59 protein-coding genes (1 of these 59 running past the window's edge) are annotated in these 54,452 nt (G+C 61.1%); 36 read left to right on the top strand and 23 right to left on the bottom strand.

Going from position 1 to position 54,452, the window contains the following annotated elements; translation table 11 throughout:
* The 3 genes from RCCGE510_RS35185 to RCCGE510_RS13870 form a co-directional block, all read left to right on the top strand.
* Window positions 1-1,385: the 3' portion of a phosphomannomutase gene (locus RCCGE510_RS35185; RefSeq protein WP_007630791.1), read on the top strand. 40 nt of this gene lie to the left of the window's left edge; 1,385 of the gene's 1,425 nt are visible here — the last part of the coding sequence; its start codon lies off the left edge, out of view; it ends in the stop codon at window positions 1,383-1,385.
* 36 nt (window positions 1,386-1,421) lie between these two features.
* Complete coding sequence (locus RCCGE510_RS35180) at window positions 1,422-2,849, top strand: mannose-1-phosphate guanylyltransferase/mannose-6-phosphate isomerase (protein WP_007630790.1); 1,428 nt, start codon at window positions 1,422-1,424, stop codon at window positions 2,847-2,849.
* Window positions 2,850-2,983: 134 nt separating this feature from the next.
* Complete coding sequence (locus RCCGE510_RS13870; protein WP_007630789.1) at window positions 2,984-3,289, top strand: hypothetical protein; 306 nt, start codon at window positions 2,984-2,986, stop codon at window positions 3,287-3,289.
* Window positions 3,290-3,304: 15 nt separating this feature from the next.
* Here RCCGE510_RS13870 and RCCGE510_RS13865 read toward each other — a convergent pair whose 3' ends face one another.
* Window positions 3,305-4,261, bottom strand: coding sequence for an endonuclease/exonuclease/phosphatase family protein (locus RCCGE510_RS13865; RefSeq protein ID WP_007630788.1), 957 nt, complete (start codon window positions 4,259-4,261; stop codon window positions 3,305-3,307).
* Window positions 4,262-4,547: 286 nt separating this feature from the next.
* Here RCCGE510_RS13865 and RCCGE510_RS13860 point away from each other — a divergent pair, with 286 nt between their 5' ends.
* Window positions 4,548-5,564: an NAD-dependent epimerase/dehydratase family protein gene (locus tag RCCGE510_RS13860; RefSeq protein WP_007630786.1), complete on the top strand. Its 1,017-nt coding sequence runs from the start codon at window positions 4,548-4,550 to the stop codon at window positions 5,562-5,564.
* 44 nt (window positions 5,565-5,608) lie between these two features.
* On the opposite strand, the gene RCCGE510_RS13855 is transcribed toward RCCGE510_RS13860, so the two are convergent.
* Window positions 5,609-5,923 (bottom strand): hypothetical protein, encoded by a 315-nt coding sequence (locus tag RCCGE510_RS13855; protein ID WP_007630785.1) that lies wholly within the window; start codon window positions 5,921-5,923, stop codon window positions 5,609-5,611.
* Between the two features lie 261 nt (window positions 5,924-6,184).
* Complete coding sequence (locus tag RCCGE510_RS13850; protein WP_007630784.1) at window positions 6,185-6,415, bottom strand: hypothetical protein; 231 nt, start codon at window positions 6,413-6,415, stop codon at window positions 6,185-6,187.
* 264 nt (window positions 6,416-6,679) lie between these two features.
* Between RCCGE510_RS13850 and RCCGE510_RS13845 the strand changes: the two genes are divergently transcribed.
* The 6 genes from RCCGE510_RS13845 (at window position 6,680) to RCCGE510_RS13820 (ending at window position 12,908) form a co-directional block, all read left to right on the top strand.
* Window positions 6,680-7,384, top strand: a complete 705-nt coding sequence (locus RCCGE510_RS13845) for a CerR family C-terminal domain-containing protein (protein WP_007630783.1) — start codon at window positions 6,680-6,682, stop codon at window positions 7,382-7,384.
* The gene (gene hlyD, locus RCCGE510_RS13840; protein WP_007630782.1) at window positions 7,381-8,391 is read left to right on the top strand and encodes a secretion protein HlyD; all 1,011 of its coding nucleotides are present in this window, start codon (window positions 7,381-7,383) and stop codon (window positions 8,389-8,391) included. Before RCCGE510_RS13845 ends, hlyD begins: the two co-directional genes overlap by 4 nt.
* The gene (locus RCCGE510_RS13835; protein ID WP_007630781.1) at window positions 8,388-10,130 is read left to right on the top strand and encodes an ATP-binding cassette domain-containing protein; all 1,743 of its coding nucleotides are present in this window, start codon (window positions 8,388-8,390) and stop codon (window positions 10,128-10,130) included. Before hlyD ends, RCCGE510_RS13835 begins: the two co-directional genes overlap by 4 nt.
* The gene (locus RCCGE510_RS13830) at window positions 10,127-11,269 is read left to right on the top strand and encodes an ABC transporter permease (protein ID WP_007630780.1); all 1,143 of its coding nucleotides are present in this window, start codon (window positions 10,127-10,129) and stop codon (window positions 11,267-11,269) included. The genes RCCGE510_RS13835 and RCCGE510_RS13830 overlap by 4 nt, the downstream gene beginning before the upstream one ends.
* 1 nt (window position 11,270) lies before the next feature.
* Window positions 11,271-12,380 (top strand): ABC transporter permease, encoded by a 1,110-nt coding sequence (locus RCCGE510_RS13825; RefSeq protein ID WP_007630779.1) that lies wholly within the window; start codon window positions 11,271-11,273, stop codon window positions 12,378-12,380.
* A gap of 132 nt (window positions 12,381-12,512) precedes the next feature.
* Window positions 12,513-12,908 (top strand): DUF1236 domain-containing protein, encoded by a 396-nt coding sequence (locus RCCGE510_RS13820; protein ID WP_003542187.1) that lies wholly within the window; start codon window positions 12,513-12,515, stop codon window positions 12,906-12,908.
* A gap of 102 nt (window positions 12,909-13,010) precedes the next feature.
* Here the strand turns inward: RCCGE510_RS13820 and RCCGE510_RS13815 are convergent, their stop codons facing one another.
* From RCCGE510_RS13815 to RCCGE510_RS13795, 5 genes are all read right to left on the bottom strand, one after another.
* On the bottom strand, window positions 13,011-13,448 hold the full coding sequence (locus tag RCCGE510_RS13815; RefSeq protein ID WP_007630778.1) for an EamA family transporter: 438 nt from the start codon (window positions 13,446-13,448) through the stop codon (window positions 13,011-13,013).
* An 82-nt stretch (window positions 13,449-13,530) separates the two neighbouring features.
* Window positions 13,531-14,574, bottom strand: a complete 1,044-nt coding sequence (locus RCCGE510_RS13810; RefSeq protein WP_007630777.1) for a Gfo/Idh/MocA family oxidoreductase — start codon at window positions 14,572-14,574, stop codon at window positions 13,531-13,533.
* A 9-nt stretch (window positions 14,575-14,583) separates the two neighbouring features.
* Window positions 14,584-15,369, bottom strand: coding sequence for a trehalose utilization protein ThuA (locus RCCGE510_RS13805; protein ID WP_007630776.1), 786 nt, complete (start codon window positions 15,367-15,369; stop codon window positions 14,584-14,586).
* A gap of 191 nt (window positions 15,370-15,560) precedes the next feature.
* Entirely contained in the window at window positions 15,561-15,902 is a 342-nt protein-coding gene (locus RCCGE510_RS13800; RefSeq protein WP_007630775.1) for an SMR family transporter, read from the bottom strand.
* Complete coding sequence (locus tag RCCGE510_RS13795) at window positions 15,899-16,483, bottom strand: TetR/AcrR family transcriptional regulator (protein WP_007630774.1); 585 nt, start codon at window positions 16,481-16,483, stop codon at window positions 15,899-15,901. Before RCCGE510_RS13795 ends, RCCGE510_RS13800 begins: the two co-directional genes overlap by 4 nt.
* A gap of 162 nt (window positions 16,484-16,645) precedes the next feature.
* Here RCCGE510_RS13795 and RCCGE510_RS13790 point away from each other — a divergent pair, with 162 nt between their 5' ends.
* Together RCCGE510_RS13790 and RCCGE510_RS13785 are read left to right on the top strand one after the other, a co-directional pair.
* Entirely contained in the window at window positions 16,646-17,035 is a 390-nt protein-coding gene (locus RCCGE510_RS13790) for a group II truncated hemoglobin (RefSeq protein ID WP_037078668.1), read from the top strand.
* A 3-nt stretch (window positions 17,036-17,038) separates the two neighbouring features.
* Window positions 17,039-17,413 carry a DUF423 domain-containing protein gene (locus RCCGE510_RS13785; RefSeq protein ID WP_007630772.1) on the top strand — a complete coding sequence of 125 codons (375 nt, stop codon included), beginning with the start codon at window positions 17,039-17,041 and terminating at the stop codon, window positions 17,411-17,413.
* A gap of 7 nt (window positions 17,414-17,420) precedes the next feature.
* On the opposite strand, the gene RCCGE510_RS13780 is transcribed toward RCCGE510_RS13785, so the two are convergent.
* From RCCGE510_RS13780 to RCCGE510_RS13755, 6 genes are all read right to left on the bottom strand, one after another.
* The gene (locus RCCGE510_RS13780; protein WP_007630771.1) at window positions 17,421-17,786 is read right to left on the bottom strand and encodes a VOC family protein; all 366 of its coding nucleotides are present in this window, start codon (window positions 17,784-17,786) and stop codon (window positions 17,421-17,423) included.
* Window positions 17,783-18,097 (bottom strand): antibiotic biosynthesis monooxygenase, encoded by a 315-nt coding sequence (locus RCCGE510_RS13775; protein ID WP_007630770.1) that lies wholly within the window; start codon window positions 18,095-18,097, stop codon window positions 17,783-17,785. The genes RCCGE510_RS13780 and RCCGE510_RS13775 overlap by 4 nt, the downstream gene beginning before the upstream one ends.
* A 9-nt stretch (window positions 18,098-18,106) precedes the next feature.
* Entirely contained in the window at window positions 18,107-18,376 is a 270-nt protein-coding gene (locus RCCGE510_RS13770; RefSeq protein WP_007630769.1) for a hypothetical protein, read from the bottom strand.
* Complete coding sequence (locus RCCGE510_RS13765) at window positions 18,373-18,780, bottom strand: DUF2325 domain-containing protein (protein ID WP_007630768.1); 408 nt, start codon at window positions 18,778-18,780, stop codon at window positions 18,373-18,375. Before RCCGE510_RS13765 ends, RCCGE510_RS13770 begins: the two co-directional genes overlap by 4 nt.
* Before the next feature lie 108 nt (window positions 18,781-18,888).
* On the bottom strand, window positions 18,889-20,226 hold the full coding sequence (locus RCCGE510_RS13760; protein WP_007630767.1) for a TonB family protein: 1,338 nt from the start codon (window positions 20,224-20,226) through the stop codon (window positions 18,889-18,891).
* Window positions 20,227-20,284: 58 nt separating this feature from the next.
* The gene (locus RCCGE510_RS13755) at window positions 20,285-20,710 is read right to left on the bottom strand and encodes a hypothetical protein (RefSeq protein ID WP_007630766.1); all 426 of its coding nucleotides are present in this window, start codon (window positions 20,708-20,710) and stop codon (window positions 20,285-20,287) included.
* Window positions 20,711-20,888: 178 nt separating this feature from the next.
* On the opposite strand from RCCGE510_RS13755, the gene RCCGE510_RS13750 reads away from it, so the two are divergent.
* From RCCGE510_RS13750 to RCCGE510_RS13720, 7 genes are all read left to right on the top strand, one after another.
* Window positions 20,889-21,071 carry a hemin uptake protein HemP gene (locus RCCGE510_RS13750; RefSeq protein ID WP_037078625.1) on the top strand — a complete coding sequence of 61 codons (183 nt, stop codon included), beginning with the start codon at window positions 20,889-20,891 and terminating at the stop codon, window positions 21,069-21,071.
* A gap of 19 nt (window positions 21,072-21,090) precedes the next feature.
* Window positions 21,091-22,140: a hemin-degrading factor gene (locus tag RCCGE510_RS13745; RefSeq protein WP_007630764.1), complete on the top strand. Its 1,050-nt coding sequence runs from the start codon at window positions 21,091-21,093 to the stop codon at window positions 22,138-22,140.
* Between the two features lie 11 nt (window positions 22,141-22,151).
* Entirely contained in the window at window positions 22,152-23,081 is a 930-nt protein-coding gene (locus RCCGE510_RS13740) for a hemin ABC transporter substrate-binding protein (protein WP_007630762.1), read from the top strand.
* 2 nt (window positions 23,082-23,083) lie between these two features.
* Complete coding sequence (locus RCCGE510_RS13735) at window positions 23,084-24,196, top strand: iron ABC transporter permease (RefSeq protein WP_037078622.1); 1,113 nt, start codon at window positions 23,084-23,086, stop codon at window positions 24,194-24,196.
* A 10-nt stretch (window positions 24,197-24,206) separates the two neighbouring features.
* Window positions 24,207-25,001, top strand: a complete 795-nt coding sequence (locus RCCGE510_RS13730) for a heme ABC transporter ATP-binding protein (RefSeq protein ID WP_007630760.1) — start codon at window positions 24,207-24,209, stop codon at window positions 24,999-25,001.
* A gap of 150 nt (window positions 25,002-25,151) precedes the next feature.
* A complete protein-coding gene (locus RCCGE510_RS13725; RefSeq protein WP_007630759.1) occupies window positions 25,152-25,496 on the top strand; it encodes a DUF883 family protein in 345 nt (114 codons plus the stop codon).
* A gap of 9 nt (window positions 25,497-25,505) precedes the next feature.
* The gene (locus tag RCCGE510_RS13720) at window positions 25,506-25,907 is read left to right on the top strand and encodes a hypothetical protein (protein ID WP_007630758.1); all 402 of its coding nucleotides are present in this window, start codon (window positions 25,506-25,508) and stop codon (window positions 25,905-25,907) included.
* Window positions 25,908-26,221: 314 nt separating this feature from the next.
* Here the strand turns inward: RCCGE510_RS13720 and RCCGE510_RS13715 are convergent, their stop codons facing one another.
* A complete protein-coding gene (locus RCCGE510_RS13715; RefSeq protein WP_007630757.1) occupies window positions 26,222-26,779 on the bottom strand; it encodes an RNA polymerase sigma factor in 558 nt (185 codons plus the stop codon).
* A 10-nt stretch (window positions 26,780-26,789) separates the two neighbouring features.
* A complete protein-coding gene (locus tag RCCGE510_RS13710; RefSeq protein ID WP_007630755.1) occupies window positions 26,790-26,996 on the bottom strand; it encodes a NepR family anti-sigma factor in 207 nt (68 codons plus the stop codon).
* 254 nt (window positions 26,997-27,250) lie between these two features.
* Here RCCGE510_RS13710 and RCCGE510_RS13705 point away from each other — a divergent pair, with 254 nt between their 5' ends.
* The 4 genes from RCCGE510_RS13705 (at window position 27,251) to preA (ending at window position 32,348) form a co-directional block, all read left to right on the top strand.
* Window positions 27,251-28,045, top strand: coding sequence for a response regulator (locus RCCGE510_RS13705; protein WP_003581798.1), 795 nt, complete (start codon window positions 27,251-27,253; stop codon window positions 28,043-28,045).
* A gap of 191 nt (window positions 28,046-28,236) precedes the next feature.
* Window positions 28,237-29,232: a sensor histidine kinase gene (locus tag RCCGE510_RS13700; protein ID WP_192815309.1), complete on the top strand. Its 996-nt coding sequence runs from the start codon at window positions 28,237-28,239 to the stop codon at window positions 29,230-29,232.
* A 425-nt stretch (window positions 29,233-29,657) separates the two neighbouring features.
* Window positions 29,658-31,019 carry an NAD(P)-dependent oxidoreductase gene (locus tag RCCGE510_RS13695; RefSeq protein WP_007630753.1) on the top strand — a complete coding sequence of 454 codons (1,362 nt, stop codon included), beginning with the start codon at window positions 29,658-29,660 and terminating at the stop codon, window positions 31,017-31,019.
* Window positions 31,020-31,034: 15 nt separating this feature from the next.
* On the top strand, window positions 31,035-32,348 hold the full coding sequence (gene preA / locus RCCGE510_RS13690; RefSeq protein ID WP_007630752.1) for an NAD-dependent dihydropyrimidine dehydrogenase subunit PreA: 1,314 nt from the start codon (window positions 31,035-31,037) through the stop codon (window positions 32,346-32,348).
* Between the two features lie 74 nt (window positions 32,349-32,422).
* Here the strand turns inward: preA and ftrA are convergent, their stop codons facing one another.
* Complete coding sequence (gene ftrA, locus RCCGE510_RS13685; protein ID WP_007630751.1) at window positions 32,423-33,424, bottom strand: transcriptional regulator FtrA; 1,002 nt, start codon at window positions 33,422-33,424, stop codon at window positions 32,423-32,425.
* Between the two features lie 69 nt (window positions 33,425-33,493).
* Between ftrA and RCCGE510_RS13680 the strand changes: the two genes are divergently transcribed.
* The 3 genes from RCCGE510_RS13680 (at window position 33,494) to RCCGE510_RS13670 (ending at window position 37,163) form a co-directional block, all read left to right on the top strand.
* Window positions 33,494-33,904, top strand: a complete 411-nt coding sequence (locus tag RCCGE510_RS13680) for a rhodanese-like domain-containing protein (protein WP_007630750.1) — start codon at window positions 33,494-33,496, stop codon at window positions 33,902-33,904.
* 155 nt (window positions 33,905-34,059) lie between these two features.
* Window positions 34,060-34,596 carry a biliverdin-producing heme oxygenase gene (locus RCCGE510_RS13675; protein ID WP_007630748.1) on the top strand — a complete coding sequence of 179 codons (537 nt, stop codon included), beginning with the start codon at window positions 34,060-34,062 and terminating at the stop codon, window positions 34,594-34,596.
* On the top strand, window positions 34,593-37,163 hold the full coding sequence (locus RCCGE510_RS13670; protein ID WP_007630747.1) for an HWE histidine kinase domain-containing protein: 2,571 nt from the start codon (window positions 34,593-34,595) through the stop codon (window positions 37,161-37,163). The genes RCCGE510_RS13675 and RCCGE510_RS13670 overlap by 4 nt, the downstream gene beginning before the upstream one ends.
* A 2-nt stretch (window positions 37,164-37,165) precedes the next feature.
* On the opposite strand, the gene RCCGE510_RS13665 is transcribed toward RCCGE510_RS13670, so the two are convergent.
* Window positions 37,166-37,843, bottom strand: coding sequence for a TetR family transcriptional regulator C-terminal domain-containing protein (locus RCCGE510_RS13665; RefSeq protein ID WP_007630746.1), 678 nt, complete (start codon window positions 37,841-37,843; stop codon window positions 37,166-37,168).
* Between the two features lie 273 nt (window positions 37,844-38,116).
* On the opposite strand from RCCGE510_RS13665, the gene RCCGE510_RS13660 reads away from it, so the two are divergent.
* From RCCGE510_RS13660 to RCCGE510_RS13645, 4 genes are read left to right on the top strand one after another with little or no spacing between them, the layout of a single operon-like run.
* Window positions 38,117-39,370, top strand: a complete 1,254-nt coding sequence (locus tag RCCGE510_RS13660) for a Zn-dependent hydrolase (RefSeq protein WP_037078617.1) — start codon at window positions 38,117-38,119, stop codon at window positions 39,368-39,370.
* Window positions 39,370-39,960: a DUF559 domain-containing protein gene (locus RCCGE510_RS13655; RefSeq protein ID WP_007630744.1), complete on the top strand. Its 591-nt coding sequence runs from the start codon at window positions 39,370-39,372 to the stop codon at window positions 39,958-39,960. The genes RCCGE510_RS13660 and RCCGE510_RS13655 overlap by 1 nt, the downstream gene beginning before the upstream one ends.
* The gene (gene hydA / locus RCCGE510_RS13650; protein ID WP_007630743.1) at window positions 39,957-41,411 is read left to right on the top strand and encodes a dihydropyrimidinase; all 1,455 of its coding nucleotides are present in this window, start codon (window positions 39,957-39,959) and stop codon (window positions 41,409-41,411) included. Before RCCGE510_RS13655 ends, hydA begins: the two co-directional genes overlap by 4 nt.
* A 2-nt stretch (window positions 41,412-41,413) precedes the next feature.
* Window positions 41,414-41,797, top strand: coding sequence for a hypothetical protein (locus tag RCCGE510_RS13645; RefSeq protein ID WP_007630741.1), 384 nt, complete (start codon window positions 41,414-41,416; stop codon window positions 41,795-41,797).
* A gap of 2 nt (window positions 41,798-41,799) precedes the next feature.
* Here RCCGE510_RS13645 and RCCGE510_RS13640 read toward each other — a convergent pair whose 3' ends face one another.
* Window positions 41,800-42,213, bottom strand: a complete 414-nt coding sequence (locus RCCGE510_RS13640) for a cupin domain-containing protein (RefSeq protein ID WP_007630740.1) — start codon at window positions 42,211-42,213, stop codon at window positions 41,800-41,802.
* 94 nt (window positions 42,214-42,307) lie between these two features.
* On the opposite strand from RCCGE510_RS13640, the gene RCCGE510_RS13635 reads away from it, so the two are divergent.
* The 6 genes from RCCGE510_RS13635 to RCCGE510_RS13610 all read left to right on the top strand — a co-directional run bounded on the left by RCCGE510_RS13635 (window position 42,308) and on the right by RCCGE510_RS13610 (window position 51,314).
* Window positions 42,308-43,093, top strand: a complete 786-nt coding sequence (locus tag RCCGE510_RS13635) for an ABC transporter ATP-binding protein (protein WP_007630739.1) — start codon at window positions 42,308-42,310, stop codon at window positions 43,091-43,093.
* Window positions 43,094-43,302: 209 nt separating this feature from the next.
* Complete coding sequence (locus RCCGE510_RS13630; protein WP_007630738.1) at window positions 43,303-44,232, top strand: ABC transporter permease; 930 nt, start codon at window positions 43,303-43,305, stop codon at window positions 44,230-44,232.
* A complete protein-coding gene (locus tag RCCGE510_RS13625) occupies window positions 44,229-45,356 on the top strand; it encodes an ABC transporter permease (protein ID WP_007630737.1) in 1,128 nt (375 codons plus the stop codon). The genes RCCGE510_RS13630 and RCCGE510_RS13625 overlap by 4 nt, the downstream gene beginning before the upstream one ends.
* A gap of 57 nt (window positions 45,357-45,413) precedes the next feature.
* Window positions 45,414-46,385 (top strand): ABC transporter substrate-binding protein, encoded by a 972-nt coding sequence (locus tag RCCGE510_RS13620; protein WP_007630736.1) that lies wholly within the window; start codon window positions 45,414-45,416, stop codon window positions 46,383-46,385.
* Between the two features lie 399 nt (window positions 46,386-46,784).
* The gene (locus RCCGE510_RS13615; protein ID WP_007630734.1) at window positions 46,785-47,975 is read left to right on the top strand and encodes an efflux RND transporter periplasmic adaptor subunit; all 1,191 of its coding nucleotides are present in this window, start codon (window positions 46,785-46,787) and stop codon (window positions 47,973-47,975) included.
* Window positions 47,976-47,987: 12 nt separating this feature from the next.
* A complete protein-coding gene (locus RCCGE510_RS13610; protein ID WP_007630733.1) occupies window positions 47,988-51,314 on the top strand; it encodes an efflux RND transporter permease subunit in 3,327 nt (1,108 codons plus the stop codon).
* Between the two features lie 105 nt (window positions 51,315-51,419).
* Here RCCGE510_RS13610 and ureG read toward each other — a convergent pair whose 3' ends face one another.
* The 4 genes from ureG to RCCGE510_RS13590 all read right to left on the bottom strand — a co-directional run bounded on the left by ureG (window position 51,420) and on the right by RCCGE510_RS13590 (window position 54,339).
* Entirely contained in the window at window positions 51,420-52,031 is a 612-nt protein-coding gene (gene ureG, locus RCCGE510_RS13605; RefSeq protein WP_007630732.1) for an urease accessory protein UreG, read from the bottom strand.
* 90 nt (window positions 52,032-52,121) lie between these two features.
* Entirely contained in the window at window positions 52,122-52,793 is a 672-nt protein-coding gene (locus tag RCCGE510_RS13600) for an urease accessory protein UreF (protein WP_007630731.1), read from the bottom strand.
* A gap of 6 nt (window positions 52,794-52,799) precedes the next feature.
* Window positions 52,800-53,387: an urease accessory protein UreE gene (gene ureE, locus RCCGE510_RS13595; protein ID WP_007630730.1), complete on the bottom strand. Its 588-nt coding sequence runs from the start codon at window positions 53,385-53,387 to the stop codon at window positions 52,800-52,802.
* An 88-nt stretch (window positions 53,388-53,475) separates the two neighbouring features.
* Complete coding sequence (locus tag RCCGE510_RS13590; RefSeq protein WP_007630729.1) at window positions 53,476-54,339, bottom strand: GGDEF domain-containing protein; 864 nt, start codon at window positions 54,337-54,339, stop codon at window positions 53,476-53,478.
* Window positions 54,340-54,452: the final 113 nt, after the last annotated feature.

The raw sequence follows: 54,452 nt of genomic DNA, 5'->3' as shown, positions 1-54,452 counted from the left end.
ATCTCAAGGGACGCGCCTCCGCGCTTTATGCGACGGCGTTCGGCAAATATCTGCTGCAGACCGGCAAGGCGCAGGTCGGCGATGCCATTCTGATCGGCCGCGATTTTCGCGATTCGAGCCCCGATATCTCGGGAAATTGTGCCGGCGCACTCACCGCGCTCGGCTTCCGGGTACTCGACTGCGGCAATGTCCCGACACCCGCCCTTGCCCTCTATGGCCTCGAGAGCAACGCTGCATGTCTGATGGTCACCGGCTCGCATATTCCCGCAGACCGCAACGGCATCAAGTTCTATCGTCCGGACGGCGAGATCGACAAATCGGACGAGGCTGATATCACCGCATTGGCGGCCGAGATCGAACGAACAGGCGAGGCCGTGGCAGAGGCGCCGGCCCAGACCGAAGATCATGAGGCGATCTGCCGACAGCTCTTTTTCCAACGCAATGCTGCCCTGCTTCCGCAAGGCGCGCTATCCGGGCTGAAGATCGGCGTCTACCAGCACAGCACGGTCGCCCGCGACCTGCTGGTTGACGTTCTCGCCCATTACGGCGCCGAGATCACCGCTCTCGGACGTTCGGAGAATTTTATCCCAGTCGACACCGAAGCTGTTTCCGAAGAGACGGTCACATTGATGAAGCACTGGGTGTCCGAGCAAAAGTTTGATGCGATCGTATCGACCGATGGCGACGGCGACCGCCCGCTGGTCGCGGACGAAACCGGCACGCCATTGCGCGGCGACCTTCTCGGCCTTGTCGCAGCCAATTTTCTCGGCGCCGGCGCGGTGGTGACACCGGTAACCTCCAATTCCGGCATCGAGGCGGCGGGCTCTTTCGCCGTCAGGCGCACACGGGTCGGCTCGCCCTTCGTCATCGCAGGCATGGAAGAGGCCGTCGCGGCCGGCGGGGATCGTGTCATGGGCTTTGAAGCCAATGGCGGGCTGCTGACCGCAACGCCCTTCGATATTAACGGCCAGAATGTGCGCGCCTTGCCGACGCGCGACTGTTTTATCCCGATGCTGGCGATGCTGTCGCTCGCCGCCATCCGCAGGCAGCCGCTCTCGGCCATTGCCGCCTCCTATCGCCTGCCCTTTGCCGCCGCCGATCGCCTGGAGAATTTTCCGGTGCAGACGAGCGCGGCGCTGATGGAACATCTGCGCGCGTCCGACGAAAATCTTGTCGCCTTCCTGCAGCCGGTCGGCGAGGTGGCGACGAAATCTGATATCGACGGACTTCGCGTGACGCTGAAAGACGGCAGGATTATTCATTTCCGCCCCTCCGGCAATGCGCCGGAAATGCGCTGCTACGTGGAAGCCGGCAGCGAAACCGCAGCCCTGGCTCTGCTGGAGACAGGGCTCACCCGAATAACGGACTGGGCAGACGCCCGCTAACGTGCCACGAACAAGCTTTTTTCAAGGAAACCGCCTATGACGCAGAAAATCGTTCCCGTGATCATGGCCGGCGGCAAAGGCACGCGGCTCTGGCCGCTTTCCCGTGCCACCGCCCCGAAACAGTTCATCCAGTTCGTCGGCAACAAGACCATGTTTCAGGAGACCCTCGAACGTGTTTCCAACCCGGAGCTCTATGAAGCCCCGATCGTCGTCACCAATGAGGAATTTCGCTTCCTGGTCGCCGAGCAAGCCCGCGCCCTCGCCGTCCCGCTCGCCGCAGTGCTGCTTGAACCGGTCGCCCGCAACACCGCCGCGGCGGTGGCCGCTGCCGCAACACTTGCCGCTGAGCTTTTCGGCAAGGGAACCATCATCCAGATGCTCGCCTCGGATCACGAGATCCTCGCCGACAACAGCTATTTCGATTGCATCCGCATCGCTCGCGATGCCGCAGCCGACGGCAAGCTCGTAACCTTCGGCATCAGCCCCACCGAGCCGGCGACCGGCTACGGCTATATCGAAATCGGCGATGCGCTCGAAAACGGCGCCCACAAGGTCAGCCGTTTTGTGGAAAAACCGGCACTTGAGAAGGCCGAGCAGATGCTTGCCGACGGCGGCTTCTACTGGAACTCCGGCATCTTCATGTTCCCGGTGGCGGAACTTATTGCCGAAATGCAGGAATACGCCCCCGATGTGCTGAAGGCGGCAAGCAAGGCCGTCTCCAAGGCAAGCCGCGACCTCGACTTTACCCGCCTTGACGCCGACCATTTTGCCAAGAGCCCCGATATCTCCATCGACTACGCGATCATGGAAAAGACCGCCAAGGCAGCGGTCGTCCCCTCGTCGTTCAAATGGTCTGATATGGGAAGCTGGGATGCCGTTTGGAAATCAGGCGTCCGCGACGACAACGGCAATGTCGCTGCCGCAAACACAACCGTCGTCAATACCCGCAACTCACTGGTCATGACCCACGGCGTGCATCTTGCCGTCCAGGGCATGGAGGATGTCGCCGTCATTGCCAGCGAGGACGCCGTCTATGTCGGACCGCTCAAAGACAGCCAGAATGTCGGGCAATTGGTCAAGATGCTGGCCTCCTCGTCCGCGACCGCGAAATTCACCGAAACCCACCCGACATCCTACCGGCCGTGGGGCGGCTACACCTCCATCTTCAATGGCGATCGCTTTCAGGTGAAGCGCATCTTCGTCACGCCGGGCAAGAAGCTTTCGCTCCAAAAACACCACCATCGTTCCGAACACTGGGTCGTCGTCAAGGGAACCGCTGAGGTGACGGTCGGAGAGACCGTGCGGATGCTGCGCGAGAACGAGAGCGTCTATATTCCTCTCGGCGAAGTCCATCGCCTCGCCAACCCCGGCAAGATCCTCCTCGAACTGATCGAGGTGCAGACGGGCTCCTATCTCGGCGAGGACGACATTATCCGCATCGTCGATGAGTTCGGAAGAACGTAGCATCGCAGCCAAAGCGGTGGCGGCGTCCAAACAATTGGCCGCTTTTCCGGCACGACCGCCATCGCTGTTGAATTCGCTATCGGAATTCTCGTAGAATGGCCGTACCGAAAGACATGACTGGAGATATCTCCCTGATGCGCATCTTGCCCGCCCTCGCCGGATTTCTTTCAATCATGGTACCCGCAATGGCGTTTGCCGAAACCGCAAAGATGCGAACCGCAAGCGAAGCTGAAATTCGCGAGCACCTGCCGGGCACGTCGGAGCTGAAAGAAAGCAGCAACGGTTACGAATATCGCAAGGGAAACGCCAATGGCTATAAGATCACAAATGGCCAAGTGTGCGTCCGGTTTCCGAACAAGTCGACCGACTGCGTCAACGTGAAGACCGACGGCGAGAAGTTTCAGATGATCGACAAGAAAGGCGGCAGAACGAAATTTTAACTTTGGCCGGCAAGCTTATTTTGCCGGTATGGTTTCGCTGCCCGTGTCGAGGACAAATTCGGCGATCAGGCCTGAATGGTTCGAGCCAAGACTGTCATCGAGACGTTTCAGCGATGTCAGATGAAGCGGCGCGCGCGCAAATATGTGATCGATGGCGATCCCGAGCAAGCCGGCGCCGACCGGCCATGTTGCCGGTTCCGGCACGATCGTTTTCAGCTTCTGGTCGCGCAGGAAACCCTGGATGCTCGGGGCGATCACCGAGGAGTTGAAATCGCCCGACAGCACCAGAGGACCGTCGATTGATCCAAGCGTTTTGGCGAGATCTTGCAATTCAGCCATCTGGAAATCGTCGAAATACGGTTTTGTCAGGTGCGCCGAAACCAGATTGATGGTTTCGCCGCCGAAGTCGACACTCGATATAACCAGCCTGTTTTTCCGGAGACTGCCCATGCTTGCGACCTGTCGGCTGACGAATGGGCGTTTGGACAGCACCAGCGTATCGCACGTGTCCTTCCCGGTTTCGCAGCCGATGTGATAGGGATAGGCTTTGAACAATTGCTGCAGGTGGAACGTCAGCGGCTTGGCTTCGAGCAAATTGACGACATCGGCATTTGAAGCGATCACCATGTCGGTGATTGCAGTCGAGTTCTTCCAGTTGTCGATCGCGATATTGAACGACATTAGCCGAAAAAGTGGCGGCCTGTCCGTGCCCCTGTCATCCTGCGAAAACTCGCGCAGCGCGATGACGCCATGCAAGATGAGAAGAAGCGAGGCAAACAGAAGGACGAAGCCGTAGATCTGTCTCCTGACAGCCAGAATGATAAGGCTGGCGGCAACAAAGAGGACGCCGAAATGGACCTGAAAGCTGTAGAGAAAGGACAGTAGCCAGAAGTTCGTGACAAAGCGTAGAGACACGATCGCGATCGCAACGGTCAGAAACGCACAGAGAACCCAATAAATTATCTCTCTCATCGATCCTGACCTGCTTGCAGCCGAGCGGCTGGCCATAACATGCAGGCCAGTATGTTGCAATGCAGCATACTGGCCTGCATGTTATGGCCAGCCGCTGGCCTTCAGATGATATCGACGACCTTTCCGTCATTCGGCAGGGCAGCCGGTAAATAGGCCGACGACCGCAGCGAGGGCCGCCGCCCTCTCTTTCAAAGAACTATCGACTCGGCCTCTTCTTATCCTGTAAGGGGTCACGTCATAGGGAATCGGCTTTTTGCCGTCGGCAGAAAGCCGAGAGAAGGTGGGAATGCGCTACTTCATTACCGGAACCGCCGGCTTTATCGGCTTTCATCTGGCCAGGCGTCTGCTGCAGGAAGGGCATGAGGTCACAGGCTTCGACGGCCTCACTCCCTATTACAATGTCAAGCTCAAGGAGATGCGTCATGCGGCGCTCTCCCAGTTTCCGACCTTCACACCCGTCATATCAATGCTCGAGGACCGGCCAGCTCTGGAAGCCGCTGTTCTGGCGGCCAAGCCCGACATCCTGATCCACCTCGCCGCACAGGCCGGCGTGCGCTATAGTCTTGAGAATCCTGAGGCCTATCTTCGTTCGAACGTCGAAGGCTCGTGGAACATCATGGAAATCGCGCGGCGCGTCGAAATCCGTCACCTGATGCTGGCCTCGACATCATCGATCTATGGCGCCAATGCAACCGTCCCCTTTCATGAGACCGATCGCGCCGATGAGCCGCTGACCATCTACGCAGCGACGAAGAAATCGATGGAGCTGATGGCGCACAGTTATGCCCATCTGCACAAGATTCCGACAACGGCCTTTCGCTTCTTCACCGTTTATGGTCCGTGGGGCCGGCCCGACATGGCACTGTTCAAATTCACCAAGAACATGCTCGAAGACCAGCCGATCGAGATTTACGGCGAAGGCAAGATGAGCCGTGACTTCACCTATATCGACGATCTCGTTGAAGCGATCGTCAGGCTGTCGGCAATCGCCCCTGGCGAGGACAACCGTCTGGACAACGTGGCTATCGAAACGCTTTCGCGCCAGGCGCCCTTTCGGGTCGTCAATATTGGCGGCGGCCAGCCGGTCAGCCTGATGGATTTCGTCGAAACGGTCGAGAAGGCGCTCGGCCGTCCCGCCATCCGCAAGATGCTGGCAATGCAAAAGGGTGACGTGCCGCGCACATTCGCAGCCCCGGATCTGCTCGTTGCGCTGACGGGTTACAAGCCGGATACGACCTTGAAAGTCGGCGTCAAGGCTTTCGTCGACTGGTATCTCGATGCGCGAGCTGAGCTCGACGCTTAGATTATCCCCAACGCCGAACCGAAAGTACTTTCTGTGACCCGGAATCAGCGCAGAAACGTCACCGCCTGCACCGCGTCGACCGCCTTCGAAAACACATAGTCGACGACAACGGTCAGCTTCTGCGAATAGGCCTTGAGCTGATAATCCTCGCCCTCGATTTGAGCAGGGCTGCGCAGGACGAAAGGCACCGCCGGGCGCACGAAACCGGCGCGTGTCGTCAACGGAATTTCGGGCGAATGGCCGATGGCAGAGGTGTACATCAGATCGCGGCCAAGGCTGGCGGGGCCGATGGCGAGCGCCGGGCCGGCAGCGCCGGTGATGGTCAAAGTCAAAGCCATGGCAGCAAGAATTTTATGCATGTCGAAGTCCCCGTTTGCGGATCGGCGGGCTTCGCTTCGCCCGTCTCCAAACGATCGCTGCGTCTGTCCACGCTTCGGTCGCTTTCATGAGGCCACTCTACACATCAGTATTTGCAGGGCTTTTAAGTAGATCAGTCAAATTTTACGAAATTTGATTTTCTCTGGAAGGGCTCGGCACTCACCAGGAAAATAGGTTCACGGACCCGCATGGCCGGGAATGCGACGTCGGCAAATATGCCGATGATTTGGACGCAGATCGCTCTAAAGAACGCGATCCAGCCGCTTGTTGATATGCAGGTTCGGCATCAATCCCGCACTTTGCGCAGCATGATAGGATTCACGCGCCGCATCGAACGAGATCGACCACATGATGGCGCTCAGGAGCAGCGCAATGATATAAATTTGAATACGCATCTCCTCGGCGATACTGAAAGAGCAAGGCAGATTTGTGTCAAAAAATGATCGCAAAAACAGTAAAAAAGAGCCGGCCATTTCTTCCCTAAATGCGTGGCGCCAGACACATTCGTGTCGCGAAAATTTGCGATGGCGCATCGCCGCCTGTTAGCAGCCAAGCAGCCAACCCCAAGGCTTGGTTTCTCTTCCATCTTGAGAACCCTCAGAGGTCCGTTCGCCACGGGCCTCTTTGCTTTTTTGCCGAAGGTTACCGCAGGCAACTGAAATCTCCAGATACATTGAGCCTGACAAGAAATATATCAATCGATTGACTTATTATGGATCCGGCGTTATAAGGCCGTTATGAACCAGGAACGCGACGCCCAAACTCCGCCAGCATCCGCCCGCGCCGAGATCGCACGCCAGAAGATGCTTTCCGCTGCCCTCGACGTCTTCGGCCGTTACGGCTTCGATGGCGCCTCGACACGTCAGCTCACCGAGGCGGCCGGCGTCAACCTGCAGGCGATCCCCTATTATTTCGGCAGCAAGGAAGGCCTCTACATCGCCACCGCCGAGTATCTGATGGCCCGCATCGATATGCATGTCGGTGACATGAGGGCGCGCATCGGCACACATCTTATGACGCTCGATGCCGCTGGAAAACCACTCGGCGAAACCGAAGCCCGTCGCTTCCTCGCAGACATTCTCCAGACAATGGTGACGCTTTTCGTCGGCAAGGAATCCGAATCCTGGGCGCGCTTCCTGATCCGCGAGCAAATGGAGCCGACCGAAGCCTTCGCAAGGGTCTATCAGGGCATCATGCGGCCGATGATCGAGATGAGCCGGCGGCTGATCGGCGTCATCCTGCGTGAGGATCCCGCCTCGGAACATGTGCGCCTGCGCACCTTCACCCTTATCGGCAGCATCCTCGTCTTTCGCGTCACCCATGCGGCCGTGCTTACCCAGATGGAATGGGACGCCGTCGGCCCGGAACAGGTGCAAACCTTGCGCGGCCTCGCCGCTGAACTGGTCGATGTGCTCGCCCCGTCGAAGGCAGGCGCAGCATGAAACGCATCCTTCCCCTCGCCCTCCTTCTCCTCGTTGCGGCGGGCGCCGCCTGGTGGTACGGCCTGCCCGAAAAACTCGGCTGGCTGCCCGAAGCCCGCCGCGAATTTGTCCTTTACGGCAATGTCGATATCCGCCAGGTCTCACTCGGCTTCCGTGTCAGCGGTCGCCTTTCCGAACTTCACGTCGACGAGGGCGATGTCGTCAAGAGCGGAACGGTTCTGGCCAAGCTCGATGCCGCACCCTATGAATTTGCCGTCCGCTCTGGCGAAGCCAATGCCGCAGCTCTTCGCGCAACGCTCGACAAGCTGAAGGCCGGCCCGCGCCCGACAGAGATCGCCCAGGCGCGCGCCGCCTATGATGAAAGCCTGGCAGATCTCGAAAACGCCAACCTCGCCTATGACCGCGCCCGCCAGCTTCGTCCGCAGGGCACGATTTCCGAGGCGAGTCTTGACCAGGCGACCGCCGCAAGGGCCATGGCCGCCGCCCGCTCCGATTCCGCCGGCGAGGCGCTGAAGTTGCTGCAGGAAGGTTCGCGCGTCGAAGATATCGCCGCCGCCGACGCGCAGGTGAAGGCTGCCGAGGCGAGCCTTGCCTCGGCCCGCACCTCGCTTGCAGATACCGAGCTTCGCGCCCCGAACGATGGCGTCATCCTCTCACGTGTGCGGGAAAATGGTGCGATCGTCTCGCCGGCCGACACCGTCTTCGTATTGTCCCTGACCAAACCAGTCTGGGTGCGCAGCTATATCGCCGAACCCGATCTCGGCCGCCTTCACCCCAGCATGAAGGTTTCCGTCGCCTCCGACACGGCGCCGGACAAGCCCTATGAAGGCACGATCGGCTTCATCTCGCCGGTCGCCGAATTCACCCCGAAATCGGTGGAGACGCCGGAGCTCAGAACCGATCTCGTCTATCGCCTGAGGATCGTCATCGACCAGCCCGGCCCGGATCTGCGCCAGGGCATGCCGGTCACCGTGCGGCTTCCGACGCCTGCGGCGGGCGGACAATGACCGTCGAACCCGGCCGGGACGACAAGCCGCTCGTCCGGATCGACGGCGTCACCAAGCGCTTCGGCGATGCACCCCCTGCCCTCGACGCCGTCTCCGGCGTCATCGGCGGCGGTGCGATCACCGGCCTCGTCGGTCCAGACGGCGCCGGCAAGACGACACTGATCCGGCTGATGACCGGCCTGATGCTGCCTGATACCGGAACGGTGGAAGTTCTCGGCTTCGACACGAGCAAGAATGCCGCCGGCATCCAGGCGGCCATCGGTTACATGCCGCAGCGCTTCGGCCTCTATGAGGACCTGTCGGTGCAGGAAAACCTCGATCTCTATGCCGATCTGCGCGGCCTGCCGAAGAGCGAACGCGCCAGCGCCTTCGACGAACTGCTGACCTTCACCGATCTCAAGCGCTTTACCGGCAGGCTTGCCGGAAAACTCTCCGGCGGCATGAGGCAGAAGCTCGGTCTTGCCTGTGCGCTTTTGAAGAAGCCGCGCCTGCTGTTGCTCGACGAGCCGGGCGTCGGCGTCGATCCGATCTCGCGTCGTGACCTCTGGAAGATGGTCGAAAACCTGACCAAGGAAGGCATCGGCGTGCTCTGGTCCACTGCCTATCTGGATGAGGCTGAGGCCTGCGACCACGTGCTGCTCTTGAACCAGGGAAAACTGCTGTTTTCGGGAAAACCGGCTGACATGACCGGCCGCGTCAGCGATCGGGTCTTCCGCGTTTCGGGCATATCGGGGCGCCGCCGGCAAGTGCTTGCCGGGCTTCTGCAGGCAGATGGCGTCATCGACGGCGTGATCCAAGGCGAGGCGATCCGCCTCGTCGCCGCCAAGGATCAGAAACCAGATATCGGATCGGCCGGCGATGGCGCAACGCTCGCCCCCGCCCCGCCCCGCTTCGAGGATGCCTTCGTCGACATGCTGGGCGGCGGGCCTGGCGGCCGCTCCAGGCTGGCGGAAGCGCAGGAACCGCTGAAGGCTGAAGGCGACCGGCCGGTCATCGAGGCCAAAGGCCTGACCAAACGTTTCGGCGATTTCACCGCTGCCGACGATATCAGCTTCGATATCCGCCGCGGCGAGATCTTCGGCCTGCTCGGCCCGAACGGCGCCGGCAAGTCCACCACCTTCAAGATGCTCTGCGGCCTGCTGAAGCCGACCGGCGGCGAAGGCCGGGTCGCCGGTTTCGATCTTCGCCGCGATGCTGCCGAAGCTCGTAACCAGCTTGGTTACATGGCGCAGAAATTCTCGCTCTACGGTGACCTCACCGTCATCCAGAACCTCGAATTCTTCGCCGGCGTCTATGGCCTTCGCGGCCAGCACAAGCGCGAGCGCATCGAACTGATGCTCGGCATCTTCGATTTCGGCCGTCACGCCCGCAAGCCCGCCAAGGACCTGCCGCTCGGGCTAAAGCAGCGCCTGGCGCTTGCCTGCGCCGTCATGCACGAGCCGCGTGCCCTTTTCCTCGACGAGCCGACCTCCGGCGTCGATCCGATCACCCGGCGCGAATTCTGGACGCATATCAATGCGCTCGTGGAAAAAGGCGTTACCGTGCTCGTCACCACCCACTTCATGGACGAGGCTGAGTATTGCGACCGCATCTCGCTGATTTATCGCGGCCGCTCGATCGCACTCGGCTCGCCCGATGAGTTGAAGGCTCGCGTGGCAAGCAAAGATTTGCCCGACCCGACGATGGAGGACGCCTTCATCGCCCTGGTGCGGCAATCGGAAGCGGAGGATGCCGCATGAGCGCTTCCCCTCATGAACCCAAACTTGGCCGGATTCGGCGTCTTTCAGCCCTGGTGCGCAAGGAAAGTTACCAGGCGATCCGCGATCCGAGCAGCATCCTCATCGCCTTCGTGCTGCCGCTGATCCTGCTCTTTCTCTTCGGCTACGGCGTCTCGCTCGACACCACCCGCACCCGCATCGGCCTTGTAACCGAGGAGATGACGCCGCTGACACAGGATCTGTCGGCAAGTTTCCAGGCGTCGCATTATTTCCAAGTCGCCGTCGGCCGCGACCGGCGCCTGTTCGAGGAAGATCTCGTGCTCGGCAAGGTGCGCGGCATCGTCGTCATTCCAGCCGATTTCACCACGGACTATATCGCCGGCAACCGTCCCGATATCCAGGTGATCGTCGACGGCTCCGACCCGAATACGGCGAACTTCGTGCAGAATTACGCGCAGGGCGCCGTCGCCAACTGGGAGCGGCAGAGGCAGGCGGACGTCGTCTCCTCCCATCCCGCCATCTCGGTCGAGCAGCGCTTCTGGTTCAATCCTGAGCTCACCAGCCGCAATTTCCTCGTGCCCGGTTCGATCGCCATCGTCATGACGCTGGTCGGCACGCTTCTGACCTCGCTCGTCGTCGCCCGCGAATGGGAGCGCGGCACCATGGAGGCGATGATGGCGACGCCGGTAACGGCGGTTGAATTGCTCATCGGCAAGATCCTGCCCTATTTCCTGCTTGGCCTCACTTCGATGACGCTCTGCGTGCTGCTTGCAGTCTTCCTCTTCGGCGTGCCGTTCCGCGGCTCCGTCGCAGCGCTCTACGCGCTTTCGGCTGCCTTCCTGATCCCGGCACTCGGCCAGGGCCTGCTGATCTCGACGGCAACGAAGAACCAGTTCCTAGCCTCGCAACTGGCGCTGATCTCGGCCTTCCTACCGGCCTTCCTGCTGTCGGGCTTCCTGTTCGAGATCAATTCCATGCCGACGGTGATCCAGTGGGCCACCTTCATCGTGCCGGCGCGCTACCTGATCCCCAGCCTGCAGACGGTGTTTCTCGCCGGCGATATCTGGCCGATGTTTGCACAGGCGATCGGCGTGATGCTGACGATCGGCGCCATCATGTTCGCGCTTGCAGCGCGCAGCACCCGAAAGAGGATCGGCTGAGATGTGGACAAGGCTCTACGCCCTGATCATCAAGGAACTGCTCGCCGTGCTGCGCGACCCCAAGGGCCGCGCCATCCTGATCGGCCCACCGATCGTCCAGCTTCTGGTCTTTTCCTATGCGGCGACACTCGAAGTGCGCAATGTCGACGTCATGATCCTCAATCGCGACAGCGGCCACTGGAGCCAGGAGCTGATCGAGCGCATCGATGGCTCGCCGACCTTCCGCCGGATCGAGATGGCGGGTAGCCAGGCGGACGTCAAACTGGCAATCGATACCCAGACGGCCATTGCAGCGGTCGAAATCGGCCCGGATTTTTCACGCAATATCGAGGCGGGAACGCCTGTTGATCTGCAGGTGGTGCTCGATGGCCGCCGCTCCAACGCCTCGCAGATCGTCGCTGGCTATCTCCAGCAGATCGCCGCGGCTCTCGCCGCCGAGACGCCGGCCGGCCGGCGTGCCGGTGCCGAGATCGTCTCGACCGTACCGCGCAATTGGTTCAACCCGAACCTCACCTACCAATGGTTCATGGTGCCGAACCTGATCGCCAGCATCGCGCTCCTGATCGGCCTGATCGTCACGGCTTTGTCGATCGCCCGCGAGCGCGAACTCGGCACCTTCGATCAATTGATTGTCTCGCCGCTGCGCATGCACGAAATTCTGATCGGCAAGCTGATCCCGCCGATGATGATCGGCCTCTTCCACATCACCGTCTATATCCTGGCCGCCGTCTTCCTCTTCGAGGTGCCGTTGCGCGGCTCGCTTTTCCTGCTTTACGGCAGCGCGGTCTTTTATCTCGGCTCGGTCGCCGGCCTCGGCCTTTTTATTTCGGCGCTATCGATGACCCAGCAACAGGCGATCCTCGGCGCCTTCCTGTTCATGGTCCCGGCCATGCTGCTCTCAGGCTTCGCGACGCCGATCGAAAATATGCCCGCATGGCTGCAGCCGGTGACCTTGATCAATCCGCTGCGCTATTTCCTAGTGATCGTCAAAGGCGTTTTCCTCAAGGATATCCCTTTGAGCGAGGTGGTGAACCAGACGATCCCGCTGGCGCTGATCGCCGCCGTCACACTCAGCGCCGCCGCCTGGCTCTTCCGCCGGCGGCTGGAATAATCCAACCGCGGCGGATGGCTTCGGCCGCCTCACAGAATGTGAATCGGCCTTCCAAAGCGTGACCCTCTGCCGCCGGAACCTCGGATTGGCGCGGTCGTTACCCAAATGCAACCCCAGCAAAGGAAAAGCAAAATGTACAAGATTCTACTTGTCTCCAGCGCCCTTGCGCTGTCGTCACTTGCAACCAACGCGCTCGCCGATGGCGCCGTGACCGGTGCAGCCGGCGGCGCCATCACCGGCGCGATCGTCGGTGGCCCTGTGGGTGCTGCCATTGGCGGCGTGGCCGGTGGTGTCGCCGGCGCCGTAGTCGATCCGCCGCCGCGTGAGGTCGTGACCTATGTCCAGCAGCAGCCGGCCCCGACCGCCTCCGTGGTCGTCCAGGAGCCGATCGTCGTCGGCAAGCCGCTTCCGGCCGATGTCGTCGTCACACCGGTCCCAGACAATCCGAAATATGCCTATACGGTCATCAACAATCAACATGTGATCGTCGAACCCCGCACCCACCGCGTGGTTCAGGTCATAGAATAATCCAGCAACCGAAGCCGCTTGCTGCGGCTCGGCAACTTCAGGCCCTGCTTCGGCAGGGCCTTTTTCCGTGTGTGACGAAAACGCATTATGCGTGTCGCCGATTCATGCCCTGTAAGCGACGAGCACGGCGCCTCCCGCAATCATAACGACGCCGAGCCAATTCGGAAGCGTTAGGCGTTCGCCCAGGAACAGCACGGCAAAGACGGCCACGAAGACGACGGATAGCTTGTCGATCGGCGCGACACGGGCGGCATCACCGAGCTTCAGCGCGCGGAAATAGCAAATCCACGATGCGCCGGTAGCAAGGCCCGAGAGCCCCAGAAAGAGCCAGCTTCTGCTCGATACCGAGGACGGCTCCTGCCAGTTGCCGGTGACATAGACCATCACTCCCGCCGCCAGCAGGATGACGATGGTGCGAATGAAGGTCGCGAAATCGGAATTGACGTTCTCGACGCCGACTTTGGCGAAAATCGCCGTAAGCGCTGCGAAGCCGGCGGAAAGAAGCGCCCAAAGCGGCCAGCTTGTCAGAAGACTTTTCATGCGGCTTGCCCTTTTATGCCTGGCAGCGTGAAGGCAAGCGAACCGCCTGCGATGTCACTGTCGCAAGCGGTTCGATATCAGATCAGACCTTACGCTCGCGCCGCTCGCGCTCGGTCACCATTGCAAGATCGAGCACCTTCTGCAGGTTGGCGGCATGGCGGAAATTCGGGTCCGGCTGGATGCCGCTTGCCACGGCCTCGGCAAAACGCTCGTAATTGGTCGCCACCGGTTCAACCTCGATCTGCGTCCAGGTGGCGGTTTCGACACCTTCGCCGAGGCAGCCATGCAGTTCGGAGCCGCCCGGACGATGGATGACCTCAAGGCTGCCTCTCTCGCCGTAAATGCGCAGCTTCAACTCGTTCAGATGCCCTGTCGCCCAGCGGCTGGCATGGATGACGCCGAGCGCCCCATTGGCGAAATCGACAGACATGGTGAAGCTGTCATTGGCATCGAGCAGATACTCGCCGATCTGGCCGCCCGGCGCCTTGTTGAACGTCTTCAGCCGCGCAAAGACGTGGTCGATGTCGGTCGCCGCACCATAGGCGGCGAAATCGAGGATATGGATACCGACGTCGCCGAGCACGCCGTTCGAGCCGTGGCCGGTGGAAAGCCGCCACAACCAGGTCGATTCCGTGCGCCAATCGCCCCAGGCACGCGACACGAGCCAGCTCTGCAGATAGGAGGCTTCGACGTGCCTGATCGTGCCGAGCTCGCCTGATAGTACCATCTCACGGGCGCGCTGCAGCGGTGCGACATTGCGGTAGGTCAGGTTCACCATGTTGATGACGCCGGCCTTTTCGGCCGCCTCCGTCATCTCCAGCGCCTTCGCATAGTTCTCCGCCAACGGCTTTTCGCAGAACACATGTTTGCCCGCCGCAATCAGCGCCATGGTCGTCGGGTGATGGATCCGGTCGGGCGTGACGTTCGTCGCCGCATCGAATTCACCCCAGGCGATCGCCTCCTCCAGTGAAAGAAACCGCTTTTCGATGTTGAACTTGTCGGCGAAGGCCGAAAGCCGCTCGGGATCGGTGTCGACGGCACCGACCACCGTCACGCCGTCGATGAGGGGGAAGCGGGCGAGCTGGTTTTTCGCCATCACCCCCGTACCAAGAACGAGTAGTCGCATGGATGCTCCTCAGCGGTAACCGGCTTCGCCGGCCTGGTGCAGTCTCGGGCCGCGTTCGACGATCGGCTCCAGTGCCTTTTCTACCGGCACATTTGGGGCGTCGGTAATGCTCGTCAACGATCCCTCAGGGTTATAGGCCCACTTCACGCCGTTGATCAGCACCTTCTGGACATTGGCATCGTGATAGGTTGGATAGGTCTCGTGGCCGGGGCGGAAATAGAAAATATTGCCGGCGCCGCGCCGCCAGGTCAGGCCGGAACGGAACACTTCGCCACCCTGGAACCAGGAGATGAACACCGTTTCGAGCGGCTCCGGCACCGAAAACTGCTCGCCGTACATTTCTTCGTTTTCGAGTTCAAAATGCTCGCCGATACCGGCGGCAATCGGATGGCGCTGGTTGATCGTCCATAGTCGCTCGCGCTCGCCCGCCTCGCGCCATTTCAGCGCGCAGGGCGTACCCATCAACCGCTTGAAGATCTTGGAGAAATGGCCGGAATGCAGCACGAGCAGGCCCATGCCCTCCCAGACGCGTTTGGCCACCCGCTCGACGACGACGTCGGAGACCGCGCCGTGATCCTTATGGCCCCACCAGGTCAACACGTCGGTTTCGGCAAGCCGGGCTACGCTAAGGCCGTGTTCCGGCTCCTGCAGCGTTGCCGTCGTTGCCGAGATGCCGGGATCGGTATTCAACCCGTTGGCGATCGTCGTGTGCATGCCTTCGGGATAGATGCCACGGACGATTTCATTGGTCGTCTCGTGGATATTCTCTCCCCAGACGACGGTGCGAATGGCCATGATGTGCTCCTGTAGAACCTGGAAGTATCGATAGGCGGGAAGGCAGGATTCAAAGCGCTTTGGAAAATGGCGCTGGTTGCGCCTCGTCTCCTCTACGTCCAAGCAAGACATAGACCTTTGTCAGGAATTTGACAAAGGGGAAAATTTACCGGCCGGCCGCGGAAATTCCGCTTGGAAATGTCGCAGCAATATCAATGTGAAACAGACTTCGAGAACAGATTGACGACCATCACGCCTGCGATGATCAACCCGAGCCCGAGGATTGCCGGCAGGTCGAGGCGCTGCTTGAAGAAGACCAGACCGACAGAGGAAATCAGCACGATTCCCAAAGCGCTCCAAATTGCATAAGCGATGCCGACGGGGATGCTTTTTAGCGTCAGCGACAGGCAATAAAAGGCGGCCGCATAACAGGCCACGACGAGTGCCGTCGGCCCGATGCGGGTGAACTGCTGCGACAGCTGCAGCGCGGTGGTGCCGATGACCTCGAGCACGATGGCGGCAAACAACAGCCCGTAGACGGCGGCCTGGCTCATGGCGAATTCCTTCTCGAATTGCTTTCCGTCAGTTCGATAAGGCGATCGATAAGATCCCGTCTCAGAACGCCGTCGATATCGTGGCTTTCCAACGTATCCGCAAACCACAGACCGTCGGCGGCAAAACGCACGACCTGCGCGTCGAGCGCGGAATCGGTGCCGATATATTCCTCAGTCCGTGCCTGCACCCAATGGCGCCAGCGCAGACGTAGCCGGGGTTCGGCAAGAAGCGCGATCGTCACCTGCGTCCAACTCCTGGAATCGTCGGGACGATCCTTGAGACCGGATACCGCCCTGAGATAGGCGCGGGTGAAGCGGCCCTGCGGCAGCGGATCGCCGCGCATCAGTTCCTCTATATTGGCGTCGAACCTTTCGAGCAGGCTCTCGAACAGCGCATCGAGCAGCGCATTCTTAGTTGGGAAGTGATGCAGCAGCCCGCCCTTGCTGACGCTGGAGGCGGCCGACACCGCATCGAGCGTGACGGCGGCCATGCCTTCGCTCGCAGCAAGGCGCGCCGCGACATCCAGCAATTGCTGGCGCACGAGGACAGGCTGTTTCTTGCGATGATGAGCGTTCGACATGCAAATAGAAGATACCGTCCGGACGGTTTTGTCAAGAATAATCGGCTGAAGCCCCTGTGACGCAAGCATTATGCGCGAAATGCCGCGGCAGCTTGATGACAGTTGCGATCATTTTCCACCCGGTGCATGAAGAAGCTGGGGAATAATATCTGGGATGGTTTTGTGACGGAGAAGGTCACCACTTTATATCAGGCGATCGGCGGCGATCCCGTCGTGCGGGCGCTGACGCACCGCTTTTACGAACTGATGGACAGGCTGCCCGAGGCGAGAAACGTGCGCGCTGTGCATCCGCCAAGCCTGACCGGCAGCGAAGAGAAATTCTACGAATATATGACCGGTTATCTCGGCGGCCCGCCGCTCTACACCGACAAGCGCGGCCATCCGCGTCTGCGCAGCCGCCATTTCGTCGCTGAGATCGGCCCTGTCGAGCGCGACGAATGGTTGCTCTGTTTCCGCCGCGCCCTCGAGGAGACGATATCAAACCAAGCGCTGCGCGATCTCATCTGGGCGCCGGTGGAACGCCTCGCCTATCACATGCAGAACAAGGAATGATCGATGCGCCTTAACGACCGTTGCGTGCCGTTGTTTTACCTGTTGTCAGGTCTGTTTGGTTTTTCCGGCGTGGCGCTTTCGGCAGCTGCCGCGCATGGCGGCGGCGATGCCCACCTGCTCGCCTCGGCATCGGCCATGTGCCTAGCTCATGCGCCGGCCCTGCTGGCGCTGGCACTCGGCGTCGACAGGATCAGAACCGCCTGGCTGGCCGGTTTGCTGATGGGGCTAGGCACGCTGCTCTTTTCAGCTGATCTCGTTTCACTGCGTTTTGCCGGCTCCGGTCTCTTTCCCATGGCAGCACCGACCGGCGGTTTCGCGATGATGGCAGGATGGCTGGCCGTTGCCGCCGGCGCCGTCTTCCGGCGCTCGGATAACTGATGCAGGATCACCGCTGCGGAATACGGCCGAAACGCAGGAGATTGCCGTGCGGATCGTGGATGTAGAATTCTTCCATGTTCCAGGGTCGCACTTCCATATCGGTCAGGCGCTCGACGCCCCTTTGGCGGTATTCCGCGTGAAGGGCATCGATGCCGCCGCCGCGGAGATAGACGGAGGTCTGCTCGCAAAGGGCGGCGTCGTCGGTGCGCCAGAAATGCAGTTCCATGTCATCGCGCCGCAGGATCAAGTAATCCGGCGTGTGGTACACGATCTCTGAAAAACCGAGCGCATCGCGGTAGAAGGCAAGCGTCCCGTCGATATCGAGCGACGGCAGGACCGGCAGCACCTCAATGCGATCTGGCCCTTCGTTCATATGCCGTCGACCACGTTGAAGCCTTCGAAAACAGGCGGCCCCTTATACATCGCCTTTCGGTCGCCGGCATTGCGATGCGCGGCGCGAAAATTCTCGGACTTCGTCCAGTTCTGAAAATCCGTTTCGCTGTTCCAGACCGTGTGCGAGGAATAGAGCGTGTAGCCCTCCTCTTCGTTGAGCTTGCCGCGCAGCAGGCGGAATTCGACGAAACCGGGCACTTCGGCCAGGCTGGAATCGCGATTGCGCCAGACCGTCTCGAAATCACCTTCGTTCCCGGTTTCGACCTTGAAGCGGTTCATTGCGATGTACATGCGATCTCCTTACGCCTTCCTCTTGTCGGCCCTTGCCGCATACGGGGGAAAAGCGAGAACATTATTGCCGTTTGCCGCCGCCGGGCCAAGCGTCCTCGTCGTCTCTTCTCCGGGCATGCGCGCTTCCCAGGTCGGGAACAGCGTCACATTCTGGTAGATCCGGCGTTCGGCATGCTGGCGGAAAAGTTCGTAGAGTTCTGGCACGAGGCCCTCTCCTGTCTGCGCGGCAAGCTTGTGCAGGCCGATCATGGTGAAGCCGTCGGGACGCTGGTCGTTCATCGGGAGCTATCTCGTTCGTTCATCGTCTGCAGCGCGCGCTCCAGGCTCGACTTGCTGCCGTTGCGAAGCGGGATGAAAGCCTTGCCGAACTTTTTGCAGCCGGTCTTCACGCGCAGGCAGGCATCGTGGCTGATACAGTCGATCGGGCAGAACACGCAGTCGACCGAGGGCAGCACGGTATCGATGCGGGAAACCGCTTCACGCAGGCCGCCGTCATGATGAAGGAGCTCGGCGCCGAAATTGCTGGCAATCTGGCGAAGATGCGCCACCTGGCAGTCACGCCCGCCGACATAGAGGAAACTGCGGCCATCCAGTTTGGATCGCCCGGCCGATATCTGGTTAGCGTCCTCGGCCGCGCTGACGCGGACCTCCCGGTTCGAACCCTTCTTGCCCTTGCGAGCCATATACCACCCGTTCGCTCGTTGATCGTCACACGATTCCTGCGTGTGCGGGTGGACCTTATTAAACCTGATTTTTAGAGTAAAGTATAAAGTTGATTATTTTTATCATATTTACCGCGGAGTGACCTGAACCGGGAAGGTGTAGGTACGCGAGGAGGCCACCACTGCATCCGGCATAGCCGGAAGATTACATGAAGCCACCCTGGCAAGAGCGGCACTGTCAACCTCGGGAAGGCTTGAGCCGCGGACAATGCCCGATGCAGTGATATCGCCGTCGCGGCTGACCGTGATGCGAACAGTCAAGGTTGCATGAGCAGTGCGATACCGCGACTCCATCCGATCGACGCAACGGAACAATCGCGCAACAAGCTTACCTTTGTAATTGGCTTCCGACGCACCGCCGGCTCCATTCCTCCCACCCGACGTGCGCGAATTATCACTCGAATTGGCGTTTGCCTGCCCGTCCGCAGCCCCCCTGCGTGCCTCCTGTTTGGCATCTCCCTCCGAACCTTGCGCCCTCTTCGGCGGCTGTTTCCTTTCCGCCGGCTGCTTTTCCGCGGGCTTTTCCCGCTTCGGCTTCAGTTGTGGCGTAACCGTCTCTGCCGGCGACTGAGGTTCAGGAGAAATTGCGGCCGTCTCGACAGGTTTGATCTCTTGCGGCTCGGGTTGTATCGCAGCGGCGACGGGTGGCTGCGTGGATATTATCGGCATCTCCGGAGATTGCTCCGGCACCATTGTCGACATTGGCTGCGCAACTGCAGTTTCAGCAGGGGTTTCCGATACCAGCACTTCCGGTTCCGCGGTCGTCACAGTCTCCGCCGACTGGCGCGTAACCTCCTGCGTCGGTTGAAGGGCTTCGACCGGCTCCGCGTCAGCCGGCTTGATAGTTTCCGGCTGGATGGCTTCCGGCCGTACTTCCGCTGTCTCGACTGGCGTGACCGTATCGGGTTCAACAGCTTCTGGAACCACTTCTTCCTGTATGGTCACTTCAGTCTCGCCGGCCGCGCTCTGATCGGCGTCGGAACTGCCGAGCATGACGATGCTGATCGCTTCGCCTGCCTCCATCAGCGTCTCATCCGACAGCTTGGGCATAACCATAAACAGAGTGGCGGCCAAGGCAGCATGAAAAAAGAACGAACCGACACAACTCAGCGCCACCCGTCGCCGCACCGGCTTCTTCTCGTCCTCCTGCTTTTCCACCGCTTCATCCATCGGCGGCGCGGAAGCGGGAGCGACCAGTGCGGTTTCCGGATGCTCAGGAAAGGAGGCTATCTGCGCAAAACGCGTATAGTGGATCACCGCCTCGCCGGCCGGCTGCCGCTGGGCATTGCGCAGTTCAGGGAGCTCGTGGCCGGGATGCATACCAGGCGTATTGTCGTTGAGGCTGCCGGCGACGTCCGCCTCCGCGATGAGCACATGTCTCGATCTGGACTTCGCTGAAATCGCCATTTTGTACGCCTCGGACAGCCTGAAACATGTCCGCCGGGGTTCATCCCCGGCGTTATCTTTAGCCCTCGAAGGGAACCGAAATCTGCGAACGGGTGACGAGACCCTTCATGCATTCGCCGGCCGCCGGGCCGTCGCAGACCGGCGTGTCGTTGATGAGGATCCGGGTCACGCTCTCGCATTTGACATTCGGCATATCGAACTGGCGCACGCGCTTCTTGCCTTGCGGCAGATCGCGGAAATCGAGAACGGTGATGCGGTCGACGGCATTCTTGTCGTTGAAGAAGGCAAGCTCGAAGGAGATCTTGTTGATGGCGGCAGGCAGCTGGTTCAGTGCCACGAAGGTCATCATGCAGCCCTTCTGCGAGGGCGCCAGCGCATTGAGTTCGACATCGAGGGAAGCTGCCGGTGCCGCCTCCTGCGCCTGACATAGGCTTGAAACCGTCATCACCATGCCGGCCGCTACAGCCGCAAACCTACCTGTCATAAAACTCCTCCGTCATCGTCGCGAGCCGCCCGCAGGCAGTTCGTATCAGCAATTTCGAAAACTTGACTGCGTTAGTCTCCTATTGCGTCTTTAAAAAACTATGAGTAAGAAAGTCAAGTTAATTGTCATCACAACCGGGGACCGACTGATCCCCGGCCTCACGGAATTGCCAACCGAAATGATGGTTGAAAAGCCAGATAACTTTAAGCACGTGCCGCTGCCGAGCGAGCCCGTGGGCCAACACCGGATCGTCGAAAGCGCGGATCTTTTCCGCGGCACGAACGAGATCATGATCAGACATGACGGTTTGATTTATCGCCTGAAGATCACCCGGCAGGGCAAACTCATTCTCAATAAATAGGGCCAATAGTAGGTAACACATGACCGAGCAGACAAGACCGGCGCCAGCCGAAATCCGTGCGTTTCGCGCCGAAAATCCGAAGATGCGCGAGCGCGAGATCGCTGCCCAGCTGAAGATTTCCGAGGCAGCCCTCGTTGCCGCCGAAACCGGCATCAGCGTGACCCGCATCGATGGCAGCGCGCTGAAACTCCTCGAACGCGTGGCCGGCCTCGGCGAAGTGATGGCGCTGTCGCGCAACGAAAGTGCCGTGCACGAAAAAATCGGCATCTTCGAAAACATCAAAAGCGGCGTGCAGAGTGCGATCGTGCTTGGCGAGAATATCGACCTGCGTATCTTCCCGAACCGCTGGGAATACGGTTTCGCCGTATCCAAGAAGGATGGCGACCAGGTGCGCCTCAGCCTGCAATATTTCGACAAGGCGGGCTGCGCCGTGCACAAGCTGCACCTGCGTCCGAATTCGAATGTCGAGGCCTATCACGCGATGGTCGCCGAATTGAAACTCCAAGATCAGTCTCAGGACTTCGTCGAGGCCCAGACCTCGGATGCCGTCGATGAAACCGCCGACGTCAGCCGCGACGAACTGCGCGACAACTGGAGCAAGCTTACCGATACTCACGAGTTCTTCGGCATGCTGAAGCGCCTGAAGATCGGCCGCCAGGCGGCCATCCGCAGCGTCGGCGACGATTATGCCTGGAAGCTCGACAACACCGCGACGGCGGAGATGATGCATGCCTCGGTGAAATCCGGCCTGCCGATCATGTGCTTCGTCGCCAATAACGGCATCGTCCAGATCCATTCCGGCCCGATCTTCAACGTGAAGGCCATGGGTCCGTGGATCAATATCATGGACCCGACCTTCCATCTGCATCTGCGGCAAGATCAAATCGCCGAGACCTGGGCCGTGCGCAAGCCGACCAAGGATGGGCATGTCACCTCGCTCGAAACCTACAATACCCAAGGCGAGATGATCATCCAGTTCTTCGGCAAGCGGCAGGAAGGCTTCGACGAACGCGCCGAATGGCGCGAGATCATGGAAAATCTGCCGCGGGCAACAAGTGTTGCCGCATAAGGATCGCGACGATGACGATGCGTAACAATCTGCGCCGGATCCGCCCCTGGGAACTCGCCCTCACGGCGGCCGTGATGGCGCTGCCGCTGATCCCGTCGGCGCCGACGGTCAAAGGCTTAGCCTTCGTCCGCGCCGCCCATGCCGAGGAAAACAAGCTCGACACGTCGCGGCTGGTTTCGGTCGGCGGTGATATCACCGAGATCGTCTATGCGCTCGGCGAGGAAGACCGGCTGATCGCCCGCGATACGACAAGCATATACCCCGAGGCGGCGCTGAAGCTGCCCAATGTCGGTTACATGCGGGCGCTCTCGCCGGAGGGTATCCTCGCCATGAACCCGACGGCGATCATCGCCGTCGAGGGTTCGGGCCCGAAGGAGGCGCTGGCTGTGCTGAAGAGTGCCAGCGTGCCCTTCGAGACCGTGCCGAGCCCCTTTACCCGCGATGGCATCATCGCCAAGATCGACCGGGTGGGTTTGCTGCTTGGCGTGCCTGACAAGGCGAAGGCGCTTGAAGACAAGGTGGCAGTCGATCTCGATGCGGCGATCGCCGATGCCGAAAAGCGTCCGGAGGCCGAGCGCAAGCGCGTTCTATTCATCCTCAGCGCCCAGAACGGCCGGATCATGGCATCGGGCACCGGCACGGCGGCCGATGGCATCGTCAAGCTCGCCGGCGCCATCAACGCCGTCGGCGCATTCCCGGGTTACAAACCGCTGACCGACGAGGCGATCATCGAGGCCAAGCCCGACATCATCCTGATGATGAACCGCGGCGATGGCGCCGGCACCAAGAACGAGGACCTGCTGGCTCAGCCGGCGATCGCACTGACGCCGGCTGGCGAGAACAAGGCGATCATCCGCATGGACGGCATCTACCTGCTCGGCTTCGGCCCGCGCACCGCCGCCGCCGCGCGTGAACTCAACATGGCGATCTACGGGCGCTGATCATGACCCTGCCGCAAGCCATGATGGAACGAAGGCGACCATTCCCGATGGTGGAGATCCGCAGAAATCGGCAGGCGGGCGACAGGACACGGCTCGCCTTGCTGGTCGTCGCGCTGCTCGTCATCGGCGCGGTCTTCTCGATGCTGTTTTCGGTAACGACGGGCGCCTCGGATGCCTCGATCCTCGACGTTATCGGCAACATGGCCGGCTCTGAGACGGCGCTGAGCGCCCGTGACCGGATCATCATCTTCGATATCCGCCTTCCCCGCACGATCCTCGGCTTCCTGATCGGCGCCTCGCTGGCCGTCTCCGGCACAGTGATGCAGGGCCTGTTCCGCAATCCGCTGGCAGATCCCGGCCTCGTCGGCGTCTCCTCCGGTGCAAGCCTCGGCGCGGTCACGATGATCGTGCTCGGCGGCGGCCTTGCAGCTCCGCTTCAAGCGCTTCTCGGCATCTATGCCCTGCCGGCGGCCGCCTTTGGCGGCGGTCTCGTCACGACGCTGCTGCTCTACAGGATCGCCACCCGTCACGGTCAGACCTCGGTGGCGACGATGCTGCTTGCCGGCATCGCTCTCGGTGCGCTCGCAATGGCGATGACAGGACTGCTGATCTACATGGCCAACGACCAGCAACTGCGCGACCTGACATTCTGGAGCATGGGCTCGCTTGCCGGCGCCACATGGACGAAGATCGCCGCCGCCAGCCCGATCATTCTGTTGTCCTTCACCACCCTGCCCTTCATGGCTCGCGGCCTCAATGCCATGACACTCGGCGAGGCGGCCGCCTTCCATATGGGTGTGCCGGTGCAGCGGCTGAAGAATATCGCGATCGTTGGCGTCGCCGCGGCGACCGGCGCGTCCGTCGCCGTCAGCGGCGGCATCGGTTTTGTCGGCATCGTCGTGCCGCATATCCTGCGGATGGCGATCGGGCCGGACCATCGTTTTCTGCTGCCGGCCGCAGCCCTTCTCGGCGGCTCTCTGCTGATCTTCGCGGATGTCCTGGCGCGCACCCTGGTCGCGCCTGCCGAACTGCCGATCGGCATCATCACCGCGGCGGTCGGCGGACCCTTCTTCCTGTGGATCCTGCTCAAGCAGCGTTCGCGGCTGGCCCTGTGAGTAACGTTTAATGATCGAAGTTTCCGGCGTCTCGGTGCGCCTTTCCGGCAAGGCCATCATCAGCGACGTCGCCTTCACGGCAATGGCCGGCGAGCTGACGGCGATTGCCGGGCCGAACGGCTCCGGCAAAACGACGACGATGAAGGCCATCTCCGGCGAACTTGCCTATGGCGGCTCGGTGCGCATCGGCGGCAACGAGGTCAAAGGGCTGTCACCCTGGCAGCTTGCAGCCGTTCGTGGCGTGCTGCCGCAGGCAAGCACCATCTCCTTTCCCTTCACCGTGCGAGAGATCGTCCGCATGGGCCTGACATCAGGCCTCAACCTCAATCCCGACAAGGCCGAGCAAACGGCCGCCGCGGCACTTTCCTCCGTCGACTTGACCGGCTTCGAAGGCCGTTTCTATCAGGAACTCTCCGGCGGCGAGCAGCAGCGCGTGCAGCTTGCCCGCGTGCTCTGCCAGATCGCCGAGCCTGTCGTCGAAGGCAAACCCTGCTGGCTATTGCTCGACGAGCCGGTCTCAAGCCTCGACATCAGCCACCAGCTGACGATCATGACCCTTGCCCGCAATTTCTGCGAACGCGGCGGCGGCGTCATCGCCGTCATGCATGATCTCAACCTGACGGCGCTCTTTGCCGACCGGGTCGTGCTGATGAAATCCGGCCGTCTCGCCGCCGCCGGCAGCATCGGTGACGTGTTGACGGATGACACAATGCTGTCGGTGTTCGGCTGCCCGCTGCGGATCAACCAGGTGCCGGCCGACGGCACGCCCTTTGTGCTCGCCCACAGCGCCGTTTCCCAGCGTTAAAGCCAGCGCCCGGCGGAACTTTTGATCGCCAGGCACGTTTTTGGGCAGTGATCTGGGTCAATGCCGGGCGATATTATTCATGCAACGAACGGTGGTGACCCCAGTGCGAAATAGGCGGGCTTGCGCGCGCCCCAGCCAATGGAGACAGCCATGAGCTATTCTATCTTCCAGTCCGGCCGCAGCCGCCGCAACGGCACCTTCCACAATCTGGAATCCGGTATTGAGGAGCAGGTCGAGGCGCTGCGCGACGAACTCGCGGAACTAACCCGCCTCGTCGGCAAGAGTTCACGCCACCAGGGTGAAAAAATCCGCAGTCAAGCCGGTGCCGGTTATGAGGAACTGCTCGGCCGCAGCGAGGATCTGCTACGCGAATTGCAGCACGGCTACGAACGTAGCGCGACCGAAATGCGCGAGACCGTCCGCAAACATCCCTTGGCCACGATCGGCGCCGCAGCCGCTTTCGGCCTTGCTATCGCCTTCCTTGCCCGGCGCTGAGGACGCGCGATGCTGTTTTCGATCCTCAGCCTGGTGACGGGCGCAAACGTGCAGCGGACCGTTGCGCGCGCCAAGCGCAATAGCATCTTCATCGCGCTTGCCGCCCTTTGTCTCCTCACCGCCTACGCGCTGGCCGTCACCGCCGGCGCCATCTGGCTCGCCGGAATCTACGGCGCGTTCGCCGCCGTTCTCTTCCTGGCGGCGGGCGCATTGCTGATCGCTATCATTGCCTTGGTGGCAATGGCGGTCATGAATGCCCGGGAGAAACGTCGCGCCCGCGAGCGCCGCGCGACGATGGAATCCTTAGCAGCTGTTGGCCTCGGCCTCATCCGCGCCCAGCCGCTTCTGACCGCCGGCGTGCTAGCGGCATTCGTGGCAGCCAATCTGGTGGGTTCGAAGCGCGAGGATTGAGGAGGGAGAAGTGGCATGTTCTCCGACCGTATGCGCGGAGAATGGACGCGGACGCCACCCCCATCCTCCCTCATTCCTGTGCGTGTCACAGGAATCCAGCCACGGCGCCTCCGCGCCGTGAATGAGCCGACACCTTAAAAACGGGGAAAGTCTTTCGCGCCCAAGGACTTGGGCGCGCTGGATTGCTGTAACGGGCACAGGAACGGGGTGGAGAGGTTAGCGCCCGCATAGAGCTTGCGCACGCGGCAGCCTCGCGCTCCCGACAACGCAAAAAAGCCGGCGCCTCAACAGGCGACCGGCTTCTCAATCGCTCATCAGAACGCAAACGCCTTCGACGTCAGCGGCGCCGAGGTGGCGTCGGGGCCGAAATCGGCCTCGCCGGATATCTGCAGCAATTCCTGCAGCCGCTGGCGGGCGCGATTGACGCGGCTCTTGATGGTGCCGACAGCACAGCCGCAAATCTCGGCTGCCTCCTCGTAGGAGAAGCCTGAGGCGCCGACGAGGATGATCGCCTCGCGCTGATCCGGCGGCAGTTGGTCGAGTGCTTTTTTGAAGTCCTGCAGATCGAGCGCGCCATATTGCGAGGGGTGCATCGCCATGGATTCCGTGAACAGCCCGTCGCTGTCCTGGACCTCGCGGCCGCTCTTGCGCATCTGACTGTAGAGTTCATTACGCAGGATCGTGAACAGCCAAGCCTTCATATTCGTGCCCATCTCGAAATGATCCTGCTTGGCCCAGGCCTTCATGATGGTGTCCTGCACGAGATCGTCGGCACGATCATGCCGCCCGATGAGCGATATTGCGAAGGCGCGGAGACTTGGGAGGGCCGCCAGCAGTTCCCGCTTGAAGCTGGGTTGCGCTTTGTCTTCCATGCGCATGATCCTATTCGGCCATCTTGGCAGAAGCCATCATTTCGGCATGGTCGAGCTTTTCGAGAAGATCGAGAAAACGATCAGGAATCGCTTCCTCCTGCGCAGAGGCATAGAGCGACCGCAGCCTGACGCCGATCTGATTGTTCGGGTCCAGGATATCGCTTGCCCGCAGCTCCAGCTTGCGCTGATCGGCTGCTTCTTTCTTGCGTGTAGTCATCAATTCGTCTTCTCGCCGGTTGTCTGTTGGGGCGTGCATGGGATCGATCACGATTTCAACCATCGACACCGACCTTCCGATTGTCGATGTCGCTGGCATCTTTTGTTGCATGGGTCAAAACGCTACGCCCTTTCCTCGTCGGCTGGAATAATGCGGCGCGACAAAAAAAGTTCCTGCCGTTCCGGAACTTTTTTATCAAGGTGACGTTTACCGCTCATTGAAGCCAATGACCGGCCTGCATACGGGAGCCCTTAATGACACTTTCCACTCGAATTGCGCCGCACCTTCCTTATCTGCGCCGCTATTCCCGCGCCCTTACCGGCACTCAGACTTCGGGCGACGCTTATGTCGCCGCCGTTCTCGAAGCCATCATCGCCGATCTCACGATTTTCCCGGATACGGCGAATGACCGGGTGGCACTCTACAAACTGTTTACGCAATTGTTTGGTTCCACCGCGGTCCAGATTCCAGAACCGACCTCGCCCTATGCCTGGGAACAGCGCGCCACGCTCAACCTTTCCAAGGTTTCGCCGGGCGCCCGTCAGGCTTTCCTGCTTGCCTCCGTAGAGAATTTCCGCGTCGCCGAGATCGGCGAAATCTTGGAACTCGACGAACAGGATGTCATGCGTCTGCTCGACATGGCCTCGCAGGAGATTTCCCGTCAGGTCGCAACCGACATCATGATCATCGAGGACGAACCGCTGATTGCCATGGATATCGAGCAAATGGTCGAAAGCCTCGGCCATCGCGTCACCGGTATTGCCCGCACGCACGCCGAGGCCGTTGCGCTCTACAACAAAACCAAACCGAGCATGGTTTTGGCCGACATCCAGCTGGCCGACGGCAGCTCCGGCATCGACGCTGTCAACGACATCCTCAAGACGTCCAGCGTGCCGGTGATCTTCATCACCGCTTTCCCGGAAAGGCTTCTGACCGGCGAGCGGCCTGAACCGACATTCCTCGTCACCAAGCCCTTCAATCCAGACATGGTCAAGGCATTGATTAGCCAAGCTCTTTTCTTCAACGAATCGACCAGAGTGGCCGCCTGATACGCAATTTCCCGGCCTTCGGAACCAAATCGCCAAAACAGGCGTTCCGGTGCTACCGGGACGCTCCGGTGGCTTTTAACGGTTTTTGCAGCGCTTTGTTCTAGAGTTGATGGGCGGCGTCTAATGGCGCTTCCTTCAGCGACGTTCAAGATGTCACAAGGAAAGGCGGCCGAGTGAATACGACGGAACCATTGTCCGGCATGCCTTTTACCTTCGAAGGCAAAGCCGCAATGATGGAACGCGCGCTCGGCAGCGCCGGGATTTCAATCCTTTGTCAGGACGCCCGCCTTTCAATCTTCTACGCCGAAAATCTGCCGCCGCATTTCGCAGCGCTCTTCATACCGGGCGGCGGAGATGCGGCTCTCTTTGGCGACGCGCACGGCCGGTATCTGACGGCACTGAAACACAAAGTGCTGGAAACCGGTATCCCCAACAATGCCGAGGTGGAGATCGACGTCGACGGCGAAATGCGCACTTATGAGCTAAAGGTACAACGCACCGGCGAACGCGGCACACACGGTCTTCTGTCGGTTATGGCTGAAGTCACCGAAAGCCGGCATCGTGAAAAAGTGTTGAAATCGCTGCTGCGCGAGCTCTCGCACCGCTCGAAAAACCTTCTTGCCATCATCCAGGGCATCGCCACCCAGACGGCGCGCAACACGCTCTCTCTCGACACCTTCCTCCTCAAGTTCCGCGGACGGCTGCAATCGCTTTCCAATTCGCAGGATCTGATTACAGATTCGAGCTGGCGCGGCGCCTATCTCTTCGAACTTGCCGAAAAGCAATTCGCCCCTTACTGGCCGGAAACAGCCGGTTCCATGCCGATCTACGGCATCAACGCTCACCTGACGCCGAACGCCGCCGTTCATCTTGGGCTCGCCCTCCACGAACTCATCGTCAACTCCGCCTCCTACGGCGCGATTTCCGGTGGCAATGCCTCGATCACGCTAAATTGCCGCGACGCCATGATCGGCGACAGGAAGGCGATCGAAGTAACCTGGGTAGAGGTGCTGCAGAACCAGTTGGAAGTCCACGAATTCAGCGACAACAGCTTCGGCCGCACCGTGCTGGAGCGTGTCGTGCCCTCGTCGGTCAATGGCAGGGCGGAGCTGAGCCTCGTGCCCGGCCGCATCGAATATCGCCTGACCATTCCGGAAAGCGAATTCGAAATCTTTAAGCGCGTGTGACAGCCCAGGAACACAAACCAGAAAACAAACCGTCGTATCCGGAAAAACAGCCGGTGCGAGGGCGGCGCACCGGCTGTCTTCACTCACCGGGAGGGGACCGTGAGTACGTCCGGATAGTGGGTTGGGGGCGCGCATGTTGGGTCGATGCGGTCACCATCCGGATATCGCAATAACGACGACACCCAGCATTGGTTCCCTTCTCCAACAAAAAAATCCGACTTTTTCGAATCTTTTTTTGGAAGTCCTGACGGTGACGCACGCCCTGTCGTTTCAGCGAAATCGACCGGTACAAATTAATAAGAGGAAACAGATAGTTATCTTAGGGCAAGCAGGAAAAGGTGCTCAAAATTTTACCGTTTGATAAATTTTTAAACCTGCGTTACGCTTTCCCTCACAGGCCGTTTACCAATAATGAGGGAACTTCAATGGAACGACTGGAAACTGGGATTCATGCCGGCCGGCTTTCGCCCGCCGAGTATGACGCTAATTTTTCCGATCTTCATCCGCGCCTCGACAATCATGAGGCGCTGGTCGCCGCCGACCGCTGTTATTTCTGTTACGACGCGCCGTGCATGACGGCCTGTCCCACCTCGATCGATATTCCGCTGTTCATCCGGCAGATTTCGACCGGCAATCCGATCGGCTCGGCAAAGACGATCTTCGACCAGAACATTCTCGGCGGCATGTGCGCCCGCGTCTGTCCCACCGAAGAACTCTGCGAACAGGCCTGTGTGCGCAACACTGCCGAAGAGCGGCCCGTCGAGATCGGCAGGCTGCAGCGTTATGCGACCGATGCCGCCATGCAGGCCGGCAGGCAGTTCTACGCCAGGGCCGAAGCATCAGGAAAGACGATCGCCGTCGTCGGCGCAGGCCCGGCCGGCCTTGCCGCCGCCCATCGTCTGGCCGTAAAGGGCCACACTGTCGTCATCTACGATGCCCGGGAAAAGTCCGGCGGCCTCAATGAATACGGCATCGCCACCTACAAGACGGTCGATGATTTCGCCCAGCAGGAAGTCGACTACATCATTTCGATCGGCGGCATCGAGGTTCGCCACGGCGCTCTTCTCGGCCGCGATTTTTCGCTCGCCGATCTGCAGGCGCAGTATGACGCCGTCTTTCTCGGTATCGGCCTTGCCGGCGTCAACGCGCTGCGCATCGACGGCGAAAACCTTGCAGGCGTCGACGACGCTGTCGATTTCATCGCGGCACTCCGCCAGGCTGAAGACAAGAGCGAAATCCCCATCGGCCGCCGGGTCGTCGTCCTCGGCGGCGGCATGACGGCGATCGATGCTGCCGTGCAGGCAAAGCTGCTTGGCGCCGAGGAGGTGACGATCTGTTACCGTCGTGGCAAGGAGCACATGAACGCATCGGAATTCGAGCAGGATCTGGCGAGCTCCAAGGGCGTCATCATCCGCCACTGGCTGGCGCCGAAATCGATCCTGCCGCAGGATGGCAAGGTTGCCGCCATCGAGGTGGAATATACCAAGATTCTCGAAGGCCGCCTCATCGGCACCGGCGAGACCGGCGTGATCGCCGCCGACCAGATCTTCAAGGCGATCGGCCAAAGCTTTGATGCCTCCGGCCTCGGTTCGCTGCGCATGGAATCCGGCCGTATCGCCGTCGATGTTGAAGGCCACACCTCACTCGATGGCGTCTGGGCCGGCGGCGACTGCGTCTTCGGCGGCAACGATCTCACGGTTTCCGCCGTCGCCCATGGTCGCGACGCAGCTGAATCCATCCATCGCACCCTCTCTGCAGCAGCCGCCCCGGCTGTCGCAGTTGCTTGAAGGGGAGAATGAACAATGGCTGATCTCCGCAATAATTTCGTCGGCATCAAGTCGCCAAACCCGTTCTGGCTGGCGTCCGCGCCGCCGACCGACAAGGCCTACAACGTCGAACGCGCCTTCAAGGCCGGTTGGGGCGGCGTCGTCTGGAAGACGCTGGGCGAGGAAGGCCCGCCTGTCGTCAACGTCAACGGCCCGCGCTATGGCGCGATCTGGGGCGCCGACCGCCGCCTGCTCGGTCTGAACAACATCGAGCTCATCACCGACCGCGATCTCTACACCAACCTCAGGGAAATGAAGCAGGTCAAGATGAACTGGCCGGATCGGGCGCTGATCGCCTCGATCATGGTGCCCTGCGAGGAAGAAGCGTGGAAGTCGATCCTGCCCTTGGTCGAGGAAACCGGTGCCGACGGCATCGAGCTCAACTTCGGCTGTCCGCACGGCATGTCGGAGCGCGGCATGGGCTCCGCCGTCGGCCAGGTGCCTGAGTATATCGAGATGGTCGTGCGCTGGTGCAAGCAGTACACCCGCATGCCGGTCATTACCAAGCTGACGCCCAACATAAGCGATATCCGCCGCCCTGCCCGCGCCGCCAAGGCCGGCGGCACCGATGCCGTCTCGCTGATCAACACGATCAATTCGATCGTCTCCGTCGATCTCGATAACTTCGCCCCCAACCCGACGGTCGGTGGCAAGGGCAGCCATGGCGGCTATTGCGGCCCGGCGGTCAAGCCGATCGCGCTGAACATGGTGGCCGAAATTGCCCGTGATCCCGAAACCTACGGCCTGCCGATCTCGGGCATCGGCGGCATCACCACATGGCGGGACGCCGCCGAGTTTCTCGTTCTCGGCGCCGGCAACGTCCAGGTCTGCACGGCGGCGATGACCTATGGCTTCAAGATCGTGCAGGAGATGATCACGGGCCTTTCCGACTGGATGGACGAAAAGGGTCATCGCAGCCTGGACGACATCACCGGCCGCGCCGTGCCCAATGTCACCGACTGGCAGTATCTGAACCTCAACTACATCGCCAAGGCGAAGATCGACCAGGACGCCTGCATCAAATGCGGCCGCTGCTATATCGCCTGCGAGGACACCTCGCATCAGGCGATCACCAACGTCGTCAACGGCGTTCGCCATTTCGAAGTGATGGATGAGGAATGCGTCGGCTGCAATCTCTGCGTCAGCGTCTGCCCGGTCGAGAACTGCATCACCCTGGAGCAGCTTCCCGCCGGCACCCTCGACAAGCGCACCGGCCGCACCGTCGACCCGAACTACGCCAACTGGACGACGCACCCGAACAACCCGATGGCCCGCCAAGCGGCGGAGTAACGATCTGCAGCGCCGCGGAAAACATTGATCCGCGGCGTTGGATCTCGCCGGCAACGTTCGCAGAGTCAGCCCGTCTATCCGCCAAATGACTTCCGATAGGCATGCGGACTCGTGCTCAGCCGTTTGCGAAAATGATGTCGCATCGTCGCCAGCGTGCCGAAACCGCTGGCGACGGCGATGTCGTCGAGCGATACCGCAAGCTCCTTCTCGAGAAGATCGCGGGCATGCCGCATACGCTCCTTCAGCAGCCATGCGCCGACACTGAGACCCGTCGTTGCTTCGAAGCGTCGTTGAAAAGTACGCATGCTCATGCCGGCTCTTTTGGAAAGCAGGCTGATCGGCTGCTCCTCAGAAAGGCTTCCGCGCATCCATTCGATCAGCGGGCTCAGGCGGACGCCCTCGCGTTCCTCTGGAACCGGCGCGTGGATAAACTGCGCCTGCCCGCCTTCGCGGTGCGGCGGCACGACAAGGCGGCGGGCGACGCTGTTTGCGGCTGTCGAACCGAAATCGCCGCGCACCACATGCAGGCAGAGATCAATGCCGGCGGCACTGCCCGCCGCCGTCAGCAGGCTGCCCTCGTCGATGTAGAGAACGGTGGCGTCAAGTGCGATGTCTGGATAACGGGCGGCGATAGAGGCCACATAGCGCCAATGTGTCGTCGCCCGGCGGTTGGCAAGCAATCCGGATCCGGCAAGAACCGCAACGCCGGAGCAGAGCGACATGATGCGCGCGCCGCGTTGATGCGCTGCCCTCAGCGCTGCGGCGAGCGGCTCCGGCACCGGCGCATCGATCGCCCGCCAGCCGGGCACGACGATCAGATCCGCCTCGTCGAGCACCTCCAGCCCCGTATCGACCGCGACCGTCAGCCCTCCGGCGGCGCGAAGCGGCCCCGGTTCGATGCCGCAGACCGAGAAGCGATACCAGTCTTCGCCCATCTCCGGGCGCGGCAGGCCGAAGACTTCGTAGGTGATACCGAATTCGAAGGTGCAGAGCCCGTCATAGGCAAGGGCTGCAACCAGCGGTCCTTTGGTCTGCTGTGGTAATGAGTTTGGCATGATCTTTACGCTATCGGTCATGATGGCCAGTTTCGCAAAGTTCTAGCATCGGCGATACCAGGCGACAATTGCCCTATGAAAGGAAAAACGATGCCAAGCCCCGTCGCCGAATTGCCCGCCGCAGCCCCCGATGCTGCCGCCGCCCATTATGCCGCCAAGCTCGCCTTCGAAACCGACTGCTCGGATGTCCACGCCGCCTTTGCCGGCGGCAGGGTCGATTTCATCCTCCTCGACGTGCGCTCGCCGGCACTGTTTGCGCAGTCTCACGTACCGGGCGCGATCAACCTGCCGCATGGCAAGATGACCGCGCACCGCATGTCGGAATGGGCAAAGGACACCCTCTTTGTCGTCTATTGCGCCGGTCCTCACTGCAACGGCGCCGACAAGGCCGCCTTTCGTCTGGCCACGCTCGGCCTCAGGGCCAAGCTGATGATCGGCGGCTTGACCGGCTGGGCCGACGAGGGCTTGACCTTCGAAAGCGAAGCGATCGCCGGCGCATAGGAGCGCACGGTTCATAATCAACCGGACGTAAAAGGAGGAGAAGCCCATGTTTTTTCTATGGGTTTCCCTGGAAATACCAGGATGCTGCAATATATCGCTAATTTGCCATCCCCATGAACGGCATCAGATGCCATTTCACCTAGAACACGGTCCGCATGTCACTTCGCAGCGTGCTCCGCGCACAAACAGCAGATTGCCACGCCGAGGTCGACAAGCTTTTCGGCACGTTCGATCTCTCCAATAGACAGCAGTATAGAACATTCCTGCAGGCACATGCCCGGGTCATACCTGCGTCCGAAGACGCCCTCGAGGATGCGGGAATTGCCCGCCTGCTGCCCGACTGGCCGGAACGACGGCGCACGCAAGGGCTGCTCGCCGATATCCGGGAGTTCGGCGATTCGTTGCCCCCGTCCCTTCCGCCGCCGGCATTGCACAGCGAGGCAGCGCTCTGGGGCGCCCTCTACGTGCTTGAAGGCTCCAAACTCGGCGGCGCCGTGCTTGCCAAGACCGTGGCCGATCACCTGCCCAGCAGCTACCTCAGCCTTCAAGGCCCGAAGGGCGCCATGAGGAGCTTCATGGATCGTCTCGATGCCAGCGATCTAGACGATCCCGCCGCCGCCATTTCGGCGGCACGCAGCATCTTCGACCTCTTCCTCAAAGCCGGGCAACTCGAACTGGAAGCCGTCCCATGAGCGGCTCGTATGAACCCGTCGATCTCACCAATTGCGACCGTGAGCCCATCCATCAGCTTGGATCGGTTCAGCCCTTCGGCTTTCTCCTGGCGATATCCTCGGACTGGATGGTCACGCGCGCCTCGGCAAACCTGGCAGAGTTCCTCGGCATTGCGCAGCCCGACGCGCTCGGCCGGCCTGTCACCTCGCTGATCACGCCCGAGGCACTCCACACGATCCGCAACAAGCTGACCACGTTACGCGGTTCCGACGTCGTCGAGCGCATTTTCGGCATTGCCCTGACGCCCGATCAGAACAGGTTCGATCTTGCCGTGCACATGAATGAAGGCGGGGTCATCGTCGAAGGCGAGCGCTGCCAGGAAGATAGGCGCAACGCCCCCTCCCTCTCTATGCGCAGCATGATGTCCCGCCTCGACCATACGGAAACCATGGAGGCTTTCTTTCGCGACGGGGCAAGGCAGGCGCGCGCCCTGACCGGCTTCGATCGGGTTATGGTCTATCGCTTCGACGACGGCGGCTCCGGCGAGGTGGTGGCAGAAGCTGCCCGGGCCGGCATCGGCTCGTTCCTCGGGCTGCACTATCCGGCGTCCGACATTCCGGTGCAGGCGCGGGCCCTCTATCTGCGCAACCTGTTCCGCATCATTGCCGATGTCGACGCCGTCCCGGTTCCGATCCTTCCTGAACGCGATGAGCATGGACAGCCGCTCGATCTCTCCATGTCGGTCTTGCGTTCGGTCTCGCCGATCCACATCGAATATCTGAAGAACATGGGCGTTGGCGCGTCGCTCTCCATATCGATCGTCGTCGACGGTAAGCTCTGGGGTCTGTTTGCCTGCCATCATTACGGCCCGCGCCTGCCCTCGGCTGAAAGCCGCTCCACCGCTGAACTTTTCGGCCAGATGTTTGCGTCACGCCTCGAAAGCCGCGAACGGCGGCTGGCGCTCGACTACGAGACCAAGGCGCGTCGCATAGCCGACCGGCTTCTCACCTCCGTCGCCGACAATGCCAGCCTGCTTGATGATCCGGCCTGGCTGATCGAGGCGCTCGCCGACGCCATTCCCGCCGACGGCATCGGCGTCTGGATCAACGGTCGGTTGGCGCTTGCCGGCATCGGGCCGGATGAGAAGAGCTTCGCAACCCTCGTTCGCCATCTCAATCGCAACGCCGCCGGCCGCATCTATGCCGTAGACAGGCTCGCCGAGACCTATCCGGATCTCGGGGTCGACGAGGCTGTCGCAGGTATGCTCGCCATCCCGATCTCGCGTTCCCCCCGCGATTATGTCGTGCTTTTCCGCCAGGAGTTGGTGCGCACCGTCCGCTGGGGCGGCGACCCGCACAAGCCGGTTGAATATGGTCCGAACGGCCCGCGGCTGACGCCGCGCAAGAGTTTCGATGCCTGGTCAGAACTGGTGCGCGGTCGCTCGCTCCCCTTTACCGCGGCCGAGCGCCGTGTCGCCGAAACGATCCGCGTCACGCTGATCGAGGTGGTGCTGCGTCTCACCGATGAGGCCAGCATGGCGCGCCAGACCGCAAACGAGCGCCAGGAACTGCTGATCGCCGAGCTGAACCACCGCGTCCGCAACATATTGAGTCTCATCACCGGGATCATCCGGCAATCGCAGACGACCTCGGTCAGCGTTGGCGACTACATTCGCCAGATCGAGGGCCGCGTCCAGTCGCTCGCGCGTGCCCACGACCAGATTACTCGCGATCACTGGGCGCCCGCCTCGCTGCGCCAATTGCTGCTGGCCGAGACCGCCGCCTATCTCGGGAAAAATGCACAGCGCATCCAGATGAGCGGCGAGGACGTGCTCTTAGAACCGCAGGCCTTTTCCACCGCCGCCCTCGTTTTCCACGAGCTGATGACCAACAGCGCCAAATATGGCAGCCTGTCCGGCACCGGCAGCGGCACCGTCCAACTCGGCTGGCACCGCGACGACGACGGCAATCTGCGCATTGCCTGGCGCGAAAAGGATGGTCCGCCCGTCATCGAACCCAAACGCCACGGCTTCGGTTCAACGATCATCCGCCGTTCGATTCCCTACGATCTCGGCGGCAAGGCCGAAGTCCGCTACAACAAGGATGGGGTCGAAGCGGATTTCTGTATTCCGGCGCGGTATGTCGTCAAAGCAACGAGCGAACAGCCAGATCCAGTTCCGGATGGCGCGGCCGGTCGTAAGACGATCCCCGACGATCATCAGCCGCTCTCCGGCCTGAAGGTACTGTTGGTGGAAAACAATCTGATCATCGCCATGGATGGAGAGGACATCCTGCGCCGCCTGGGTGCCGACGTGGCAACGGCGCCAACTGTCGCCGAAGCGATGGAAATCCTGGCCGGTCATTCTTTCGATCTGGCGCTTCTCGATGTCAATCTCGGCGACGAGACGAGTTTCGGCATTGCCGACCGATTGGCAGCTGACGGCGTGCCCTTCGTTTTTGCCACAGGCTATGGAGAAGGCATTGCCCAGGCGAACAGCCATTCCGACGCGCCTGTGTTGCAGAAGCCCTATACGATGGAAGGCGTGATGAACACCCTGGTCCGGGTGCCGCTTCACAAAAGGCAATAAACTCAGGTTTCGAGACGATCCGGTCGCAGCCCGCCGATAAAGAGCTGCTCCAGAAACCGCGCCGCATCCTCAAAGCGCCCTTCGCCGGAATGTTCCTGCCCCAGCACGGCACGGACCTGGACGTCGAAATCCGCGTAGTGCTGCGTCGTCGACCAGATGGAAAAGATCAGGTGGTACGGATCGCATTTGGCAATCTTGCCTGATTTCGCCCAGGCACGGATAACCTCCGCCTTCTCGTCGACCAGTTCCTTCAGCGGCCCCTTCAACTCGTCTTCGATATGCGGCGCCCCCTGCAGCACCTCATTGGCAAAGAGCCGGCTTTCACGCGGAAAGTCGCGGGCCATCTCCAGCTTGCGTCTGATGTAGCTGCGGATTTCCGTCTCTGGATTGCCCTCGGCATCGAAGGCGCGCAACGGCTCCAGCCAAGTGTAAAGCACCCGGTCGATCAGCGCCCGGTGCATCGCTTCCTTGGTGCGGAAATAATAGAGCAGGTTGGGTTTCGACATGCGGGCCACCTCGGCGATCTGGTCGATGGTCGAGCCGCGGAAGCCGCTTACCGAAAATACGTCGAGCGCCGCTTCCAGGATCTGCTCTTCTTTCTCCTCCTGGATTCGCGTCCGCCTCAGGGTTTTCGCTGCTCTCGGTATGGTCACAGGCTGTTGTTTCCCCTTGAAATTCAACTTCTTCGCTCAAGTTTGACCCGGAGACATGCCCTGCCGTATTCTTGAGCAACTGCCCGTATTTTTATCGGCGATTTTCGTGATTTTCGTCTTGAGCCCGGCGGTGGAAGTTGTAATGTTTACCAATCGGTCAAATTATCCGCCAGATGAAAAACAAAGGCAACTGGCGATTTTCCGGCGCTCGACAAAAGCAATAAGGGGCGCGGAGACGACCACGGGAACAGGCGGGCATGCTCCTTGCATGGCTGCCGCAAACAGGTGAGGGCTTGAAGAATGGTGGCAGCACCAGGCGAAAACATGCGCGTCAATGGCGACCGTCTTTGGGACAGTCTTATGGACATGGCGAAGATCGGCCCGGGCATAGCAGGCGGCAACAATCGCCAGACGCTGACGGATGCCGATGCGCAAGGCCGCAGCCTCTTCAAGACATGGTGTGACGAGGCTGGCCTGACCATGGGCGTCGACCGCATGGGCACGATGTTTGCCACCCGCGCCGGCACCGATCCCGATGCCCTGCCCGTCTATGTCGGCTCGCATCTCGACACCCAGCCGACCGGCGGCAAATATGACGGTGTGCTCGGCGTGCTTGCCGCCCTCGAAGTCGTGCGCACCATGAACGACCTCGGCATCAACACCAAACACCCGGTTGTCGTAACCAACTGGACGAACGAGGAAGGCGCGCGTTTTGCCCCAGCCATGCTGGCCTCAGGCGTCTTCGCCGGCGTGCACAGCCTGGACTTTGCCTATAATCGCAAGGATCCCGAGGGCAATCTGTTCGGCGACGAGCTGAAGCGCGTCGGCTGGGTTGGCGACGAAGAGGTCGGCGCCCGCAAGATGCACGCCTATTTCGAATATCATATCGAGCAGGGACCGATCCTCGAGGCCGAAGAAAAGCAGATTGGCGTCGTCACCCACTGCCAGGGCCTCTGGTGGCTGGAATTCACGCTGACCGGCAAGGAAGCCCATACCGGCTCGACGCCGATGAACCTGCGCGTCAATGCCGGCCTTGCCATGGCCCGCATCCTGGAAATGGTCCAGGGCGTGGCAATGGACGAGCAGCCCGGCGCCGTCGGTGGTGTCGGCCAGGTCTTCTTCTCCCCGAACTCGCGCAACGTGCTGCCCGGCAAGGTGGTTTTCACCGTCGATATCCGTTCGCCCGACAAGGCCAAACTCGACCGCATGCGGGCAAAGATCGAAGCGGAAGCGCCAAAGATTTGCGGTGCGCTGGGTGTCAGCTGTTCCATCGAGGCGATCGGCCACTTCGAGCCGATCACCTTCGACGAAAAGCTCGTCACCTCGGTTCGCTCCGCCGCCGAGCGCCTCGGCTACAGCCACATGAACCTCATCTCCGGCGCCGGCCACGACGCCTGCTGGGCCGCCAAGGTCGCGCCTGCCACGATGGTCATGTGCCCCTGCGTCGGCGGTCTCTCGCACAACGAGGCGGAAGAGATTTCCAAGGAGTGGGCGACGGCGGGTGCAGATGTGCTGTTCCATGCGGTGGTGGAGACGGCGGAGATCGTGCTGTGATGTCTAATGTCGCGCCCGGAGCCCCCTCATCCGACCCTTCGGGCCACCTTCTCCCCGCTGGGGAGAAGGGAGCGGCTGACGTTGCTGCTTCCACCTTCTCCCCTCGGGGAGAAGGTGCCCGAAGGGCGGATGAGGGGGCTCCGGGTGCGACGAAAATTATCAAACAGGATATCCGTAAACATCGCCCCGCGAAAACCGGGCAAGCCCGCCAGCTTCGCCGCAACGAAACCGAAGAGGAATACCACCTCTGGAACGACTTACGCGCACGACGCCTGAACGGCTACAAATTCGCGCGACAAGTTCCGCTCGGCCCCTTCGTCGTCGATTTCCTCTGTCGCGAAGAGCGACTGATTGTAGAAGTCGATGGCTTCCAGCATGCCGAGAGCGCGACCGATCAAAGCCGAACGGAATGGCTCAACGCCAATGGCTATTCGGTCTTGCGCTTCTGGAATCAGGAAATCTCGCGTGAGCGACGCTCGGTCCTGGAAACGGTCCTGGCAGGATTGCAGGGCCGACTCGAATTCAGCTCCGAATTGTCGAGCTTCTATTCGCCAGCCGAGTCCACAGATAAGGATAGGGAACGAACATGACTACAGTCATCAAAAACGGCACCATCGTCACGGCCGACCTCACCTACAAGGCGGATGTGAAGATCGACGGCGGCAAGATCGTAGAGATCGGTCCGAACCTCTCGGGCGACGAAACGCTGGATGCGACGGGCTGTTACATTATGCCCGGCGGCATCGATCCGCACACCCATCTCGAAATGCCCTTCATGGGCACCTATTCCTCCGACGATTTCGGGAGCGGCACGCGTGCGGCCCTTTCCGGCGGCACCACCATGGTTGTCGATTTCGCCCTTCCTGCACCCGGCCAGTCGCTGCTCGAAGCGCTGACCATGTGGGACAACAAGTCGACGCGGGCCAACTGCGACTATTCCTTCCACATGGCGGTCACCTGGTGGAGCGAGCAGGTGTTCAAGGAGATGGAGACCATCGTTCGCGACAAGGGCATCAACACCTTCAAGCACTTCATGGCCTATAAGGGTGCGCTGATGGTCGACGATGACGAGATGTTCGCCTCCTTCCAGCGCTGCGCCGAACTCGGCGCCCTGCCGCTGGTGCACGCCGAAAACGGCGACGTCGTCGCCTCGATGTCGGCAAAGCTGCTGGCAGAAGGCAATAACGGCCCCGAGGCGCATGCCTATTCCCGCCCGGCCGAAGTCGAGGGCGAGGCCACCAACCGCGCGATCATGATCGCCGACATGGCCGGCTGCCCGGTTTATATTGTCCACACCTCCTGCGAACAGGCGCACGAGGCGATCCGCCGCGCCCGTGCCAAGGGCATGCGCGTGTACGGCGAACCGCTGATCCAGCACCTGACGCTCGACGAGAGCGAATATTCCAACCCCGACTGGGATCACGCCGCCCGCCGCGTCATGTCGCCACCCTTCCGCAACAAGCAGCACCAGGACTCGCTCTGGGCAGGCCTTGCCTCCGGCTCGCTGCAGGTGGTCGCCACCGACCATTGCGCCTTCACCACGGCACAGAAACGTTCCGGTGTCGGGGATTTCACCAAGATCCCCAACGGCACCGGCGGTCTCGAAGACCGCATGCCGATGCTCTGGACACGCGGCGTCAATACCGGTCGGCTGACGATGAACGAATTCGTCGCCGTCACCTCGACCAACATCGCCAAGATCCTCAACATCTATCCGAAGAAGGGCGCGATCCTCGTCGGCGCCGATGCCGATATCGTCGTCTGGGACCCGAAACGTTCCAAGACCATCTCGTCCAAGGCCCAGCAGTCGGCGATCGACTATAATGTCTTCGAAGGCAAGGAAGTGATAGGCCTGCCGCGCTACACGCTGACGCGCGGGATCGTCGCGATCGAGGAAAGCACCATCAAGACCCGGGAGGGTCACGGCGAATTCGTCAAGCGTGAACCGGTGACGGCGGTCAGCAAGGCGCTTTCCCAGTGGAAGGAGATCACCGCGCCCCGCAAGGTGACGCGCAGCGGCATCCCGGCAAGTGGAGTATGACGATGGTGCGCCGTAGCCGCTTCGCGCTCGTCATTCTGGCCTTTGCGGCGATGGCGACATCAGCCGCCGCGGATGCGCTGCCGATCACGGGAAGCTACGGCAACAAGGACGGCTGCGCCTACGCCAGGTCAGGCGAGTCCACCGGCTCCGACGATTTCTTCCTGCTGACGCCGGAGGCGATCACCACCGCCGCATCCTCTTGCGAATTCAAGAAGGTGCTGAAGACCGAAGGAAAATCCTTTACCGCCACCGTCTCCTGCCAGGAAGAGGGTGAGGAGAACGGCACCGGTTATACGGCGAAACTGACGTTCGGCCAGAAGGGTTACATCGTCACCTTCACCGACGATGCGGCGATACACTGGGGGCCGATGCCTCTATGCAAATAAGGTTACGCCGGCACGATCCCGTCCAACTCCGGCAGAAGCACGACGCTTTCCTGTTCGTTCGGGTCGGTGCGCGCAATGATCGCCGTGCACGGCGTGCTGCTGAGGTTTGCCGGCAGGTGCGGCACGCCGGCCGGGATATAGAAAAGTTCGCCGGCATGGACGATGACGTGATGCTCGAGCCGGTCTCCGTACCAGGTGTGAGCCTCGCCGGAGAGCATGTAGATCGCCGTCTCGTGTGCCTCGTGCAGATGCGCCTTGGCGCGCACACCCGGCTGGATCGTCAGCAGGTGCATGCAGATGCCCTTGGCGCCGACCGTCTCGGCCGCGATCCCTTCGAAATAGCTGAGCCCCTGCTTGCCGTCATAGGCATGGTTGGGGCGAACGATGTGGCAGGTGGGCTTTGATGTCGCGTCCATTCTGTTCCTCCATGAAATGTGCCGCCGGCAAGACCGGCGGCGATGGTAACATGCAAACCGCGTCCCCGCGGCGAAAACAAGAACGGTCGCATTGATGCAAGCACCCTCCGTCGTATCCGCCAAGGATCTCTGTCTCACCTACCAGGCGAATGACGGCCCGGTGCGTGCACTGACCGATGTCAATCTCGATGTTCGCAAGGGCGATTTCGTCTCTTTCATCGGCCCGTCCGGCTGCGGCAAGACCACCTTCCTGCGTGTCATCGCCGATCTCGAAAAGAGCACCTCGGGCGAGATCTCGATCAACGGCATGACGCCGGAAGAGGCTCGCAAAGCCCGCGCCTACGGCTATGTCTTCCAGGCGCCGGCGCTCTATCCCTGGCGCACCATCGAAAACAATATCGCCCTGCCGTTGGAGATCATGGGATATTCCGGCGCCGACCGGGCAAGGCGCATCGCCGAAGCCCTTGATCTTGTCAGCCTTTCCGGCTTCGAGAAGAAATTCCCCTGGCAGCTTTCCGGCGGCATGCAGCAGCGCGCCTCGATCGCCCGCGCACTCGCCTTCGACGCCGACCTGCTGTTGATGGACGAACCTTTCGGCGCGCTTGATGAAATCGTCCGCGACCATCTGAACGAAGAGTTGCTGAAACTCTGGGCGCGCACCAACAAGACGATCTGTTTCGTCACCCATTCCATCCCCGAGGCGGTCTACCTCTCGACTAAGATCGTGGTGATGTCGCCGCGCCCGGGCCGCGTGACCGATGTGATCGACTCCACCCTGCCGGCCGAACGCCCACTCGACATCCGCGACACCCCGGAATTCCTGGAAATCGCCCATCGCGTCCGCGAGGGGCTGAGGACGGGGCATAGCCATGAGGTTTAGGCGCTTGAGTTCGGAGCTTACCCCCCTCTGCCCTGCCGGGCATCTCCCCCACAAGGAGGGAGATCGGCAAGGGGATAGCGCGTGGCTTCTCAATGCTTCCATGCTGGATCAGGGGCCTTTCGTTGTTTGGGGAAGCCGTTTCCGCATATCGATCTCCCCCCAGAGGGGGGTCGCTACGCATTCGACGCCCAAAAATGGGGACGATCGCTGTGAAACCCGACACCTTCAAGGACAAGATCGTCCCGGTCACCACCATCTTGCTCGCCCTCGTCGCCATCTGGTATGTGGCTGCCGTCCTGATGAACGCGCCGTTTCAGCGCGACATGGACAGCCGCGCCGGCGCCACACCGACGACCATCGAATTCATCGGCAAGACGCTGGCGCAGCCGAAACCGATCCTGCCGGCGCCGCATCAGGTGGCGCAGAACGTCTACGAGAACACCGTCCTGCGCAGCCTTTCGAGCAATCGCAGCCTTGTCTATCATAGCTGGGTGACGCTCTCCTCGACCCTGCTCGGCTTCGGTTTCGGCATGTTGCTCGGCATCCTTCTTGCCGTGCTGATCGTACATAACCGCGCCATGGACCGCTCGCTGATGCCCTGGCTGGTGGCGAGCCAGACCATACCGATCCTCGCCATCGCGCCGATGATCGTCATCATCTCCTACAATGTGCTGACCGGCGACAATGCGCTCGCACATCTGTTGAACCTCGATTCCGACGCCTCCCGTCTCGTCTCCAAGGCGCTGATCTCCACCTACCTCTCCTTCTTCCCCGTCGCCGTCGGCATGGTGAAAGGCTTACGTTCGCCTGAAATCATGCATCTCGACCTGATGCGCACCTATTATGCCAGCCCGATGCAAACGTTCTGGAAGTTGCGGGTTCCGGCCTCGATCCCTTTCCTGTTCACCTCGATGAAAGTGGCGATCGCCGCCAGCCTCGTCGGCGCCATCGTCGGCGAACTGCCGACCGGTGCCGTTGCCGGCATCGGCTCGAAGCTGCTTGCCGGCTCGTATTACAGCCAGACCATCGATATCTGGGCCGCTCTCGTCGCCGGATCGCTGCTGGCCGGCATCCTGGTCGCGATCGTCGGGGTTGCGGCAAAGATCGTCGACCGCGTCATGGGCGGGAGACCGGCATGAGACATCTGACCTTCTCCTGGCAAGGCACGGTTGCCCTTCTTCTCTGTCTCGTGTCACTGATGAGCTTGCCGCTTTTCGCCGAAGGCGCGGCACACCCCTTAACCGACGGCACGGCAAGCCTCATCTTCATCATCGTTGCCGCGGCGACCCTGCTGTCTTTTGCGCCGCAGCCGCCTGCCTACCGCGCCACCGTGCTGTTTATCGGCGCGCATGGTGCCGCCTGGATGCTGCTTTCCGCACTTTCCGGCAACGAGGGTCTGGCGACGCGGGCGTTCTTCCTGCTACTCTTTTCCTGCTGGCTGCTCGCCTGGCGATGCGTCACGGAGCTCTCGAAACTGCAGCCCGTCACTGCTTTCGGCAAATCGACGCTCCAACTGCTGATCCCGGCGATCTTCGGCGCCTGGATCCTCATCCTCTGGGAAGCGGCAACGCGCGGCGCCGGCATTCCCTTCATCATCCTGCCGCCGCCGAGCGCCATCGGCATGCGCATCACGGCCTCCCTGCCGATCCTCGGTGCTGATGTCAGGCAGACGATCTTCAAAGCGGTGTTGATCGGTTACATCGTCGGCAACCTCAGCGGCTTTGTCGTCGCGGTGCTCGCAGACCGCATCACCTTCCTGCGCCGCGGTCTCCTGCCGATCGGCAACATGGTGTCGGCCCTGCCGATTATCGGCGTCGCTCCCGTCATGGTCATGTGGTTCGGCTTCGACTGGCCGTCGAAGGCCGCCGTCGTCATCATCATGACCTTCTTCCCGATGCTGGTGAACACCGTCGCCGGCCTTGCCGCCTCCGGCAGCATGGAGCGTGACCTGATGCGCACCTATGCATCGAGCGACTGGCAGACGCTGCTGAAGCTCAAGCTTCCGGCAGCCATGCCCTTCATTTTCAACGCACTGAAGATCAACTCGACGCTGGCGCTGATTGGTGCCATCGTTGCCGAATTCTTCGGAACGCCGATCGTCGGCATGGGCTTCCGCATCTCCACCGAGATCGGCCGCATGAATGTCGACATGGTCTGGGCGGAAATCGCCGTCGCGGCGCTGGCCGGCTCGATCTTTTATGGCATCATCGCCCTGACCGAACGGGCGGTGACGTTCTGGCATCCGTCTATCCGTGGTGGCTAGACGCGCACGGGCTTTGAAAACGGCCCGGGCATAACTTCAGAGGGTAAGGATAACAAAATGAAAAAGTTGATGGTTGCAATGATGGCGAGCGCGATGTCGCTGGCATCAGCTCACGCGATGGCCGCCGACAAGGTGGTTCTGCAGCTGAAATGGGTCACGCAGAGCCAGTTCGGCGGCTATTACGTCGCCAAGGACAAGGGATTTTACAAGGAAGAAGGCCTCGACGTCGATATTAAGCCGGGCGGTCCCGATATCGCTCCCGAGCAGGTGATCGCCGGCGGCGGCGCCGACGTCATCGTCGACTGGATGGGCGGCGCCCTGGTTGCCCGCGAAAAGGGCGTTCCGCTCGTCAATATCGCCCAGCCCTATCAGAAGGCCGGCCTGGAAATGGTCTGCCGCAAGGATGGCCCGATCAAGACCGAAGCCGACTTCAAGGGCCACACGCTCGGCGTCTGGTTCTTCGGAAACGAATATCCGTTCTTCGCCTGGATGAACAAGCTCGGCCTGTCCACAGAAGGCGGCGCCAATGGCGTCACCGTGTTGAAGCAGAGCTTCGACGTGCAGCCGCTTGTCCAGAAACAGGCCGACTGCATCTCCGTCATGACCTATAACGAATACTGGCAGGCGATCGATGCCGGCTTCAAGCCGGAAGAACTGACGGTCTTCAACTACACCGAGATGGGCAACGACCTTCTCGAAGACGGTCTTTATGCGATGGAAGACAAGCTGAAAGATCCGGCCTTCAAGGAGAAGATGGTCAAGTTCGTTCGCGCCTCGATGAAGGGCTGGAAATATGCGACCGAAAACCCCGACGAAGCCGCCGGGATCGTCATGGACAATGGCGGCCAGGACGACAACCACCAGAAGCGTATGATGGGCGAAGTCGCCAAGCTGGTCGGCGACAGCTCCGGCAAGCTGGACGAGGCGCTCTATGCCCGTACGGCGAAAGCGCTGCTCGACCAGAAGATTATCAGCAAGGAGCCCGCTGGCGCCTGGACGCACGACATTACCGACGCCGCTTCCAAGTAATCGCGGCAAGCAAAGCAAAGGGAAACGCGCGGAGAGATCTCCGCGCGTTTCTTATTTTTCCTGCCTGCATGAAAAAACGCCTGCAAACTGTCGCATTTGTCGGGCGTTAAACGTCATTGGGGTAGAAGCGCGATCAATCATCGTCATGGTCACATAACCCTGCGGTGATTGATTCAGTTTCCGATGGTAACTATTATCGGCTCAGGGGGAATTGTTTTCTGCCGGGCTTGCATATCGAGCAAATCGATACCAATTAGAAGCCGATTTGCCGGCGAGGGATGAAGACGGCAATGATGTGTGGATACCCTTGAGAATGCAGGAAAGGCAGTGGCCTGGTCGCGAGCTGAAGGACAGACGCGCGAGTTCGGCTAAGCTTGTTACAAGATTGGACGAAGACGCATGGCACGCAAGCCGATTGGAATTCTAGGCGCATCCACCCTTTTTGCAGCGGCTCTCGCTGCATCCACCGCATTTTCGCAGGAAGCGCCGGTCGCAAAACCGCAGCAGAACCTGCCGGCGATCGTCGTCACCAAGGCGACAAACCGAACGCTCGTCGACCGTGTCATCGGCACGGGAACGGTCAAGCCCGTCGAGGAAGTCTATATCCAGCCGCAGGTCGAGGGCCTGTCGATCCGCACGCTGAAAGCCGATATCGGCGACAAGGTTCAGGCGGAAAGCACGCTGGCGACGCTCAACGATGATGCGCTGGTGCTGACGAAGAGCCAGATGATGGCGACGAAAGCCAAGGGCGAGGCAAGCCTTGCCCAGCTGCGCGCCCAGCTCATCGAGGCACAGGCCAATGCCGAACAGGCCAGGCAGCAGCAGGCCCGCGCCCAGGAGATGGGCAAGAAGGGTACGGTTTCCACCGCCCAGGTCGAGCAGGCTGATGCGACCGCCGCCGCCGCCAATGCCCGCGTCGTCTCCGCCGAACAGGCGATCGAGGTCGCCGAAGCCGACCTCAAGGTCTTCGACAGCCAGATCGCCGATTCCGATTTGAAGCTGGCGCGCACCGATGTGAAGACACCGGTCGCCGGCACCGTCTCGGCGAAGAACGCCAAGGTCGGCGCCATTGCCGCCGGCAACGGCGATCCGCTGTTCACCATCATCCGCGACGGCGATGTCGAGCTTGTCGCCGAGGTCGCCGAAAGCGATATCGTCAAGATCGTGGCCGGCCAGAAGGCGGCGATTTCGCTCTCCGGCAGCCGCGAGAAGCTTTCCGGCGCTGTGCGCCTGGTTTCGCCGACCGTCGATCCGGTCACCCGCCTCGGCCTCGTCCATATCTCCATCGACGACGACAGCAAGGCGCGTTCCGGCATGTATGGCAGCGCCGAGATCATCGTTCGCGAGACTGAGGGCGTATCGCTTCCCCTGACAGCCGTGCTCACCGGCAACGAAGGCTCCTCCGCCCGCAAGGTGGAGGAAGGCGTGGTGAAATTCGCCAAGGTCGAGACCGGTATCCAGGACGGTGCCTATGTCGAGATCGTCGATGGATTGAAGACCGGCGACGAGGTGGTGGCCAAGGCGGGCGCTTATGTCCGTGACGGCGACCACATCACTCCGGTGCGTGAACAGCCCCCGGCTTCCAACTAAAGAGACCATCCGATGAATTTTTCAGCCTGGTCCATTCGAAATCCCATCGCGCCGCTCCTGGCCTTCTGCCTGCTGGTCTTCATCGGCATGCAGTCCTTCAATGCGCTGCCGATCACCCGCTTTCCGAACATCGACGTGCCGCTCGTTTCGATCAACGTGACGCAAAGCGGCGCTTCGCCGGCCGAACTCGAAATGCAGGTGACGAAAGAGATCGAAGACGCGGTCGCCTCCATCACCGGCATCGATGAAATCCAGTCGACGGTGACCGATGGCAGCTCGCAGACCGTCGTCATGTTCCGGATGGAAGTGCCGACGGAACAGGCGGTACAAGACACCAAGGATGCGATCGACCGCATCCGCAGCGATCTGCCGGCGACGGCCGAAACACCGATCGTTTCCAAGGTCGATGTCGAAGGCCAGGCGATCCAGACCTTCGCCGTTTCCTCGCCTGACATGTCACTGGAAGAGCTCTCCTGGTTCGTCGACGATAGCGTCAAGCGATCGCTGCAGGGACAGGCCGGCATCGGCCGCGTCGACCGTTATGGCGGCGCAGACCGCGAAGTGCGCATCGAACTTACCCCCGGCAAGCTCGATGCCTATGGCATTACTGCCGCAAGTGTGAATCAGCAGCTGCGCGGCACCAATATCGATCTCGGTTCCGGCCGCGGCCAGGTGGCCGGCAGCGAACAGGCGATCCGTGTTCTGGGCGATGCCCGCAACGTCGCCGAGCTTGCCGACACCACGATCGCGCTGCCGAACGGCCGCTTCGTCAAGCTGTCCGATCTCGGCGTCATCAAGGACACTTATGAAGAGCCGAAATCCTTCTCACGTTTTGACGCCACGCCGGTTGTCACCTTCGGTGTCTTCCGCTCGAAGGGCGCCAGCGAAGTCAGCGTCGCCGAAACCGTAGCGCAGAGCCTCGACAAGGTCCGGACCGAAAACCCGAACGTGAAGATCGAACTGATCGACGATTCGGTTTATTTCACCTACGGCAACTATGAAGCCGCCATCCATACGCTGCTCGAAGGCGCACTGCTCGCCGTCATCGTCGTCTTCCTGTTCCTGAGGAACTGGCGCGCGACGCTGATTTCGGCAATCGCCCTTCCGCTGTCTGCGATCCCGACCTTCTGGATCATGGACATGATGGGCTTCTCGCTGAACCTCGTCAGCTTCCTCGCTTTGACGCTTGCGACCGGCATCCTCGTCGACGACGCGATCGTCGAAATCGAAAACATCGCCCGCCACATCAAGATGGGCAAAACGCCTTATCGGGCAGCGATCGAGGCGGCTGATGAAATCGGCCTTGCCGTCATCGCCACCACCTTCACCATCATCGCCGTCTTTGTGCCGGTTTCCTTCATGCCGGGCATTCCGGGCCAGTATTTTATTCAGTTCGGCCTGACTGTCGCCTTCTCCGTGTTCTTCTCGCTGATGGTGGCGCGCCTCATCACTCCGATGATGGCCGCCTATCTCATGCGCGCCGAAGACGGCGTCGACGATCACCACGACAATGACAGCCTGCTGATGCGTGGATACACACGCCTGATACGCGGCACGACGGGGCGCTGGTACACGCGTTATGCGACGCTGCTTGTGGCGTTCGGCTTCCTGGCCGGCTCCGTTTTGCTGCTCATGCAGGTTCCCGGCAGCTTTTTGCCGCCGGAAGATGCCTCGCGCATCGTTCTTTCCGTCGAATTGCCGCCCAATGCACGGCTTGACGATACCGAGAAGACGACCGATGCGATCTATGACAGGGTCAAGGATATCAACGGCGTCGAAAGCGTCTTCGTCCTCGGCGGCGCATCGCCGAAGGGCGATCTTGAGCTGCGCCGTGCGACCATCACGCTCGCGCTCGATAAGCTCGACCAATCGCTGGTCAAGAAGATGGTCAATGACGGGCTCGGCCACATCCCCTTCATCGGTCCGATGCTGCCGAAGGTGGAAGTCCACGGCCGTGAGCGTCCGCAATGGGATATCGAAAAGGAAGTCTTCGCCAAGCTGCGCGACATTCCCGACGTCCATATCCTGAAACTCAACGACCGCGGCGAACGCGACCTCGCCTTTAACTTTCTCTCCAAGAACGAGAAAGACCTGAACGACGCTGTCGGCATTCTGGAATCCAAGCTTCGCGCCGACCCGCTGCTTGCCAATGTCAGCGCCGACGGCGCCCTGCCCCGTCCGGAACTGCAGGTTTATCCGCGTAAGGACGAGGCCGCACGCCTCGGCATCACGCCGCAGCAGATCTCCGAAACGATCCGTGTCGCCACCATCGGCGATGTCGATGCGGCTCTTGCCAAGATCTCGCTCGATGATCGCCAGATCCCGATCCGTGTCCAGGCGGCAGTCGACATGCGCCGCGATCTCTCGGCCATCCGCGCATTGAAGATCCAGACCGCCAGCGGCGGCACCGTTCCGCTTTCAAGCGTCGCCGATATCGACTATTCGGAAGGCGTAAGCTCGATCAAGCGCAACAACCGCTACCGCGTCGTTTCGATCGGCTCCGACCTGCCGCAGGGCGTAGCACTCGACACGGCTTCGGCCCGCTTCCGCGAAATCGTCAAATCAGCTAATATCCCGGCCTCCGTGCATCTTGCCGAAAGCGGCGACACCAAGGTGCAGAGCGAGATGCAGCAGAGTTTCGTCAACGCCATGTTGATGGGCCTCCTGCTGGTGCTGACAGTGCTGATCCTGCTCTTCAAGGACGTGATTCAGCCCTTCACCATCTTGCTCTCGCTGCCGCTCGCCATCGGCGGTGTCGCGGCGGCTCTGATCATCACCAGCAACCCGCTGTCGATGCCGGTCATGATCGGCATCCTGATGCTGATGGGTGTCGTCACCAAGAACGCCATCCTGCTTGTCGATTTCGCGATCGAAATGCGCCACCAGGGCATGGCCCGCGTCGAAGCCATGGTCGAAGCTGGCCGCAAACGCGCCCGGCCGATCATCATGACCTCAATCGCCATGTCGGCCGGTATGCTGCCTTCCGCGCTCGGCGTCGGCGAAGGCGGCTCGTTCCGCGCACCGATGGCGATCGCGGTGATCGGCGGCATCATCGTCTCGACGGTCCTCTCGCTCGTCGTCGTACCCTCCTTCTTCCTGATCATGGACGATTTGTCCCGCCTGCTCGGCTGGATGTTCGGCCGCCTGGTCGGCAGGAAGGACGAGGAGGAGTTGCCGCTGTCGCGCGAGGATCTCTCCCGCGTCACCCGCGAGAACCGCAGCGACATCGACTCGTTGGAGGAGCGGTTGACCGCGATCGAAAAGCCGGAAAGCAAGCGCAAGAGCGCCAACGGCAACGACACCAACGTGCTCCGCCTGCCACCCTTCGCAGCGGAATAAGCAATGCCCAGAAAATGAAACGGGCCGGGAGCGATCTCCCGGCCCGTTTCGTTTTGCCGTCTCGCCGCTATCAGCGACATCAATCTTCTCCGCCAGATCTGGTCGTCAGAGTCCGCCCTGCTCTCTGAGGAAACTGACGATCGAGCTGACGCCCTCGCCGCGTTTCATGTCGGAGAAGACGAAGGGGCGTGCCGCGCGCATGCGTGTGGCGTCCCGATCCATCACCTCGAGATCGGCGCCGACATAGGGCGCCAGATCCTTTTTGTTGATCACGAGCAGGTCCGAGCGGGTGATGCCAGGCCCGCCCTTGCGCGGGATTTCCTCGCCCTGGCAGACGGAGATGACATAGATGGTGATATCGGCAAGATCGGGCGAAAAGGTCGCTGCTAGATTGTCGCCGCCGGATTCGATGAAGACGACGTCGAGATCGGGGATCCGCCGGTTGAGGCCGGCGATCGCCTGGAGATTGATCGTCGCGTCCTCGCGAATGGCGGTATGCGGGCAGCCACCGGTCTCGACACCGACGATGCGGTCCGAAGGCAGCGCCTGCATGCGCACCAGCGCCTCGGCATCCTCGGTCGTGTAGATGTCGTTGGTGACAACCGCGACGGAATAGTCGTCGCGCATCGCCTTGCAGAGCTTTTCCGTCAGCGCCGTCTTGCCCGAGCCGACCGGCCCACCGATGCCGACGCGCAAAGGTCCGTTTCTTGATTTCATGTGCCTTACTCCAATCGAACCTCGATGATAGCGACGCTGCCATCGCGCGCCACCGTCAAATGACGCAGTCGCAGTGATAATTTGGTATGATCACGAGCGGAACAGCCGCGTCGCCTGCGTCTCGTGCCGCAGGCTGGCAATATCGGCCTGCATCGTTGCCGAGCCCAGATCGTCAAGCGAGGAGGCTGCCGCACGCCGGGCGACTTCCGCAATCCGCTCTTCGAGGCCGGCAATCACGGCAACACCGTCCTTCTGACCAGCGACGCCGAGGCGGATGCCGGATGAAACTGCTTGTGAGACATAGGCATGCAGGAAGGCGGCAAGCGCCTTCTCAGGCCCTATGCCGTGCGCACCCGTCACCGCCCCGACGGCAATGGGATAAGCGACCTTGTCCGGCAACCTATCGAACACGCCGTCCGGCCAGGCCCGCGCCGCCGCCAGGAACGCCTCGCCAAGCAGCATGGTTTCCTGATGGCGCTCGCGCGATCCGGCAAGTGCGGCGGCGAGTGAGGCGATTTCGGCAAGGCGCGCGGGTTCATCCTGACACCTGTGGCTTTCGGCCAGCAGCACCGCATCGTTCCAGACCGAACCATGGCCGATCAGCGTGCCGATCCAGGCAGCAAGCGAGGCCGCATCCGTGACCAGCCCGTCAGCCACGGCCCGCTCCAGCCCGCCCGAATAGGCAAAGCTGCCAATCGGGAAGGCCGGCGAGAGCCATGCCGTCAGGCGCAGCAATGCGTGCAGCTCACGATCCCCGGTCATCCAGCCTCAGTCGTGCTTGTGGCCGTGATGTCCGTGATCATGGTCATGGCCGTGGTCGTGGCGGTGCTCATGCTCATGCTCGTAGCCATGTTCGTGATCGTGGTCATGGCCCTGATTAGGATTGTGCCCGTGATCATGATCGTGCTCATGCGAATGGCCGCCATGGGAATGATAGGCTCCCCGCGCCGGCTGGAACGGCTCATCGATATCGAGGACGGTCGCGCCAAGGCCCTGCAGCATGGTGCGGATGACATGATCGCGCAGGATGACGATGCGGTCTTCCTCGATCTGGGCTGCGAGATGACGGTTGCCGAGATGCCAGGCAAGCTCGACCAGGTGCACGCGGTCGCGCCCGCGAATTTCGAAGAGCTTCTCATCAGCCGCGAGAATTTCGATCAGTTCGCCGTCGTCGCGCACCAGCAGGTCGCCGTTGGCGAAAAGAACCGGGTCCTTGAGATCGAGCATGACCATCTCGCCATTTTCCAGATGCAGCAGCTTGCGGCGCAGATGGCGCAGATCGTGCGGCAGCTTGACCTGGGCGGTCGGATGGGAGGACGGGGTTCCGGCGGGGAGATAGGAGGTAACGCGCTGCATGGATATGTCCGCTTTGCTGAGACGACGACCATGCAAAATAGCCGTTTCCGATGCAAGCACCAATGGCCTTTGTGCGCGCGTCGGGCTTTTATATTCCGTAAGCCTGCATCACGTTGTCGCTCTCAGTTTCCCTGCCCTTGGCATCAGGGCCATTGTCGACGAGCCCGTGCCAGGCATGATGCAAGCCTTCCCGCTCGTGTACGACGCGATTGCGCCCGAGCGCCTTGGCGAGATAGAGCGCCCGGTCAGCCGAAGCGTAGACCGCCTGTTTGTTGCGCCCGGCGGCGAGATCGGCGACACCGCCGGAAACGGTGACGCGGATATCGTGCCCCTCGGCCGCGATAGCGCCGCTTGCGATCCGGGCCCGGACACCTTCGATGCGTTCCATCCGCGCCTCCAGCGGCTCGCCGGAGACAATGACGCCGAACTCCTCCCCACCCAACCGTGCGACGACGGACATCTCATCGAAGGCGGATATGAGCATAGCCGAGACCGCGGTGATGACGGCATCGCCGCAGGCATGGCCGAAGCGATCGTTGATCGCCTTGAAGCGGTCGACATCGAAAACGACAAGCGAGGCGTCGCCCTCCGTGTTTTCAAGCGCCTCCGTGAAAGCCCGCCGGTTCAATAATCCGGAAAGCGTGTCCGTTCGGCTGAGTTTTTCGAACTCCGACCGCGACAGCGTCAGCTCATGCAGGGCAAAACCGGCGGCCAGCGACAGCATGCCGGAAACCGTCCCGCCGATGAGCCAGGAAAAAATAGCTACGAAGCCGATCGCGTGCGCGAGTGTCATCGGTAGCAGTCCGAAAAAGCCGAGCGGCGGTATCGTCAGCGAAATGACAACGCCGGAGAGAAGGACTGCAAGAAAGCTCATCTTCAACGCAAAGAGATAGACATTTCTGCGATGTTGAAAACTGCCGAAATCGGCCTGCAGCGACATCCAGTTTCTCATGAGAATCGACCTTCTTGCCCGGCGTTTCAAGACATTGATAAGAGTCGAATTGCTGCGGGTGTCTTAACCGACTCGTTAAAATTCGAACGGTTTCGGACGATTCGGTGGACAGA

Origin of the sequence: Rhizobium sp. CCGE 510 (genome assembly GCF_000292525.1) — a bacterium.
GTDB lineage: Bacteria > Pseudomonadota > Alphaproteobacteria > Rhizobiales > Rhizobiaceae > Rhizobium.
This window is presented reverse-complemented; position numbering and strand designations above follow the sequence as displayed.

What these genes read in the sequence shown, in the direction of transcription:
- RCCGE510_RS13845 (WP_007630783.1), top strand. Translation starts at nt 6,680, where the DNA reads ATGAACCAGGAACGCGACGCCCAAACTCCGCCAGCATCCGCCCGCGCC.
- RCCGE510_RS13625 (WP_007630737.1), top strand. Translation starts at nt 44,229, where the DNA reads ATGAGACATCTGACCTTCTCCTGGCAAGGCACGGTTGCCCTTCTTCTC.
- RCCGE510_RS13710 (WP_007630755.1), bottom strand. Translation starts at nt 26,996, where the DNA reads ATGACTACACGCAAGAAAGAAGCAGCCGATCAGCGCAAGCTGGAGCTG.
- RCCGE510_RS13655 (WP_007630744.1), top strand. Translation starts at nt 39,370, where the DNA reads ATGTCTAATGTCGCGCCCGGAGCCCCCTCATCCGACCCTTCGGGCCAC.
- RCCGE510_RS13770 (WP_007630769.1), bottom strand. Translation starts at nt 18,376, where the DNA reads ATGAACGACCAGCGTCCCGACGGCTTCACCATGATCGGCCTGCACAAG.
- RCCGE510_RS35180 (WP_007630790.1), top strand. Translation starts at nt 1,422, where the DNA reads ATGACGCAGAAAATCGTTCCCGTGATCATGGCCGGCGGCAAAGGCACG.
- RCCGE510_RS13805 (WP_007630776.1), bottom strand. Translation starts at nt 15,369, where the DNA reads ATGGCCATTCGCACCGTCGTCTGGGGAGAGAATATCCACGAGACGACC.
- RCCGE510_RS13850 (WP_007630784.1), bottom strand. Translation starts at nt 6,415, where the DNA reads ATGGCCGGCTCTTTTTTACTGTTTTTGCGATCATTTTTTGACACAAAT.
- RCCGE510_RS13740 (WP_007630762.1), top strand. Translation starts at nt 22,152, where the DNA reads ATGACGATGCGTAACAATCTGCGCCGGATCCGCCCCTGGGAACTCGCC.
- RCCGE510_RS13600 (WP_007630731.1), bottom strand. Translation starts at nt 52,793, where the DNA reads ATGACCGGGGATCGTGAGCTGCACGCATTGCTGCGCCTGACGGCATGG.
- RCCGE510_RS13680 (WP_007630750.1), top strand. Translation starts at nt 33,494, where the DNA reads ATGCCAAGCCCCGTCGCCGAATTGCCCGCCGCAGCCCCCGATGCTGCC.
- RCCGE510_RS13590 (WP_007630729.1), bottom strand. Translation starts at nt 54,339, where the DNA reads ATGAGAAACTGGATGTCGCTGCAGGCCGATTTCGGCAGTTTTCAACAT.
- RCCGE510_RS13870 (WP_007630789.1), top strand. Translation starts at nt 2,984, where the DNA reads ATGCGCATCTTGCCCGCCCTCGCCGGATTTCTTTCAATCATGGTACCC.
- RCCGE510_RS13795 (WP_007630774.1), bottom strand. Translation starts at nt 16,483, where the DNA reads ATGTCGAACGCTCATCATCGCAAGAAACAGCCTGTCCTCGTGCGCCAG.
- RCCGE510_RS13635 (WP_007630739.1), top strand. Translation starts at nt 42,308, where the DNA reads ATGCAAGCACCCTCCGTCGTATCCGCCAAGGATCTCTGTCTCACCTAC.
- RCCGE510_RS13835 (WP_007630781.1), top strand. Translation starts at nt 8,388, where the DNA reads ATGACCGTCGAACCCGGCCGGGACGACAAGCCGCTCGTCCGGATCGAC.
- RCCGE510_RS13735 (WP_037078622.1), top strand. Translation starts at nt 23,084, where the DNA reads ATGACCCTGCCGCAAGCCATGATGGAACGAAGGCGACCATTCCCGATG.
- RCCGE510_RS13730 (WP_007630760.1), top strand. Translation starts at nt 24,207, where the DNA reads ATGATCGAAGTTTCCGGCGTCTCGGTGCGCCTTTCCGGCAAGGCCATC.
- hlyD (WP_007630782.1), top strand. Translation starts at nt 7,381, where the DNA reads ATGAAACGCATCCTTCCCCTCGCCCTCCTTCTCCTCGTTGCGGCGGGC.
- RCCGE510_RS13660 (WP_037078617.1), top strand. Translation starts at nt 38,117, where the DNA reads ATGGTGGCAGCACCAGGCGAAAACATGCGCGTCAATGGCGACCGTCTT.
- RCCGE510_RS13720 (WP_007630758.1), top strand. Translation starts at nt 25,506, where the DNA reads ATGCTGTTTTCGATCCTCAGCCTGGTGACGGGCGCAAACGTGCAGCGG.
- RCCGE510_RS13855 (WP_007630785.1), bottom strand. Translation starts at nt 5,923, where the DNA reads ATGCATAAAATTCTTGCTGCCATGGCTTTGACTTTGACCATCACCGGC.
- ureG (WP_007630732.1), bottom strand. Translation starts at nt 52,031, where the DNA reads ATGAAATCAAGAAACGGACCTTTGCGCGTCGGCATCGGTGGGCCGGTC.
- RCCGE510_RS13715 (WP_007630757.1), bottom strand. Translation starts at nt 26,779, where the DNA reads ATGGAAGACAAAGCGCAACCCAGCTTCAAGCGGGAACTGCTGGCGGCC.
- RCCGE510_RS13615 (WP_007630734.1), top strand. Translation starts at nt 46,785, where the DNA reads ATGGCACGCAAGCCGATTGGAATTCTAGGCGCATCCACCCTTTTTGCA.
- RCCGE510_RS13815 (WP_007630778.1), bottom strand. Translation starts at nt 13,448, where the DNA reads ATGAAAAGTCTTCTGACAAGCTGGCCGCTTTGGGCGCTTCTTTCCGCC.
- RCCGE510_RS13810 (WP_007630777.1), bottom strand. Translation starts at nt 14,574, where the DNA reads ATGCGACTACTCGTTCTTGGTACGGGGGTGATGGCGAAAAACCAGCTC.
- RCCGE510_RS13820 (WP_003542187.1), top strand. Translation starts at nt 12,513, where the DNA reads ATGTACAAGATTCTACTTGTCTCCAGCGCCCTTGCGCTGTCGTCACTT.
- hydA (WP_007630743.1), top strand. Translation starts at nt 39,957, where the DNA reads ATGACTACAGTCATCAAAAACGGCACCATCGTCACGGCCGACCTCACC.
- RCCGE510_RS13620 (WP_007630736.1), top strand. Translation starts at nt 45,414, where the DNA reads ATGAAAAAGTTGATGGTTGCAATGATGGCGAGCGCGATGTCGCTGGCA.
- RCCGE510_RS13760 (WP_007630767.1), bottom strand. Translation starts at nt 20,226, where the DNA reads ATGGCGATTTCAGCGAAGTCCAGATCGAGACATGTGCTCATCGCGGAG.
- RCCGE510_RS13640 (WP_007630740.1), bottom strand. Translation starts at nt 42,213, where the DNA reads ATGGACGCGACATCAAAGCCCACCTGCCACATCGTTCGCCCCAACCAT.
- RCCGE510_RS13865 (WP_007630788.1), bottom strand. Translation starts at nt 4,261, where the DNA reads ATGAGAGAGATAATTTATTGGGTTCTCTGTGCGTTTCTGACCGTTGCG.
- RCCGE510_RS13695 (WP_007630753.1), top strand. Translation starts at nt 29,658, where the DNA reads ATGGAACGACTGGAAACTGGGATTCATGCCGGCCGGCTTTCGCCCGCC.
- RCCGE510_RS13775 (WP_007630770.1), bottom strand. Translation starts at nt 18,097, where the DNA reads ATGTACATCGCAATGAACCGCTTCAAGGTCGAAACCGGGAACGAAGGT.
- RCCGE510_RS13755 (WP_007630766.1), bottom strand. Translation starts at nt 20,710, where the DNA reads ATGACAGGTAGGTTTGCGGCTGTAGCGGCCGGCATGGTGATGACGGTT.
- RCCGE510_RS13785 (WP_007630772.1), top strand. Translation starts at nt 17,039, where the DNA reads ATGCGCCTTAACGACCGTTGCGTGCCGTTGTTTTACCTGTTGTCAGGT.
- RCCGE510_RS13830 (WP_007630780.1), top strand. Translation starts at nt 10,127, where the DNA reads ATGAGCGCTTCCCCTCATGAACCCAAACTTGGCCGGATTCGGCGTCTT.
- RCCGE510_RS13675 (WP_007630748.1), top strand. Translation starts at nt 34,060, where the DNA reads ATGTCACTTCGCAGCGTGCTCCGCGCACAAACAGCAGATTGCCACGCC.
- RCCGE510_RS13705 (WP_003581798.1), top strand. Translation starts at nt 27,251, where the DNA reads ATGACACTTTCCACTCGAATTGCGCCGCACCTTCCTTATCTGCGCCGC.
- RCCGE510_RS13765 (WP_007630768.1), bottom strand. Translation starts at nt 18,780, where the DNA reads ATGGCTCGCAAGGGCAAGAAGGGTTCGAACCGGGAGGTCCGCGTCAGC.
- RCCGE510_RS13825 (WP_007630779.1), top strand. Translation starts at nt 11,271, where the DNA reads ATGTGGACAAGGCTCTACGCCCTGATCATCAAGGAACTGCTCGCCGTG.
- RCCGE510_RS13800 (WP_007630775.1), bottom strand. Translation starts at nt 15,902, where the DNA reads ATGAGCCAGGCCGCCGTCTACGGGCTGTTGTTTGCCGCCATCGTGCTC.
- RCCGE510_RS13745 (WP_007630764.1), top strand. Translation starts at nt 21,091, where the DNA reads ATGACCGAGCAGACAAGACCGGCGCCAGCCGAAATCCGTGCGTTTCGC.
- RCCGE510_RS13780 (WP_007630771.1), bottom strand. Translation starts at nt 17,786, where the DNA reads ATGAACGAAGGGCCAGATCGCATTGAGGTGCTGCCGGTCCTGCCGTCG.
- RCCGE510_RS13860 (WP_007630786.1), top strand. Translation starts at nt 4,548, where the DNA reads ATGCGCTACTTCATTACCGGAACCGCCGGCTTTATCGGCTTTCATCTG.
- RCCGE510_RS13725 (WP_007630759.1), top strand. Translation starts at nt 25,152, where the DNA reads ATGAGCTATTCTATCTTCCAGTCCGGCCGCAGCCGCCGCAACGGCACC.
- ureE (WP_007630730.1), bottom strand. Translation starts at nt 53,387, where the DNA reads ATGCAGCGCGTTACCTCCTATCTCCCCGCCGGAACCCCGTCCTCCCAT.
- preA (WP_007630752.1), top strand. Translation starts at nt 31,035, where the DNA reads ATGGCTGATCTCCGCAATAATTTCGTCGGCATCAAGTCGCCAAACCCG.
- RCCGE510_RS13610 (WP_007630733.1), top strand. Translation starts at nt 47,988, where the DNA reads ATGAATTTTTCAGCCTGGTCCATTCGAAATCCCATCGCGCCGCTCCTG.
- RCCGE510_RS13645 (WP_007630741.1), top strand. Translation starts at nt 41,414, where the DNA reads ATGGTGCGCCGTAGCCGCTTCGCGCTCGTCATTCTGGCCTTTGCGGCG.
- ftrA (WP_007630751.1), bottom strand. Translation starts at nt 33,424, where the DNA reads ATGACCGATAGCGTAAAGATCATGCCAAACTCATTACCACAGCAGACC.
- RCCGE510_RS13750 (WP_037078625.1), top strand. Translation starts at nt 20,889, where the DNA reads ATGATGGTTGAAAAGCCAGATAACTTTAAGCACGTGCCGCTGCCGAGC.
- RCCGE510_RS13670 (WP_007630747.1), top strand. Translation starts at nt 34,593, where the DNA reads ATGAGCGGCTCGTATGAACCCGTCGATCTCACCAATTGCGACCGTGAG.